This window comes from Synechococcus sp. UW69, assembly GCF_900474185.1.
Classification (GTDB): Bacteria; Cyanobacteriota; Cyanobacteriia; order PCC-6307; family Cyanobiaceae; genus Parasynechococcus.
The window spans coordinates 283,950-339,883 of record NZ_UCNW01000009.1; the positions used below are offsets into that span (position 1 = coordinate 283,950).

At 60.1% G+C, this 55,934-nt stretch carries 57 protein-coding genes and 1 tRNA gene (2 of these 58 cut by a window edge); 35 read left to right on the forward strand and 23 right to left on the reverse strand.

What is annotated here, in order from left to right; translation table 11 throughout:
• Both uvrA and recN read right to left on the reverse strand, forming a co-directional pair.
• Positions 1-1,362, reverse strand: partial view of an excinuclease ABC subunit UvrA gene (gene uvrA / locus DXY29_RS09070; RefSeq protein WP_115024703.1) — the start only. 1,602 nt of this gene lie to the left of the window's left edge; the window shows 1,362 of its 2,964 coding nt (coding positions 1-1,362); the start codon lies at positions 1,360-1,362; the stop codon falls past the left edge of the window.
• A gap of 45 nt (positions 1,363-1,407) precedes the next feature.
• Entirely contained in the window at positions 1,408-3,090 is a 1,683-nt protein-coding gene (gene recN, locus DXY29_RS09075) for a DNA repair protein RecN (RefSeq protein ID WP_115024704.1), read from the reverse strand.
• 77 nt (positions 3,091-3,167) lie between these two features.
• Between recN and DXY29_RS09080 the strand changes: the two genes are divergently transcribed.
• The 8 genes from DXY29_RS09080 to purF all read left to right on the forward strand — a co-directional run bounded on the left by DXY29_RS09080 (position 3,168) and on the right by purF (position 13,010).
• Positions 3,168-5,027, forward strand: a complete 1,860-nt coding sequence (locus tag DXY29_RS09080; RefSeq protein WP_115024705.1) for an AarF/ABC1/UbiB kinase family protein — start codon at positions 3,168-3,170, stop codon at positions 5,025-5,027.
• 24 nt (positions 5,028-5,051) lie between these two features.
• Positions 5,052-5,633, forward strand: a complete 582-nt coding sequence (locus DXY29_RS09085; protein ID WP_115024706.1) for an alpha/beta hydrolase — start codon at positions 5,052-5,054, stop codon at positions 5,631-5,633.
• Between the two features lie 101 nt (positions 5,634-5,734).
• Positions 5,735-6,793 (forward strand): threonine synthase, encoded by a 1,059-nt coding sequence (gene thrC / locus DXY29_RS09090; protein ID WP_115024707.1) that lies wholly within the window; start codon positions 5,735-5,737, stop codon positions 6,791-6,793.
• A 47-nt stretch (positions 6,794-6,840) separates the two neighbouring features.
• A complete protein-coding gene (locus DXY29_RS13045) occupies positions 6,841-7,044 on the forward strand; it encodes a hypothetical protein (protein ID WP_136987741.1) in 204 nt (67 codons plus the stop codon).
• Between the two features lie 182 nt (positions 7,045-7,226).
• Positions 7,227-8,384: a DNA polymerase III subunit beta gene (gene dnaN / locus DXY29_RS09100; RefSeq protein WP_115024709.1), complete on the forward strand. Its 1,158-nt coding sequence runs from the start codon at positions 7,227-7,229 to the stop codon at positions 8,382-8,384.
• A gap of 1 nt (position 8,385) precedes the next feature.
• Positions 8,386-9,144 (forward strand): RNA methyltransferase, encoded by a 759-nt coding sequence (locus tag DXY29_RS09105; RefSeq protein WP_115024710.1) that lies wholly within the window; start codon positions 8,386-8,388, stop codon positions 9,142-9,144.
• Between the two features lie 40 nt (positions 9,145-9,184).
• Complete coding sequence (gene purL, locus DXY29_RS09110) at positions 9,185-11,491, forward strand: phosphoribosylformylglycinamidine synthase subunit PurL (RefSeq protein WP_115024711.1); 2,307 nt, start codon at positions 9,185-9,187, stop codon at positions 11,489-11,491.
• A gap of 61 nt (positions 11,492-11,552) precedes the next feature.
• Positions 11,553-13,010 carry an amidophosphoribosyltransferase gene (purF, locus tag DXY29_RS09115; RefSeq protein ID WP_115024712.1) on the forward strand — a complete coding sequence of 486 codons (1,458 nt, stop codon included), beginning with the start codon at positions 11,553-11,555 and terminating at the stop codon, positions 13,008-13,010.
• 3 nt (positions 13,011-13,013) lie between these two features.
• On the opposite strand, the gene DXY29_RS09120 is transcribed toward purF, so the two are convergent.
• From DXY29_RS09120 to queG, 3 genes are all read right to left on the reverse strand, one after another.
• The gene (locus DXY29_RS09120; protein WP_115024713.1) at positions 13,014-15,482 is read right to left on the reverse strand and encodes a DNA topoisomerase (ATP-hydrolyzing) subunit A; all 2,469 of its coding nucleotides are present in this window, start codon (positions 15,480-15,482) and stop codon (positions 13,014-13,016) included.
• A 45-nt stretch (positions 15,483-15,527) separates the two neighbouring features.
• Positions 15,528-16,364, reverse strand: a complete 837-nt coding sequence (locus DXY29_RS09125; RefSeq protein WP_115025024.1) for a tetratricopeptide repeat protein — start codon at positions 16,362-16,364, stop codon at positions 15,528-15,530.
• 64 nt (positions 16,365-16,428) lie between these two features.
• On the reverse strand, positions 16,429-17,394 hold the full coding sequence (queG, locus tag DXY29_RS09130) for a tRNA epoxyqueuosine(34) reductase QueG (protein WP_115024714.1): 966 nt from the start codon (positions 17,392-17,394) through the stop codon (positions 16,429-16,431).
• A gap of 36 nt (positions 17,395-17,430) precedes the next feature.
• On the opposite strand from queG, the gene DXY29_RS09135 reads away from it, so the two are divergent.
• The 7 genes from DXY29_RS09135 (at position 17,431) to DXY29_RS09165 (ending at position 24,613) form a co-directional block, all read left to right on the forward strand.
• Complete coding sequence (locus DXY29_RS09135; RefSeq protein WP_115024715.1) at positions 17,431-18,078, forward strand: HpsJ family protein; 648 nt, start codon at positions 17,431-17,433, stop codon at positions 18,076-18,078.
• 50 nt (positions 18,079-18,128) lie between these two features.
• Entirely contained in the window at positions 18,129-18,863 is a 735-nt protein-coding gene (locus DXY29_RS09140) for a DUF502 domain-containing protein (RefSeq protein ID WP_115024716.1), read from the forward strand.
• 3 nt (positions 18,864-18,866) lie between these two features.
• A complete protein-coding gene (nusB, locus tag DXY29_RS09145; RefSeq protein WP_115024717.1) occupies positions 18,867-19,502 on the forward strand; it encodes a transcription antitermination factor NusB in 636 nt (211 codons plus the stop codon).
• Positions 19,502-21,049 carry a signal recognition particle-docking protein FtsY gene (gene ftsY, locus DXY29_RS09150; protein ID WP_115024718.1) on the forward strand — a complete coding sequence of 516 codons (1,548 nt, stop codon included), beginning with the start codon at positions 19,502-19,504 and terminating at the stop codon, positions 21,047-21,049. The genes nusB and ftsY overlap by 1 nt, the downstream gene beginning before the upstream one ends.
• Positions 21,050-21,084: 35 nt before the next feature.
• Positions 21,085-22,497 carry a PP2C family protein-serine/threonine phosphatase gene (locus DXY29_RS09155; protein ID WP_115024719.1) on the forward strand — a complete coding sequence of 471 codons (1,413 nt, stop codon included), beginning with the start codon at positions 21,085-21,087 and terminating at the stop codon, positions 22,495-22,497.
• Between the two features lie 28 nt (positions 22,498-22,525).
• Positions 22,526-23,944, forward strand: coding sequence for an argininosuccinate lyase (gene argH, locus DXY29_RS09160; protein ID WP_115025025.1), 1,419 nt, complete (start codon positions 22,526-22,528; stop codon positions 23,942-23,944).
• 126 nt (positions 23,945-24,070) lie between these two features.
• Entirely contained in the window at positions 24,071-24,613 is a 543-nt protein-coding gene (locus tag DXY29_RS09165; protein WP_115024720.1) for an RNA-binding protein, read from the forward strand.
• 13 nt (positions 24,614-24,626) lie between these two features.
• Here the strand turns inward: DXY29_RS09165 and dusA are convergent, their stop codons facing one another.
• On the reverse strand, positions 24,627-25,622 hold the full coding sequence (gene dusA / locus DXY29_RS09170; protein ID WP_115024721.1) for a tRNA dihydrouridine(20/20a) synthase DusA: 996 nt from the start codon (positions 25,620-25,622) through the stop codon (positions 24,627-24,629).
• A 40-nt stretch (positions 25,623-25,662) separates the two neighbouring features.
• On the opposite strand from dusA, the gene msrB reads away from it, so the two are divergent.
• Together msrB and DXY29_RS09180 are read left to right on the forward strand one after the other, a co-directional pair.
• Complete coding sequence (gene msrB / locus DXY29_RS09175) at positions 25,663-26,166, forward strand: peptide-methionine (R)-S-oxide reductase MsrB (protein ID WP_115024722.1); 504 nt, start codon at positions 25,663-25,665, stop codon at positions 26,164-26,166.
• The gene (locus tag DXY29_RS09180) at positions 26,138-27,406 is read left to right on the forward strand and encodes an NAD(P)/FAD-dependent oxidoreductase (protein WP_115024723.1); all 1,269 of its coding nucleotides are present in this window, start codon (positions 26,138-26,140) and stop codon (positions 27,404-27,406) included. The genes msrB and DXY29_RS09180 overlap by 29 nt, the downstream gene beginning before the upstream one ends.
• Here DXY29_RS09180 and DXY29_RS09185 read toward each other — a convergent pair.
• From DXY29_RS09185 to DXY29_RS09195, 3 genes are all read right to left on the reverse strand, one after another.
• On the reverse strand, positions 27,381-28,448 hold the full coding sequence (locus DXY29_RS09185; protein ID WP_244279362.1) for a type II secretion system F family protein: 1,068 nt from the start codon (positions 28,446-28,448) through the stop codon (positions 27,381-27,383). The two genes, DXY29_RS09180 and DXY29_RS09185, sit on opposite strands and share 26 nt — an antisense overlap.
• A gap of 416 nt (positions 28,449-28,864) precedes the next feature.
• Positions 28,865-29,938 (reverse strand): type IV pilus twitching motility protein PilT, encoded by a 1,074-nt coding sequence (locus DXY29_RS09190; protein ID WP_115024724.1) that lies wholly within the window; start codon positions 29,936-29,938, stop codon positions 28,865-28,867.
• A gap of 10 nt (positions 29,939-29,948) precedes the next feature.
• Positions 29,949-31,817 (reverse strand): GspE/PulE family protein, encoded by a 1,869-nt coding sequence (locus tag DXY29_RS09195; protein ID WP_115024725.1) that lies wholly within the window; start codon positions 31,815-31,817, stop codon positions 29,949-29,951.
• Positions 31,818-31,907: 90 nt separating this feature from the next.
• Here DXY29_RS09195 and grpE point away from each other — a divergent pair, with 90 nt between their 5' ends.
• The 4 genes from grpE to rsgA are packed head-to-tail and all read left to right on the forward strand — an operon-like array spanning position 31,908 to position 34,840.
• Complete coding sequence (gene grpE, locus DXY29_RS09200; protein ID WP_115024726.1) at positions 31,908-32,573, forward strand: nucleotide exchange factor GrpE; 666 nt, start codon at positions 31,908-31,910, stop codon at positions 32,571-32,573.
• Positions 32,573-33,709: a molecular chaperone DnaJ gene (gene dnaJ, locus DXY29_RS09205; RefSeq protein ID WP_115024727.1), complete on the forward strand. Its 1,137-nt coding sequence runs from the start codon at positions 32,573-32,575 to the stop codon at positions 33,707-33,709. The genes grpE and dnaJ overlap by 1 nt, the downstream gene beginning before the upstream one ends.
• Positions 33,706-33,933, forward strand: coding sequence for a sulfurtransferase TusA family protein (locus DXY29_RS09210; RefSeq protein ID WP_115024728.1), 228 nt, complete (start codon positions 33,706-33,708; stop codon positions 33,931-33,933). Before dnaJ ends, DXY29_RS09210 begins: the two co-directional genes overlap by 4 nt.
• Positions 33,926-34,840, forward strand: coding sequence for a ribosome small subunit-dependent GTPase A (rsgA, locus tag DXY29_RS09215; protein ID WP_115025027.1), 915 nt, complete (start codon positions 33,926-33,928; stop codon positions 34,838-34,840). The genes DXY29_RS09210 and rsgA overlap by 8 nt, the downstream gene beginning before the upstream one ends.
• Here the strand turns inward: rsgA and DXY29_RS09220 are convergent.
• From DXY29_RS09220 to murC, 3 genes are read right to left on the reverse strand one after another with little or no spacing between them, the layout of a single operon-like run.
• Positions 34,815-35,156: a YbaB/EbfC family nucleoid-associated protein gene (locus tag DXY29_RS09220; RefSeq protein ID WP_115024729.1), complete on the reverse strand. Its 342-nt coding sequence runs from the start codon at positions 35,154-35,156 to the stop codon at positions 34,815-34,817. The two genes, rsgA and DXY29_RS09220, sit on opposite strands and share 26 nt — an antisense overlap.
• A gap of 24 nt (positions 35,157-35,180) precedes the next feature.
• On the reverse strand, positions 35,181-36,083 hold the full coding sequence (gene murB, locus DXY29_RS09225) for a UDP-N-acetylmuramate dehydrogenase (RefSeq protein WP_115024730.1): 903 nt from the start codon (positions 36,081-36,083) through the stop codon (positions 35,181-35,183).
• Positions 36,080-37,489: a UDP-N-acetylmuramate--L-alanine ligase gene (gene murC / locus DXY29_RS09230; RefSeq protein WP_115025028.1), complete on the reverse strand. Its 1,410-nt coding sequence runs from the start codon at positions 37,487-37,489 to the stop codon at positions 36,080-36,082. Before murC ends, murB begins: the two co-directional genes overlap by 4 nt.
• 160 nt (positions 37,490-37,649) lie before the next feature.
• Here murC and gap point away from each other — a divergent pair, with 160 nt between their 5' ends.
• On the forward strand, positions 37,650-38,675 hold the full coding sequence (gap, locus tag DXY29_RS09235) for a type I glyceraldehyde-3-phosphate dehydrogenase (protein WP_115024731.1): 1,026 nt from the start codon (positions 37,650-37,652) through the stop codon (positions 38,673-38,675).
• Between the two features lie 81 nt (positions 38,676-38,756).
• Here the strand turns inward: gap and thiL are convergent, their stop codons facing one another.
• Positions 38,757-39,743, reverse strand: a complete 987-nt coding sequence (gene thiL, locus DXY29_RS09240; protein ID WP_115024732.1) for a thiamine-phosphate kinase — start codon at positions 39,741-39,743, stop codon at positions 38,757-38,759.
• Positions 39,740-40,852, reverse strand: a complete 1,113-nt coding sequence (locus DXY29_RS09245) for a peptidylprolyl isomerase (protein WP_244279363.1) — start codon at positions 40,850-40,852, stop codon at positions 39,740-39,742. Before DXY29_RS09245 ends, thiL begins: the two co-directional genes overlap by 4 nt.
• A 32-nt stretch (positions 40,853-40,884) precedes the next feature.
• On the opposite strand from DXY29_RS09245, the gene efp reads away from it, so the two are divergent.
• Both efp and accB read left to right on the forward strand, forming a co-directional pair.
• The gene (efp, locus tag DXY29_RS09250; RefSeq protein ID WP_115024733.1) at positions 40,885-41,448 is read left to right on the forward strand and encodes an elongation factor P; all 564 of its coding nucleotides are present in this window, start codon (positions 40,885-40,887) and stop codon (positions 41,446-41,448) included.
• Complete coding sequence (gene accB, locus DXY29_RS09255; protein WP_115024734.1) at positions 41,445-41,921, forward strand: acetyl-CoA carboxylase biotin carboxyl carrier protein; 477 nt, start codon at positions 41,445-41,447, stop codon at positions 41,919-41,921. The genes efp and accB overlap by 4 nt, the downstream gene beginning before the upstream one ends.
• 2 nt (positions 41,922-41,923) lie before the next feature.
• Here accB and pdxA read toward each other — a convergent pair whose 3' ends face one another.
• Complete coding sequence (pdxA, locus tag DXY29_RS09260) at positions 41,924-42,940, reverse strand: 4-hydroxythreonine-4-phosphate dehydrogenase PdxA (RefSeq protein ID WP_115024735.1); 1,017 nt, start codon at positions 42,938-42,940, stop codon at positions 41,924-41,926.
• Between the two features lie 4 nt (positions 42,941-42,944).
• Here pdxA and DXY29_RS09265 point away from each other — a divergent pair, with 4 nt between their 5' ends.
• Positions 42,945-43,130 carry a hypothetical protein gene (locus DXY29_RS09265; RefSeq protein ID WP_115024736.1) on the forward strand — a complete coding sequence of 62 codons (186 nt, stop codon included), beginning with the start codon at positions 42,945-42,947 and terminating at the stop codon, positions 43,128-43,130.
• Here the strand turns inward: DXY29_RS09265 and DXY29_RS09270 are convergent.
• The 3 genes from DXY29_RS09270 to DXY29_RS09280 are packed head-to-tail and all read right to left on the reverse strand — an operon-like array spanning position 43,084 to position 44,636.
• Positions 43,084-44,037, reverse strand: coding sequence for an SDR family oxidoreductase (locus DXY29_RS09270; protein ID WP_115024737.1), 954 nt, complete (start codon positions 44,035-44,037; stop codon positions 43,084-43,086). The genes DXY29_RS09265 and DXY29_RS09270 overlap by 47 nt on opposite strands.
• Positions 44,037-44,207 (reverse strand): hypothetical protein, encoded by a 171-nt coding sequence (locus DXY29_RS13535; protein ID WP_170952177.1) that lies wholly within the window; start codon positions 44,205-44,207, stop codon positions 44,037-44,039. Before DXY29_RS13535 ends, DXY29_RS09270 begins: the two co-directional genes overlap by 1 nt.
• Positions 44,208-44,240: 33 nt before the next feature.
• Positions 44,241-44,636 carry an HNH endonuclease gene (locus tag DXY29_RS09280; RefSeq protein WP_115024739.1) on the reverse strand — a complete coding sequence of 132 codons (396 nt, stop codon included), beginning with the start codon at positions 44,634-44,636 and terminating at the stop codon, positions 44,241-44,243.
• 161 nt (positions 44,637-44,797) lie between these two features.
• On the opposite strand from DXY29_RS09280, the gene DXY29_RS09285 reads away from it, so the two are divergent.
• Positions 44,798-46,402 carry a DEAD/DEAH box helicase gene (locus DXY29_RS09285; RefSeq protein WP_115025030.1) on the forward strand — a complete coding sequence of 535 codons (1,605 nt, stop codon included), beginning with the start codon at positions 44,798-44,800 and terminating at the stop codon, positions 46,400-46,402.
• Here the strand turns inward: DXY29_RS09285 and DXY29_RS09290 are convergent.
• The 3 genes from DXY29_RS09290 to DXY29_RS09300 all read right to left on the reverse strand — a co-directional run bounded on the left by DXY29_RS09290 (position 46,357) and on the right by DXY29_RS09300 (position 47,703).
• A complete protein-coding gene (locus tag DXY29_RS09290; RefSeq protein ID WP_244279364.1) occupies positions 46,357-46,638 on the reverse strand; it encodes a hypothetical protein in 282 nt (93 codons plus the stop codon). The two genes, DXY29_RS09285 and DXY29_RS09290, sit on opposite strands and share 46 nt — an antisense overlap.
• A gap of 100 nt (positions 46,639-46,738) precedes the next feature.
• Complete coding sequence (locus tag DXY29_RS09295) at positions 46,739-47,158, reverse strand: DUF6554 family protein (protein ID WP_115024740.1); 420 nt, start codon at positions 47,156-47,158, stop codon at positions 46,739-46,741.
• A gap of 32 nt (positions 47,159-47,190) precedes the next feature.
• On the reverse strand, positions 47,191-47,703 hold the full coding sequence (locus DXY29_RS09300; RefSeq protein WP_115024741.1) for an AbrB family transcriptional regulator: 513 nt from the start codon (positions 47,701-47,703) through the stop codon (positions 47,191-47,193).
• Positions 47,704-47,786: 83 nt separating this feature from the next.
• Here DXY29_RS09300 and DXY29_RS09305 point away from each other — a divergent pair, with 83 nt between their 5' ends.
• From DXY29_RS09305 to DXY29_RS09315, 3 genes are all read left to right on the forward strand, one after another.
• Positions 47,787-48,110: a chemotaxis protein gene (locus tag DXY29_RS09305; protein WP_115024742.1), complete on the forward strand. Its 324-nt coding sequence runs from the start codon at positions 47,787-47,789 to the stop codon at positions 48,108-48,110.
• A 38-nt stretch (positions 48,111-48,148) separates the two neighbouring features.
• Positions 48,149-48,367 carry a hypothetical protein gene (locus DXY29_RS13540; RefSeq protein WP_115024743.1) on the forward strand — a complete coding sequence of 73 codons (219 nt, stop codon included), beginning with the start codon at positions 48,149-48,151 and terminating at the stop codon, positions 48,365-48,367.
• Positions 48,368-48,478: 111 nt separating this feature from the next.
• Positions 48,479-48,697: a hypothetical protein gene (locus DXY29_RS09315; protein WP_115024744.1), complete on the forward strand. Its 219-nt coding sequence runs from the start codon at positions 48,479-48,481 to the stop codon at positions 48,695-48,697.
• Between the two features lie 21 nt (positions 48,698-48,718).
• Here the strand turns inward: DXY29_RS09315 and DXY29_RS09320 are convergent.
• Both DXY29_RS09320 and DXY29_RS09325 read right to left on the reverse strand, forming a co-directional pair.
• Positions 48,719-48,790, reverse strand: a tRNA-Gly gene (locus tag DXY29_RS09320).
• Positions 48,791-48,822: 32 nt separating this feature from the next.
• Positions 48,823-49,971 (reverse strand): alanine--glyoxylate aminotransferase family protein, encoded by a 1,149-nt coding sequence (locus tag DXY29_RS09325; RefSeq protein ID WP_115024745.1) that lies wholly within the window; start codon positions 49,969-49,971, stop codon positions 48,823-48,825.
• 38 nt (positions 49,972-50,009) lie between these two features.
• Here DXY29_RS09325 and cbiD point away from each other — a divergent pair, with 38 nt between their 5' ends.
• The 6 genes from cbiD to mrdA form a co-directional block, all read left to right on the forward strand.
• A complete protein-coding gene (cbiD, locus tag DXY29_RS09330) occupies positions 50,010-51,116 on the forward strand; it encodes a cobalt-precorrin-5B (C(1))-methyltransferase CbiD (RefSeq protein ID WP_115024746.1) in 1,107 nt (368 codons plus the stop codon).
• 32 nt (positions 51,117-51,148) lie between these two features.
• Positions 51,149-52,735 carry a glutamine-hydrolyzing GMP synthase gene (gene guaA / locus DXY29_RS09335; RefSeq protein WP_115024747.1) on the forward strand — a complete coding sequence of 529 codons (1,587 nt, stop codon included), beginning with the start codon at positions 51,149-51,151 and terminating at the stop codon, positions 52,733-52,735.
• Complete coding sequence (locus tag DXY29_RS09340) at positions 52,735-53,349, forward strand: sulfotransferase (RefSeq protein ID WP_115024748.1); 615 nt, start codon at positions 52,735-52,737, stop codon at positions 53,347-53,349. Before guaA ends, DXY29_RS09340 begins: the two co-directional genes overlap by 1 nt.
• Before the next feature lie 66 nt (positions 53,350-53,415).
• Positions 53,416-54,027 carry a hypothetical protein gene (locus DXY29_RS09345; RefSeq protein ID WP_115024749.1) on the forward strand — a complete coding sequence of 204 codons (612 nt, stop codon included), beginning with the start codon at positions 53,416-53,418 and terminating at the stop codon, positions 54,025-54,027.
• A 9-nt stretch (positions 54,028-54,036) separates the two neighbouring features.
• On the forward strand, positions 54,037-54,423 hold the full coding sequence (locus DXY29_RS09350; RefSeq protein ID WP_115024750.1) for a hypothetical protein: 387 nt from the start codon (positions 54,037-54,039) through the stop codon (positions 54,421-54,423).
• On the forward strand, positions 54,420-55,934 hold the 5' portion of the coding sequence (gene mrdA / locus DXY29_RS09355) for a penicillin-binding protein 2 (protein ID WP_115024751.1). 273 nt of this gene lie beyond the right edge of the window; only the first 1,515 of its 1,788 coding nucleotides appear in the window; the start codon lies at positions 54,420-54,422; the stop codon falls past the right edge of the window. The genes DXY29_RS09350 and mrdA overlap by 4 nt, the downstream gene beginning before the upstream one ends.

Sequence of the window (55,934 nt, forward strand, 5' to 3'; positions counted from 1 at the left end):
TGGAATCCGATAGGGACCGACCGTCACAGCCAGGGCTTCCGGTCGGAGCCGCTGTCCGGCACAGGCTTCGCAAGGTACGAGCTCGAGATACTTCTCCAACTTCTGCCGTTGAGCTTCACCGCTGGCATCGCGAAGCTGCCGCTCGAGAATCGGAAGAATGCCTTCGAAAGGGCGGGTGTATCCCCCTTTGCCCTTGCGATACCGGCTATCGGCCTGAATCAGAATCGGTTCACGGCTTCCGTTGAGCAGCACATCCCGCTGGTCATCCGTGAGCTCATTCCATGGGGTCTTGATCTCAAAGCCGAAGGCTTCACCAACCGAGAACAACAGTGAAAAGTAATAGCTGTTGTCTTTCTCTGCCCAAGGGGCAACGGCGGAATAAACGGGCTGACTGGGATCCGGAATCACCCGGTCCACTGTGAATTTGCGTAGATGCCCGATGCCATGGCAAGCCTCACAGGCGCCGTAAGGGCTGTTGAACGAAAACAGTCGCGGCGATAGTTCCTCCATCACAGCGCCGTGAACCGGGCAGGCGAAGTTCTCGGAGTAGAGCCGCTCCCGTTCAACGCCGTCGGGAAGCTCCTCACCTTTCTTGGGCACGACCTCCACAAGCGCCAAACCATCGCCACGTTTGAGAGCCGTGCGCAACGAATCTGTCAGCCGTTCCTGCACCCCCTCACGGGACACAAGGCGATCGACCACCACCTCGATGTTGTGGCTGTGGTTCTTGTCGAGTTCAATGTTGTCGGCCAGTTCGCGCACCTCACCGTTGATGCGCACCCGAGCAAAACCCTCAGCCGCCAGGCCACTGATCAGCTTGGTGTGGGTGCCCTTTTTGCCACGCACCACCGGCGCCAGCAATTGATACCGGGTTCCCTCCGGCAACAAAAGAATCTGATCGACCATCTCGTCGATGCTCTGCGGCTTAATCGAGCGACCGCATTTGGGGCAATGGGGTTCGCCAGCCCGGCCGAACAGCAAACGAAGGTAGTCCTGGATCTCCGTAACGGTGCCCACCGTGGAGCGCGGGTTGTGACTGGTGGATTTCTGATCAATGGAGATCGCGGGGGACAACCCTTCGATGGCATCCACATCGGGCTTGTCCACCTGGCCTAGGAACTGCCGGGCGTAAGCCGACAGACTTTCGACATAGCGGCGCTGCCCTTCCGCAAAGATCGTGTCGAACGCCAGCGAACTCTTGCCGCTGCCACTCACCCCGGTGAAGACCACCAGCTTGTTGCGGGGAATCGTGACGTCGACGTTCTTGAGGTTGTGCTGTCGAGCACCCCTCACCCGAATCACGTCGTCCTGAATCGCCAGCGGGTCAGCTGAATCAGTGATCTTGGCAGCAGCTCGCGCCATCAGGACCCGTTGGATGGCCCAAAAGCTTAGGAAGAACCGAAGCCTTCAAGCTGTTCGCTGGTCCAGCAGGCTGGCTGCATAGGCATCGGCCTGATCGCCACCAGCGAGATCAGCCAGCTCCTGGCGACGTTCCTGGGTGTCCCGCAGTCGGGACACTCGCGAATGGGTCACGCCATCCTCCACATGCTTACTGACCCGGAAATGATGATCAGCAACCGCTGCCACAAGCGGTTGGTGAGTGACGCAAAACACCTGACGCTGACGGGCCAGAGTCTGAAGGAGATTCGCCATCGCTCCACTGACGCGTCCACTGACGCCGGCATCAATCTCATCGAACAGCAGCGTGCTGGACCCATCCACAGCGGCAAGAGTGGTCTTGAGCGCCAGCAGAAAACGGGACATCTCACCCCCAGACGCCACCTCCGTCAACGGTGCCATCGGCTGGCCGGGATTGGCAGAAAACAGGAACTGCACAGCATCCGCGCCATGCTCAGCGGGATCACAGGGGGTGAGCTCCACCTTGAAACGCACGTTGGCCAGCCCCATGGGAGGCAACAAGTCCAGCAACGAGGCCTCCAGAGCCGCCGCCGCCTTGGAACGCTCGCGATGCAACGCCGCATTGGCCTGATCACGCGTCTGGCGTCGGTCGTTCTCGTCCTGGTGCAGGCGAGCGAGATCCGCCGCGAATCCCTCAGCACCCAGACGAAGAAACAGGTCATCTCGACGCTGAATCAAACCGGCCAGATCAAGGCCATAGCGGCGCTGCAGGCGTTTTAAAACCGACAGGCGGTCTTGGATCCGCTCGAGATGGTCTGGATCGCTCTCGAGTGCAAGACCGTACTGATCGAGGGAACGCAACAAAGCATCCACACCAGCCTCGAGATCCAGAGCCTGATCCCGCAGGGACTCAAGGGAACCATCCAGCTGGGCCATGGCCTGCAGCTCCTGGATGCACATCGCGAAATGATCCTGCAGAGAAGGCCCCTGATCCGCGCCATCGCGGAGACGCCCAAACAGCACGGACAACCCCTCCAGCAGCCTCACGCCATGAACAAGGCGGTCCTGATCCTGTTCAAGCCGCTCCTGTTCGTCGGGGTCTTCCAGATCGGCAGCCTGCAGCTGCTCCAGCTGCTCCTCCTGTTCAGCCCGCTCCTGTTCGGAACGCTTCTGCTCCTGCTCGAGGGCCATCAGAGCATCAGCAGCCAGGCGCCATTTGCTCCAGGCATCAGCCACTTGCTGTTTAGTCGCCGCCAACGGGGAGCCACCGAGACGGTCCAACCAAAGACGTTGTTGCCCAGCGCGTGACAACAACTGGGTCTGGCCTTGAACGGTGAGATCAATCAGCAGTGGTCTGAGCTCAAGCAACTGCTGACGGTTCACCGTGCTGCCGTTCAGACGGCAGCGACTGGAAAAGCGATCACCGTCTTGCCGTTTCCACTCACGGCTAATCAGGAGCTCCTCTTCAGGGTCAAACTCCGCCGCAACCAGCCACTGTTCAAGGGATGGGCTGAGTTGAAATGCAGCCTCAATCCTGGCTCGATCAACCCCAGCGCGAAGCAGACGAATACCACTGGCCCCCTGGGCTCCACCGAGAACCGCATCGAGGGCATCAAGAAGAATCGACTTCCCTGCTCCGGTCTCACCGGTGAGCACCGTGAAGCCCGAGCTGAACTCCAGTTCAAGACTCTCGATCAGAGCAATGTTCTGCAGCAGCAGACCGGTGAGCACGTCCAGCCCTGTGATGATGCCGACCGTAGCGGCAGCTCGGTTCGTTTAGAAGGGGTGTCGGACATCCCGATGAATTGATGGCGCAGGAGCTCGGGGATTTCATCGAAGCCGCGGGGTTGCTCGAGTACGACCCCGCCGCCATCACACGTATTTATGCCGGCCATCCCCAGCGGCTGATCCGACGGCTCTGGCAAACCCTGGTACCCATCGGCCTGTTGCTTCTGGGCGTCGCCTTCGACTGGATCTTCCAGTTACTGAAAGACGAGCAACGGGCCCGGGATCGAGCCCGCGAGTGCGCAGAACTGCTGGTGGATCTCGGCCCCGCCTTCATCAAAGCCGGCCAAGCTCTGTCCACACGACCGGACATCGTCCCGCCGCTGCTGCTGGAGGAATTGGCCCAGTTGCAAGACCAACTGCCTGGCTTCGACAGCGGCCTGGCCATGGCCTGCATCGAGGACGACCTGGGGGCACCGGTGGATGACATTTTCGAGCAGCTCGACCGGGATCCGATTTCCGCCGCCTCCCTGGGACAGGTGCACAAGGGAACCCTCAAGGGTGGCGCCAGGGTGGCGGTGAAGGTGCAACGCCCCGGCCTGCGCGAACAGATCACCCTGGATCTGTACATCGTGCGCAACATCGCAGCCTGGCTGAACAGCAACATCGGACTGATCCGCAGCGACCTCGTCGCCTTGATCGACGAACTGGGGCGACGGGTGTTCGAAGAAATGGACTATCTCAACGAGGCCTCGAACGCTGAGACCTTCGCTGAGCTGCATCAGCACAACCCTCGAATCGCTGTTCCGACGATCTACCGCAGCGCCACCAGTCGCCGCGTGCTGACGATGGAATGGATCGACGGCGTCAAACTCACCAATCTGGATGCCGTTCGGGAACTCGGTGTCGATCCAGACGACATGGTGGAGGTGGGCGTGAATTGCAGCCTTCAACAGTTGCTGGAGCATGGCTTCTTCCATGCCGACCCCCACCCCGGCAATCTCCTGGCCCTCGAAGACGGACGCCTCTGTTATCTCGACTTCGGGATGATGAGCGAGGTCAGCCGCGAGTCACGCACGGGCTTGATTCAAGCGGTTGTTCATCTGGTGAACCGGAACTTCGGGAAGCTCTCCAAAGACTTCGTCACCCTTGGTTTCCTGGCGGAAGACGTGAACCTGGAACCGATTGTTCCGGCCTTTGAGAAGGTCTTCAGCCAAGCTTTGGAAGCCGGCGTCAACCGCATGGATTTCAAAGCGGTCACTGATGACATGTCCGGTGTGATGTACAAATTCCCGTTCCGGGTACCGCCCTATTACGCCCTAATCATTCGGTCACTGGTCACCCTCGAGGGCATCGCTCTGAGTGTGGATCCGAACTTCAAGATTCTCGGTGCGGCGTATCCCTACTTCGCGCGTCGGCTGATGGAAGACCCAGATCCCCAATTACGTCAGAGCCTCAAGGAGATGCTGTTCGACGGAGATGCCTTCCGCTGGACCCGTCTGGAAAATCTTGTGTCTAGCGCTGCAAGTCAGGCCCAACTGGACCTGGAAGCGCTACTCGACCAACTGCTCGACTTCCTGTTCTCTCCCAAGGCGGGACTGCTTCGGGATCAATTGGTGACCGCCGCCGTGGAGAGACTGGACGCTCTGGGGTGGTCCACGATGCAGCGCCTGGGTAGACGTCTACCCAAACGACTGCAACCCTCCGCCATCGCCCAGACGCCTCCAGGGCTCTCGGATCCACTGATGCAACTGGAGCCAGTACGAGAATTGATTCAGGTGTTGCAGTCATTGCCGGGGTTCAAACCGGAACTTCTGCTGCGACGGATGCCCAGAGTTCTGAATGAGCCGGACACCCGCCGTATGGGATTCCAGGTGGCTCAAGGGCTGGCCGAACGAGGAGTTGTCCGCCTGGTGCGGGTCGCCGCTGGAGTTCCTGCCTAAGTTCCTGAGAACACCGTCAGCGTGATGCTTCTCAAGCCCTTCACCCGTTCGTCACTGCTGGCCGCGGCGGCAGGACTTGGAATCGGTTGGAGCAGCGTCATGCAACCTCTGCATGCCGCCACGGATGTAGCCCTTGTCAGTGGTGCCTTCCGCCGCTCGATTCCCGTCAAGGAATTTGAACACCTGGCCGAGACCGGTGAAGCCATCGGCCTGCTGGGCAATCTGCTTGAACTCTCCGGGCAGAACCCTCAGGAGGTATCGCGGATGCTCAATCAGAGCCTCGAACTTCCACTAGTGCTGACCAGCCGTTTAATCAATACACGGATTGGTGAAGCCATCCTGCGCCGTGCTTCACGCATCATCTACCCCATCTACACACCGGAACCCGAGGTGAGTGTTCCGGCGATCCGAGCAGGGGTGATCAGTGGATTGCAAAGCGAGGAAGGCCTCACCGCTGTGAGCTTTCTGAAGGGGTATCCCAATGCCGTTATGGCGGTGAACCTGCCAGCTTTGTTTGGGGTGATTGAGAAAGCGGAATCGATTGCCGGCCTGGTGCAGTTTTTCTCCGACTCCCCCTTGGACGGACTGAAGGACGCGCAACCCTGACCAATTCCTGAACGGACGCCGCCTAGATTCCGGAAATCCCCCCATCCCAGCCGGTGTCCCTGTTTCAGAACCTCCGTCGGCGTTTCACTGCCACCCCTGTGATGCAGGACTGGCCTGGACTGATTGAGGCCTATCGCAGCTGGCTTCCCGTCACCGATGCAACCCCGGTGATCACCCTTCGGGAGGGAGCCACTCCTCTGATTCCCGTGCCATCGATTGCGGAACAGATCGGCAAGGGCGTGAAAGTGTTCGTGAAATACGACGGCCTGAATCCCACAGGGTCCTTCAAGGACCGGGGCATGACCATGGCCATCAGCAAAGCCAAGGAAGCCGGTTGTGAAGCGGTGATCTGTGCAAGCACAGGCAACACCAGTGCAGCAGCAGCGGCCTATGCCCGGCGGGGAGGAATGCGGGCCTTCGTGTTGATCCCTGATGGCTATGTCGCCCAGGGAAAACTGGCTCAAGCTCTGGTGTATGGCGCTGAGGTCTTAGCGATCCGCGGCAACTTCGATCGTGCCCTGGACATCGTTCGGGAAGCGGCGGAGAAGTATCCGGTCACCCTGGTGAACTCGGTGAACCCCTACCGGCTTCAGGGCCAAAAGACGGCTGCTTTCGAAATCGTGGATGCCCTCGGAGACGCACCCGACTGGCTTTGCATTCCCATGGGCAACGCGGGAAATATCACCGCCTATTGGATGGGTTTTCAGGAATATCAGCAGGCGGGCCGTAGCCGGAACCTGCCCCGGATGATGGGCTTCCAGGCCAGCGGATCAGCTCCTCTGGTGAACAACACGACGGTGACGGACCCCGAAACCATCGCCACAGCCATCCGCATCGGCAACCCAGTCAACCGAGCCAAGGCCCTGGCGGCACGCGAAGCCAGCAAAGGAGCGTTCCTGGATGTCACCGATGCGGAAATCATCGAGGCTTACAAACTCTTGGGCGGTCAGGAGGGAATCTTCTGCGAACCCGCCAGTGCTGCATCTGTGGCAGGCCTGCTCAAACGCAAGGATGAAGTACCAGCTGGCTCAACGGTGGTCTGCGTTCTGACCGGCAACGGCCTCAAGGATCCCGACTGCGCCATCAGCAACAACGACGCCGCCTTCCACACCGACCTCAATCCCGATCTCGACACCGTTGCCAATGTCATGGGCTTCTAAAACGGCATTCCATCGACGTCCTCCAGCCCCCCAACGGGGGCTTTTTCATGGCCATTGGAGAAAACCAGCCGACAAAGCGGCTGCAGAAAACAAGCAAAAACCGAATGCACACGCTGTGGAAAACAGGTGAAAACAACTCCTCCGACCAAGTGGATGGTTTTCCACCTGCTGTGAAGACGTGGAAAACAGGTCTGCACTCCCCATTCCGTAAAAAATTCTCCTCAAGCATTGGTGAAGCAGAACTCTCTTGACCACTGACTTTCAAGCAGCTTTCCCCCTTTTCCCCAGGCCCTACTACGACTGTTTTATTTTTATTTTTTTAAATCCATAAGAACAAAACAGCCGAAAAGAGGATCCCGTTGCGCTGGCCATTGCACTTCCCCTCAGCCTGTGAAACGGTGGGGCACCTCAGCGCACTCAGGTCGTCAGGACGATGAAGGTGGTCTGTTCACAGTCCGAACTGAATAGCGCCTTGCAATTGGTGAGCCGTGCGGTGGCAACCCGGCCCACCCACCCGGTTCTGGCCAATGTGTTGCTTACGGCCGATGCTGGAAGCAATCGCCTCAGCCTGACGGGATTCGATCTGAGTCTGGGGATTCAGACCTCTCTCGCCGCCAGTGTGGAAACCAGTGGAGCGATCACGCTTCCGGCCCGATTGCTGGGAGAGATTGTCTCCCGTTTATCCAGCGATTCTCCGGTCACTCTCGCGGTAGAAGATGCCGGCGAGCAGGTTCAGCTCACCAGCCTGAGTGGGAGCTATCAGATGCGCGGTATGAGTGCTGATGACTACCCCGATCTCCCGATGGTGGAGAGCGGCATGACGCTCAAACTTCAGCCTGAACGGTTGGTGCAGGCGCTCAAGGGCACCCTGTTCGCGAGCAGCGGCGATGAAGCGAAGCAACTGCTCACCGGTGTTCATTTGAAGTTCAACCAGCGGGCTCTAGAAGCTGCTGCCACCGATGGACACCGCCTTGCTGTACTCAATGTTGACGACGCTCTGCAGGATGCGGCCATCGCTGATGCCGTTGATGAACAGGGTTTCGCGGTGACCCTCCCCGCACGTTCTCTTCGAGAGGTCGAGCGTTTGATGGCGTCCTGGCGTTCCGATGAACCCGTCAGTTTGTTTTGTGATCGTGGCCAAGTGGTGTTTCTCGCTGCCGACCAGATGGTCACCAGTCGCACGCTGGAGGGCACCTATCCCAATTACGGCCAGTTGATTCCCGATGGATTCACCCGCACGTTCGGGATGGATCGTCGTTCATTGATTGCTGCTCTGGAACGCATTGCTGTTCTTGCTGATCAACACAACAACGTCGTGAAATTCAGCAGTCAGCCTGAGGAGGGTGTTGTGTTGATCAGTGCTGATGCACAGGATGTGGGCAGCGGCTCCGAGTCACTACCAGCCAGCCTTGATGGTGATGCCATGCAGATTGCTTTCAATGTTCGCTATTTGCTGGATGGTCTCAAAGCCATGGGCTCTGATCGGATTGTTCTGCACTGCAATGCACCCACCACGCCGGCTGTGCTTCGTTCCGATGAAACGTCTGAAGCTTTCACGTATCTGGTAATGCCCGTTCAGATTCGTTCCTGATGTGTCTCTTCCGGATCAGCTTCTCCTCAGTGATCTTCTGAGTCATACCGTCCGCTGTGATCTGGGCTTGGATCACGGACCTGGGGTGATGGCTTGGATGCATCCGCCCGTGCATCGGTTGCTGGGTTGGGTCAGCCGACCGTCAGCTCTGCGTATGTCTCGCGATGTGTGGCGTTTGAACCAATGTTGTGGTTTTACGGATCAGCAGGTGTTTGTGCGCGGCGAACCGGCGGTCACCGATCAGGTGATGCTGGAACGCTTGCCGACGTTGATGGAGGCAACGTTGCTTGATCGTGATGGTGAGCGAATTGGCAGCGTTGTTGATCTTGATTTCCGACCAGCGGACGGCGCGATTCTTCACTATCTGATCGCCCGCAGCGACCCGCGACTTCCAGGGAGTTCCCGCTGGCGTTTGGCTCCGGATCGCATCCTTGACCAGCAACCGGGTCAGATTCAAACCGCCCTGATGGGATTGGATGATTTGCCGATGGCCCGCGCCAGTGTCCGTCAAGACCTGCTCCAACGCACCCAACGTTGGCGGGACCAGTTGCGCGTCATGGGTGATCGGGCTGGCGATCGCCTGGAGGGTTGGTTGGAGGACTCACCAATGGATGATCTGCGGCCAGAGCCCATCCGCTCTTCGCTAGGGGACGTCGAATCAGAGCCCGTCTCTGAGCGTGAATCTGAGGTCTGGGACGACGACAGCTGGGAGGAAACTCCGTCCCCCCGCCGCCGACAGGACGAAGACCCCTGGGTCTGACGGTCGGTCGGCAACACTGGGGGGAGGTGCTCCGCGATTCGTGGTTTCCTCCCCTGCGTACGACATAGCTGCAGCCCTGAAGCAGGAAGGGCTTAAGCCCAGTGACTGGGATGAGATCTGTCGGCGGCTCGGTCGTGAGCCGAACCGAGCTGAGTTGGGCATGTTCGGTGTGATGTGGTCCGAACATTGCTGCTATCGCAATTCCCGGCCCTTGCTGAGTGGTTTCCCCACTGAGGGACCGCGCATTTTGGTAGGACCTGGAGAAAATGCCGGCGTGGTCGATCTCGGTGGGGGCCACCGGTTGGCCTTCAAGATCGAAAGCCATAACCACCCCTCCGCCGTTGAACCCTTTCAGGGGGCGGCAACAGGGGTGGGCGGGATCCTGCGTGACATCTTCACGATGGGGGCCCGTCCGATCGCGCTGCTGAATGCCCTGCGCTTTGGTCCCCTTGAGGACTCCGCCAATGTTGGCCTGATGGAAGGTGTGGTGGCTGGCATTGCCCACTACGGCAATTGCGTCGGCGTGCCGACGGTGGGCGGTGAGGTGGCCTTTGACCCCTCCTATTCCGGTAATCCCCTGGTGAATGCCATGGCACTCGGTCTGATGGAGACCGAGGAGATCGTCAAATCCGGAGCGATCGGCGTTGGCAATCCCGTGGTTTATGTGGGCAGTACCACCGGCCGGGATGGCATGGGCGGAGCCAGCTTTGCCAGTGCTGAGCTGAGTGCCGATTCCTTGGATGATCGCCCCGCTGTTCAAGTGGGTGATCCGTTTCAGGAGAAAGGGCTGATCGAAGCTTGTCTTGAGGCCTTTGCCAGTGGTGATGTGGTGGCAGCGCAGGACATGGGTGCTGCTGGGCTCACCTGCAGCTGTTCGGAAATGGCCGCCAAAGGGGGTCTGGGGGTGGAGCTGGATCTCGACCGTGTTCCGGCCCGTGAAACCGGGATGACGGCTTACGAGTTTCTGTTGTCGGAATCCCAGGAACGGATGTTGTTCGTGGTCAAGGCCGGGCGGGAGGAGGCGCTGATGCAGCGGTTCCGTCGCTGGGGATTGCAGGCGGCGGTTGTGGGCAAAGTGCTCCAGGAGCCGATTGTGCGGGTGTTGCATCACGGTGCTGTTGCTGCTGAGGTGCCCGCCACAGCTCTTGCCGATGACACCCCGATCGAAAAACATGCTCTGTTGCAGGAGCCCCCGGCGGATCTTCAGGCCCTCTGGAGCTGGACTGAGCAGGAGCTTCCCGAGCTGAGCGATGCAGCTGCAGCTCTGCTTCAGCTCTTGGACGATCCCACCATCGCGAGCAAGCACTGGGTTCACCGTCAGTACGACCAGCAGGTGTTGGCCAACACAGTGGTGTCATCCGGCGCAGCCGATGCCGCTGTGGTGCGGCTGAGACCTCAGCAGGGTGACGGATCGATGGCTGCGTCCAACCGTGGTGTTGCCGCCACGGTGGACTGCCCCAACCGTTGGGTCGCTCTTGACCCCGAACGTGGTGCGCAGGCGGCCGTCGCTGAAGCAGCACGCAACCTCAGTTGTGTGGGAGCTGATCCCCTGGCGGTCACCGACAACCTCAATTTCCCTTCACCGGAAACGCCGAAGGGGTTTTGGCAGTTGGCCATGGCCTGTCGGGGGATTTCCGACGCCTGCCGGGCTCTTAATACCCCCGTTACCGGCGGGAATGTCTCCTTGTACAACGAGACCAAACAGGATGACGGCACGATGCAGCCGATTCATCCCACGCCGGTGATCGGCATGGTTGGTTGTGTGGACGACATCAGTCGTGTGACTGGTTTGGCTTGGCAGCAGCCCGGCGATTCAATCTTTCTCATCGGCGTTCCGCCGGATGATGTTGCAGATCCCAGCCTTGGTTTGGCGGGCAGTGCTTATCAGCAGCAGAGCCTTGGGTCGCTGGCAGGACGTCCGCCCCAGCCCGATCTCGTTGTCGAAGCCGCAGTGGGGTGTCTGGTTCGTGAGGCCATTGCTCAGGGTCTGCTGGCCTCCGCCCATGACTGCAGTGATGGTGGTCTCGCTGTGGCTTTGGTTGAATCTTGCATTGCTTCTGATCTCGGCATCAATGTGACGTTGACGACAGGTTCAGCGCGTTTGGATCGGGTGCTTTTCGCTGAAGGCGGCAGTCGCGTCATTGTGTCTGTGAACGCAGCCTGCCTCCCTGGCTGGGAGCAGTTGATCGGAGCCCGTGCAGGACTCTCTGTCACCTCGCTTGGCAGCGTCACAGCGGAGCCTCGCGTGGTGATCCGATCTGAATCTGCAGTTCAGTTCGATCTTGAGGTTGAACGGTGCGCAGCTGTCTTCCGTGATGCGTTGCCCCGACGGATTCATTCGGAGTGATTGAGTCAGGCGTTTCCTGACGGCCGATTCTCTTCCTTTTCTCTCTGTCTACGGATTCATCATGTGCGGCATTATCGGCATGTTCTGTGTTGACTCAGTCAACCAACAAATCTACGACAATCTGCTTCTGCTTCAGCACCGTGGGCAGGATTCGGCTGGGATTGTCACGATGGACAATCACACCTTCCATGTGCACAAACAAAAGGGACGTGTGCGTGAAGCGTTTCGCACCCGAGACATGCGAAAGCTTTTGGGCAATGCTGGTATCGGTCATGTTCGCTATGCGACCCGTGGTGCTGCTGCTTCTGAGGAGGAAGTTCAGCCTTTTTATGTGAATGCTCCCTATGGCATCACCTTTGTTCACAACGGTAATCTCACCAACACTCTTCAGCTCGAGCAGGATCTATTCAGGATTGATCGTCGTCATACAAATTCGACGAGCGATACGGAGATGTTGCTCAATGTGTTGGCTACCGAGGTTCAATCTCAGCTCACGGGTCGAGATCTCACGCCCGATCAGTTGTTTGATGCGGTGGCATCTCTGCATCACCGCGTTCAGGGCTCCTATGCGGCCATTGCTCTGATTGCGGGTCATGGAATGCTGGCGTTCCGTGATCCCTATGGAATTCGTCCTCTGATTTTGGGTAGGCGTTTATCCGACCAGGGTCAGGAGGAGTGGATTGTCGCTAGTGAGTCGTTGGTGATTGAAAACAGTGGCTACGAGATCGTTCGCGATGTTGATCCTGGTGAGGCCGTATTTATCGATGTCAATGCCAACTTGCACCAGCGTCAGTGTGCAGATTCTCCTCGGTTGATTCCTTGTGCTTTTGAGTACGTCTATCTGGCACGGCCGGATTCTTTAATGAACGGTATTTCAGTCTATGAGTCGCGTTTAAGGATGGGTGATCGTCTTGCTAAAACGATTTCTGAAACATTACCGGCTGGAGATATCGATGTTGTGATGCCGATTCCGGATTCAGCGAGGCCGTCTGCGATGCAGGTCGCCAAGCAATTGGGTCTTGACTATCGCGAAGGTTTTTATAAGAACCGCTATGTCGGTCGAACCTTTATTATGCCGGGTCAGGCGGAACGAAAAAAATCAGTACGTCAGAAACTAAATGCCCTTGGTACTGAATTCGCCGGCAAGAATGTGTTAATTGTCGATGATTCTATTGTTCGCGGTACTACCTCCCGCGAAATTGTTCAGATGGCGCGTAGTGCCGGCGCCAATAAGGTGACATTTACATCAGCGGCTCCCCCTGTCCGCTATCCCAATGTTTATGGAATCAATATGCCGACCAGGGCGGAACTTCTTGCCCATGGTCGAACAATTGATGACATTTCAGATGTTCTTGGTGCTGATCATGTTGTTTATCAGACCGTTGAGAATTTGCTGGAAAGCATTGTCGAAAATACCGACATCAAGGATCTAGAGATGTCTTGTTTTGATGGGCATTATGTAACTGGTGGTATTGATGAAGAGTATTTCGGGTGGTTGGAGCAGAATTGCAGCTCCTGATGATCAGCTGTTCAGTTGAATTGTGTTGATCACTTCAACGATTGTTTCACCATTCTGAAGAGAAGTTTGTTGGCTTAATCTTTCCCCTGGTTGTGTGATGTTGATGTCGTCCGGATCCATGCGCCCGTGACGCTCTTTGCTTGTCCGCACTCCCATGAGTCCGGTTTGATCGCTGATCCCGACAAGACGATCAGATTCGGTGTCAATCTCAACGGCCATGCTGCCGAGATCGCCGCGTTGGTTGTATCGCAGGCCTGAGCAATCGACACGGCTGATCCACCCTTGTTGGCTGATCAGCATGAGTGGTGTCTGTTCTGCGCAGACAGCTCCGATGATCTGTTCCCCTGGCAGCAATCGCATGGTCATGGGTCCCTGTGCCAATCGACCCATCAATGGAAGGGAGTCCTCGGTGACGCGCAGACGCAAGAGCCGACCGATGTCGCTGATCAGAACCAGTGTTCCCTGGTCGCGGCAGATCACAGCAGTGTTGAGCTCGACGCCTTCCTTCAATTTGAGAACGCTTGTGGCTCGACCGGAAAGGTCCACGACCTCGCTCAGAGGAATTCGTTTGAAGCGACCATCGCTGCTGAGTAAGCCCAGACTGTGATCATCTGTGTTTTGGTGGGGCAGCGACAGAAGGGAGACGATGCGGTCTCCATCAAGGCCGGTGGGCAGGAAACGCCCGATCTGACCAGGCTGTTGTCCGGCAAATTCCCAGCGCACTTGAGCAATGCGGCCGCCGGCACTCACCGCCAGCAGTCTCGGTGGGGGTTCGATCGGCAGGATCACCTGTGCCGGAGACGGTGCGTCGCCAATTGGGCAAGGATCATTGAGATGGAGGCGGCCCAGCACCTGAGGGGTGACGATTTTTACTTGTCCATCGGCTTGGATCAGCACCCGACCATCCCCAGGCAATGCGGATAGGGCCTGCTGACGCAGGAGTTCTGTATTCGGCCGTTGGCTGGCTGCCCGTTCGGCCATCAGTGCATCGCCACCTTCCACGAGTCGGGTTCGACGGGGGGTGCTGAAGCGCTTCTTCAACCCCTTGAGTTCCGTCACCATCGCGTCCAGCAATTGATCCCGGTTGTCGAGCAGCAACTTGAGGCGTTGACGTTCCGCCCGCAGTTCATCCAGCTCCTGTCGCAGGCTTTCCTGCTCGAGTCCCGTCAGGCGCCTGAGGGGCATGGCCAACACTGCATCCGCCTGTCGTTCGCTGAGGTCGAGCCGCACCATCAAGCTCGCGCGGGCCGATGCAGCGTCATTGGCCTCTTGAATCATGGCGATCACGGCCTGAAGATTGTTCAGGGCCGTGATCAGTCCTTCTACGACGTCAAGCCTGTCTTCTGTCTTGCGGAGCGCATGACTGGTGCGTCTAATCAGGGTCAGTTCCCTGAAATCGAGAAAGGTCTGCAGCAGTTGGCGTAAGGAAAGCTGCTGGGGTTGTCCATCAACAAGGGCCAGCAGGATGGCTCCGAAGTTGCTCTGCAGAGCCGTTCGTCGTTGCAGATCCTTCAAAACCTTGTCTGGATCCGCATCACGGCGCAGTTCCACCACAACGCGCATGCCTTCCCGGTCGCTTTCGTCACGGATATCGGCGATTCCACCGATCTTTCCGTCGTTGACGGACTCGGCCAGCTTTTCAATCCAGCCGGCCTTGCTGAGCTGGTATGGCAATTCCGTGACGACAACGGCATTGCGCTTGTGGCGCCCCTTGCCGGGTTGCACTTCTTCGATGTGGGCGACGCCTCGCATCGGGATACTGCCGCGTCCACGCAAATAGGTGTCCTGTAGCCCCGAGCTGATCAGCACTTCACCGCCGGTTGGAAAGTCCGGCCCTGGGATCAGTTCCAGAAGTTTCTCGTCACTCACTTCCGGCTTCCGGATCAGGGTGATCAGACCATCCACCACTTCTCCCAGATTGTGTGGCGGAATGCTGGTGGCCATGCCGACGGCGATGCCAGAGCAGCCGTTCAGCAGCAGGAAGGGGAGCTGGGCAGGCAGAACGGTGGGTTCCTGTTGGGATCCATCGAAGTTCGGCGCAAAATCAACCGTGTCTTCACCGATCTCCTCAAGCATCGCCTGGTGGGAGATGGGCGCCAGGCGGGTTTCGGTGTACCGCATCGCCGCCGGTGGGTCGTCGTCCACCGAGCCGAAATTGCCGTGGCCGTCCAGCAGTGGGTGACGGCTGGAGAAGGTCTGAACAAGCCGCACCAGGGCGTCGTAAACCGCCTGATCACCGTGGGGGTGGTACTTGCCCAGCACGTCACCAACGACCCTCGCGCATTTGCGGTAAGGACGGTCTGGGGTGAGCCCCAGTTCCTGCATCGCGTAGAGGATGCGTCGTTGGACGGGCTTGAGACCATCGCGGGCATCGGGCAACGCCCGACCCACGATCACGCTCATCGCGTATTCGAGGTAGGAGCGCTGCATCTCCTGATGCAGAGCGATCGGTTGAACGCGCTCCTCAGCCATTCGGTCTGTCGATCTCCGACCGGAAGGCGCTCAGCCTACAGATGATCACTGGCTTTTCTTCCACGTTGCGTTGGCTTGGGCCCGTTCAACAATGTTGGTGAGCTCCGGCTCACCGAGCAATTGTGCCGTCGCTTCACGGATGCGACGACCCCAGAGCTGTTCCGCTTGGTGCATTGGCAAGACGTAGTTGGGGTTTTGGGCCAGTGCTGTTGATGCCAGCTGGATCGCTTCTGTCTGCTCACCCTGTTGGTGCAGAGCTGCGGCCAGAGCCAGCATGGGTTCTGCATTGTTTTCAATGGTCAGAACTCTGCGCCAGCGGCGAATTGCTTCATCAAGCTCTCCCATCTCATAAAGAACCAGGGATTGGTTGTTGAGTGCTTCCCAAAAGTTCGGTTTCAGTGCCGTGGCTTTTTCGAACGATTTCAGCGCCAGCGGGAAATTGTTCTGCATGATCCTGGCGTTGCCGAGGTCGAAATAGGCCGCAGCGTTTTCTGGATCCAGTTGAAGTCCTCTAGTGATGAGAGGCACTGCATCATTAGGTTTTTCCGCCCGTAGGGCGATCGCTGCTTCGGCAAACCAAAGGCCGGCCTTTTCCGGTTTCAGAGACTTGGCGCGAGCAAGTGACTGACTTGCCCCTTCAAGATCGTTACTACGCAATTGCGCTTCAGCCAGAACCGACCAGAACCTTTCGTCGTTTGGATCCAGTCGAACTGCTAAAGCTGCAAGTTTTGCTGCTTGTTCAGGCTGCCCCAGTTGAAGCAGCTGTGCAGCGGTACGTCCGATTCCGATCGATGAGCCTTTGAGCTCCTCTTCGGTGGGCAGATAGACGTAGGGAATGAGGGCGTTGGCTGCCGGCGCGCCGAACCAACCGCTGAGGACCATCAATGCAGCCGCCAGCGTTCGACTGAAGCGAATTCGACGCAGCACTGGTTCGTTGTTGGAGTGGCTAAAGCGTAGGTGTGGGATCCGGTTGTGCTGCAGCGGCATTGCGGCGCCACATCCAGGGTTTTATCCGCCGTAATGCCGACCCTCGCAGGTTCTGGTCCCAGACCTTGTCATCCCAGTGCTGGACGTCGTTCCGGTGCAGGTTCAGCAGCCACGGGCGCGGCTGCACATCGGGATCGTTGCTGTGGGGCAATGTCCGATGGTTCCAGGGGCAGACGTCTTGGCAGATGTCACACCCCGCCACCCATGGGCCAAGGGCAGCGCGAATGCTCTCCGGTAGAGCCTCCGCTCGGTTTTCGATTGTGTGAAAGGCCAGGCAGCGCCTTGCATCCACCACAAAAGGTTCACGGATCGCATCCGTCGGGCATGCATCCATGCAGGCGGTGCAGCGTCCACAGAGGCTTCGCGCTGGTGGGTCGGCGTCCAGGGGCTCCGTGGTTAGGAGATGGCCGATCACCATCCACGAGCCCCGTTGGGGGTGAATCAGATTGCTGTTCTTGCCGATCCAGCCCAGCCCGGCTTCCTCGGCCCAGGCCTTGTCCAGCAGCGGTGCAGCGTCCACACAGGCTCGCCAGCCACATTCGGGCCGCTGTTCCGATAGCCAACGACCAATCCTCCGGAGCCGTTGATCAACAACACGGTGGTAGTCCCGTCCCCAGCCATAGCGGGCGACCTTGAGGGATCCGGGGGAGGGTTGGTCTTTGACGAAATAGTTGAGGCCGACGGCAAGCACGCTGGTGAGTCCTTCCAACAAAAGTGTTGGATCTCGACGTCGGGGGGCCGCCATCCAGGCCATGTCGGCCTGATGCCCATGGTCCAACCAACGCTGTAGAGCTTCCGTACGCAGCTGCAGCCGTGGACTTCCCGGGATCCTGGCAATCCCAACAGGATTGAAGCCCTCCTCGGCGGCGCGGCGCTTCAGGGCCTGACTTAACCGCGTCTGTTGATCGGTGACATGCCCTTGCATCGACCTTAGTGTTGGGCGCTATTAAGCATCTTCTTTGTGACCGGCACCGAGACAGGACGATTTGCACCCTTGCTGCGGTGGCTCGGCTTGACCCTTGTGGTGATCCTCGTGTTGCAGATGGTGGCTGTTTTGGTGGGCGTCGACTGGAGCGCGGATGCTCCCCGCCCGCAGGTCACCGGCCCCCTGGTGGCCTTGGCTCCTCTGGGTTTTGCCGGTTTGCTGATCTGCCTGATTGGGTCCCGGCTGGATCACCCTCAGCAGCAGCGCAGTCCTCTGCGCCTGCTGGTCGCCGTTTGTTCAGCACTGTTAGCTCTCGGCATGGTGATTGCCGTTCCCATGTCGATGGATGGTGGAGCAGGTGACGTTGCCCGTTTGCGCAATCTTGAGCAGGGCCGCGAAGCCCTCAAGGATGCTCGGGCCTTCCGCGCCGATGAAGCGCAGGTGACGTCCCTGGGTGAGCAGCTGGCTCAGGCTGGTCAACTCGCCGCGGATGCCTCCGATGAGGACAAGTTGCGGGCTGCCGAAACGATGGTTGACGATCAGATCGCACAGATGGAGGAGCAACTCAAGACCGTTGAGGCCGGCCAGACACGCGAATCCAGGCAGAGGTTCATTGGCGGAACCATCAATGCTGTGGTCCTCGCCGTCGCTTTTGTGCTCCTTGCTTTCACGGCAGTGCTCTGACCGCTGGTTAGGTTGGTCAGACTTCATTCAAAGCTGGGCGCAGAGGCTCCTTGGTCCAGTCCAATCCCAGACCTGATCTGCCGCTGTCCGCAAGGCTTCGGCAGGATCTGAAGAACGACCTGATCGCAGGGTTGCTCGTGGTGATCCCACTCGCGACCACGATCTGGTTGTCAACAATCGTCAGTCGCTTCGTTCTGGCGTTCTTGACCTCGATCCCGAAGCAGTTCAATCCCTTCATCACCCTGAACCCACTGCTTCAGGATCTGATCAATCTGGCTCTCGGTCTCACGGTGCCTCTGATGGGCATCCTCCTGATCGGATTAATGGCCCGAAATATCGTTGGCCGCTGGTTGTTGGAGTTCGGTGAAGGCACCCTGAGCCGGATCCCCCTCGCTGGGTCGGTTTACAAGACCCTGAAGCAGTTACTGGAGACCTTTCTTCGCGACAACTCCACCCGGTTCCGTCGAGTTGTTCTGGTGGAGTACCCAAGAGAGGGGTTATTCAGCGTCGGTTTTGTGACCGGTGAGGTTGGTCCCTCGCTGCAGTCCGATCTGAAGGAGCCTCTTTTAAGTGTGTTCATTCCCACCGCTCCGAATCCAACCACCGGTTGGTACACCCTTGTTCCTGCGGGGTCCGTCCGGGAGCTTGAGATCAGTGTTGAAGAGGCCTTCCGAACGATCATTTCTGCTGGCATCGTCAACCCCGATGATCGGGAAGCACCCGTGAATCGAAGTTTCTCCAGCCTCATGGCCCAGTTGCGGGCTTCTGCATCTCCTTCCAGCTGAGTCATGGCGACACGATCTCTTTCACGCGAGCTAGCTCTGCTCGTGCTCGGTCAGGTGCCGGAACAGAAGTCAGCCTCAGTGGCTGATTTGGCCCTTGATTCCATCCTTGATCAGGCCCTCGACACCCTCACCCAGCATTGGCGCGAATCGCTCGATGCCAGTGCTGCAGAGCTGGAGCAGGCGCAGCAGTCATTGCTGGACAGCGAGTTGCAGCAGGGCGAAACCGGAACCCATGACGCTGTGCGCACCCATCTGCGCTCATCCTTGAGTGCCGCTGAACAGGTGCTGAACGGATTGTCCGCCAGCCTTGAGTTGCCTCGGCTGTTGTTGCTCGGGGACCAGGAGCAGATTCGCCGTGGTGCCATGGAGCGGGTTCAGAAGGTGCTGACCCAGCGCGAGGGCATCGACACACGGCTGGATCAGGTGATGGAGGGCTGGAGACTGACGCGTCTTCCGCGGATTGACCGCGACATCCTCCGGTTGGCTGTTGTTGATCTTGAAAGCCTGCGAACTCCAGCCCCGGTGGCGTTTAACGAAGCGGTTGAACTGGCCAACCGTTACAGCGATGAGCAGGGTCGCCGGATGATTAACGGTGTCTTGCGCCGGTTTCATGACGCTCAATCCAAAGCATCAGCCTGATGGTGTTCAACTGGTTCGAACGACAGGCTGAGGAGTCTCCGAAGCCAGAGCCGACGCCCACCCCGGCGCCTACATCGGAGCCGTCTCCTGCCCCGGAGCCCACTCAGGAGCCCACGTCGGTTTCTTCTGAAGTTGCTGTCACCCAACCAGAGCCGACCCCAGTTCCTGAAGTCAACGAGGAGGAAGACGAGGCCCTGGCTTGGGCCCGTGAGGCTTACGCCCGCTTGAAGGCACAGCAGCAGGCCGCGACGCCTCCAGCTGACGCTGTCCCCGAGCCCACTCCTGAGCCGAGTCCCGAACCAACCCCGGCACCGGCACCGGTATCCCTACCGACTCCGTCCCCGCTACCGAGTCAGCCACCAACTCAGACGCCATCCCCAGCACCAGCACAAGGGCTGTCGTTGCTGGAGCAAGCCGCAGCTCAACGCCAGCAGCGTCAGCAGGATCTGGACAACAGAGCCTTCGAGGCTCCCCCTGCACCCACTCCGGCTCCAGCGCCCGAGCCCACCGTCGACTCGGATGAGCCACGGCTGGGTGACTTTGATCAGGATTTCACTTGGTCGGCTGAGGTGCTTGCGGCCCAAGGGCGTCGTGTTGATCAGGTTTCCCTCGAGGAAATTGATTGGTTGGGCCGGCTTCGCCGCGGCCTCGAGAAGACCCGTCAGGGTTTTGTGACCGGTCTTCTCGAGAACCTTGGTGACGATCCGCTGACGCCTGAGGTTCTCGACGATCTCGAAACCTTGTTGTTGAGGGCTGATGCTGGCGTCCAGGCCACCGATCAGGTGCTGGATGCCTTGCGGCAGCGGATGAATCAGGAGGTGGTTGACCCTCAAGAAGGGATTCGCTTCCTCAAAGAACAGCTGCGTGGCCTGTTGGATGCGCCGATCCAGGCCAGTGGTGTTCCCCTTCTGGCGCCGGAACGGGATCGCCTCAACATCTGGTTGATGGTGGGGGTGAATGGGGTTGGTAAGACAACGACCCTTGGGAAATTGGCCAACCTGGCTGTTCGCAGCGGTTATTCGGCTTTAATCGCGGCCGCAGATACCTTCCGTGCTGCTGCTGTCCAGCAAGTTGAGATCTGGGGCGAGCGCAGCGATGTCCCCGTGGTGTCGAACCCCAGCAGCAATGCGGATCCAGCTGCCGTTGTGTTCGATGCCATCGGTGCGGCCCGTTCGCGGGGGTCGGATTTGCTGCTGGTGGACACGGCCGGACGGCTGCAGACCAAGCACAACCTGATGGAGGAACTCCAAAAAGTCAGGAAGATCATCGACCGTTTGGCGCCGGAGGCGAAGGTCGAATCGTTGCTGGTTCTTGATGCAAGCCAGGGTCAGAACGGGCTTCGTCAGGCCATGGCCTTTGCTGAGGCGGCCGGGCTCACTGGCGTTGTGATCACGAAACTGGACGGCACAGCCCGTGGCGGCGTGGCTCTGGCGGTGTCGTCTGAGGCTGGCTTGCCGATTCGTTTTATTGGCGCTGGTGAGGGGATTCGCGATTTGCGCCCCTTCAACAGTTTTGAATTCATTGAGGCTCTGCTGGCTGGACGCTGAAGCGTTGCTACCTTGCGGATCACGGTGGTGCGAGGTTGAGCAGCAAGCCTCCCGGACGTCATCCCAGGCCCTCGCAGCGGACCGGGAATCCTTCGCCCCAGGCGATCGACTCGTTGCGTCAGCTTTTTGACAGCCTCAGCAGCGAACAGCGCCGCAACCAGGACCTGTTGGTCTCCTTGGGGTTTGCTCTGCGCAGCTTCACCAATCTTCAACGGTTTCTTGAGCTTGTGCCTGTCGTGGCCTCGCGTCTGGTGGGGGTTGAGGGTGCCCTGCTGGTTCCGTTTCAGACGGATGGTCGCCTCTGGCGTGATCAGTTGCAGGGTATTCCGGTGGAGCCTTCACAGGATCTGTTGCGGCGGCTGGCCGCTTTTGAACCTGGGTCTGCAGCAGGGTTTGGCAGCGACGACCAGCAGGTGCTGGCGCTTGATCGTCTGGTCCAACGCTGCCTTCCCAAAGCGGGTCTGTTTGCCACGTCTGTGACGGCCCGTGGTCGGTCGCGGGGCCGCCTTTACGTCTATGCCCGCAACGGTTCATTGGTCTGGACCGAGGTGCATCGTCGGCATGTCCAGTTGGTGGCGGATCTCGCTGGTGTTGCGATCGAAAACGATCAGATGCTGCAGGATGCCCGCCGTCATGAGCGGGTCGACCGACAACTCAGCATCGGAGCAGACATTCAGGCCCAGTTGTTGCCGGATCGGTGCCCCGTGATCGAGGGCGTCGACTTGGCTGCGCGGTGCCGGCCTGCTTTTCAGGTGGGCGGTGATTACTACGACTTCATTCCCACCCGTCCGGAACTGATCGGCCGTCGTCGAGAGCGGGGTCGTTGGGCGCTGGTGATGGGAGATGTCATGGGCAAAGGCGTTCCTGCCGGGCTGCTGATGACGATGTTGCGCGGGATGCTGCGTGCTGAGGTTCTCAGTGGGCTGCCGCCGGACCGGATTCTTCATGACCTCAACCAGTTGGCTCAAGAGGACCTCGCGCAATCCCACCGGTTTGTGACGCTGTTTTATTCCGATCTGGATCCGCGCACGTTGCGGTTGCGCTATGCCAACGCGGCCCATAACCCTCCCTTGCTCTGGCGTGCTGAACGACGGGTGATCATGCGGCTGGATGCCGCAGGGTTGCTGATCGGTCTTCAGCCTGAGGCTGAGTTTGCCCTTGGTGAGGTTCGGCTCGAACCGGGAGACGTGTTGCTCTATTACACCGATGGCGTGACGGAAGCACCGGGGATCACTGGAGATCGTTTTGATGAGGCGCGGCTGATTCGTGCCCTTGAAACGGCATGTCGCAGTGGTCAGGGGGCGCAGGGGATTCTTGAAAGCCTGTTTGAACGCTTGGATCGATTTGTGGGTTCGGATCGCCAGCTGGAGGATGACGCTTCCCTTGTGGTGCTGAAGGTTCCGGAAGCGGTCACGTTGCCGAGTGTGCAGGGACGGTCAATCGCCTGACAAGCTGAGGAAATCGACGGATGAACTGATGGCTGGTGGGGTGACCGGTGGTGCTGCAGGGACCTGGAGCGATCGTTTTGAGCAGGGTTTGCATCCCTTCATCGAGGCGTTCAATGCCTCCATCGGTTTTGACCTCACGTTGCTTCAGGAGGATCTGGATGGATCGATCGCTCATGCCCGGATGTTGGCTGGCGCGGGAGTGATCACCGAGGCGGAAGCTGAGCAACTGGTGGAGGGCCTTGAGACAGTTCGTGCTGAGGCGGCGTCCGGCAGTTTTCAGCCCGGTTTGGCGGATGAGGATGTTCACTTCGCTGTGGAACGTCGTCTCATTGCTCTGCTGGGTCCAGTGGGCAAGAAGCTGCACACCGGACGCAGCCGCAACGATCAGGTCGGTACCGATTTACGGCTCTGGCTGCGTCGACGGCTGGATGGTCTGGATCAGGATCTGCAGCGGTTGCAGGGTGCGCTGCTGACCCAGGCGGATCGTCATCGCCGCACGATGATCCCCGGGTACACCCATCTGCAGCGGGCGCAACCGCTCTGTCTCGCCCATCACCTCCTCGCCTACGTCGAGATGTTGGAGCGCGACCGTGAGCGGCTCCAGGATGTGCGGAAACGCGTGAACATCTGCCCGCTTGGGGCTGCTGCACTGGCGGGTACACCGGTGCCGATTGATCGCCAGCGCACGGCGAAGGAGCTTGGTTTTTCAGCGGTTTATGCCAACAGCCTTGATGCCGTCAGCGACCGTGATTTCTGCGTTGAGTTCTCTGCTGCTGCGTCCCTGGTGATGGTGCATCTGAGCCGTCTGGCGGAAGAGGTGATCGCCTGGGCGTCCGAGGAATTTGGCTTCGTGAGGCTCAGCGACCGCTGTGCCACGGGCAGCAGCCTGATGCCTCAGAAGAAAAATCCAGATGTTCCCGAATTGGTGCGGGGCAAAACCGGTCGCGTCTTCGGGCACTTGCAGGGGTTGTTAACCATGATCAAGGGTCTTCCACTGGCCTACAACAAGGATTTTCAGGAAGACAAGGAGGCCCTGTTTGATGCCTTCCGCACAACACGTGATTGTGTTGAGGCGATGGCGATTTTGTTTGAGGAAGGCCTTGATTTCAGAGTCGAGCGCCTCAATGAAGCGGTGGAGCAGGATTTCTCCAATGCAACCGATGTGGCTGACTATCTGGTGGCTCGTGGTGTTCCATTTCGCGAGGCCTATCAATTGGTTGGCGCTGTCGTTCGGCGCTGTCTCGAGCAGGGTTGTTTGTTGCGGGACCTTGATCTGAGTGCCTGGAAGGAACTCCATCCAGCCTTTGAGGCGGATCTGCATGACGCCCTGGCTCCCCGGGCGGTTGTGGCTGCTCGTCGCAGTGAAGGGGGAACGGGATTTGAGCGTGTTGATGAACAGCTTCAGCGCTGGTTACAGCGTTACAACGGAAGTCAAGCGGTGGGATGACTCTCCCCCATAAACGGGTCTACGCTTAATTAGCCAGAGGTATGTCACTTCGTTCCGGAGTCATGGCCCGATGGCAATATTCCAGGCCTCTTCGGTCCACTGTTTCGTACCCGGTCCACGCAAAACGTGAGCATTTTTGTCGGCAACCTTCCCTTCCGCGCTGAGCAGGAAGATGTGATTGAACTGTTTGCCCAGTTCGGTGAAGTGTCTAACTGTGCGTTGCCGCTCGAGCGGGATACAGGACGCAAGCGTGGTTTTGCGTTCATCGAGATGGCGGATGAGTCCACCGAAGACGCAGCGATTGAGGGTCTTCAGGGTGCAGAACTGATGGGCCGTCCTCTGCGGATCAACAAAGCTGAACCCCGGGGCAGTGCTCCCCGTCGTGGCGGTGGCGGCTACGGCGGTGGCGGTGGTGGCGGCTACGGCGGTGGCGGTGGTGGCGGCTACGGCGGTGGTGGCGGCTACGGCGGTGGCGGTGGTGGCGGCTACGGCGGTGGCGGTGGTGGTGATCGCCCCTCCGGAGCTCGCGGCTGGGAAGATCGCAGCTATGGAGCCCGCGATAACAACAGTGGAGAAGGCAATGCCTACGACGAAGGCCGAAGCCGTCGTCGCCGTGGATCCTCCAGTGGTGGTGATGACTATTCCGGTTACGGCGGAGCTCAGGGCTGACGCCAGTTGTTGATCAGAGTCCTGCGTCCTTGAGCTGTTGCCAGGCATGGACCAGGACACTGAGGTCGGCTCCGGGTCGCTGGGCTTTCTCTCCCAGCTCCCGGCGCCAGTGCCGGGCACCTCGGACGCCTTCCACGAGCTGCACAAGGTGACGGCAAAGGTCCCATAAACGTCCTCCTCGCTCCAGATGAGCGGCCGCATGGGGAAGCAGGCCGTCCACGACGTCTGACGCCAGGATCTGGCGTTCCTCTTCTCCGAAGATCAAGGCATCGACGCTGGTCCAGCGCAGGGGATGGCTATAAGCGGCTCGCCCCACCATGGCGCCATCGCACCCTTCCAGCGCCAAAAGGCAGTCTTCAGGTGACTCCAGCCCCCCATTGAGTTCAATCACCAGATCGGGTCGGCGCTGCTTTAGGGCATGCACGCGGTCATGCCTGAGCGCAGGAATCGTTCGGTTCTGCTTGGGATCCAGGCCCTCCAGCCAGGCCTTACGCGCATGAACAGCGAAGCGGCTGGCCCCTGCCAGCGCCACACGATCCACAAAGTTCGTCAGCAACGCGTCGCTGTCGAGGTCGTCAATTCCAATCCGATGCTTCACGGTCACAGGGAGTCCCCCCGCGTCCACCATGGCTTCCACGCAGCGGGCGACAAGATCCGGCTCCGCCATCAGACAGGCTCCGAAATTGCCGGCCTGCACCTTCTGACTGGGACAGCCCACATTGAGGTTGATCTCGTCGTAGCCCCAGTCCTGAGCCAGGCGTGCGGCTTCTGCCAGCAGGGCTGGATCGTCGCCGCCCACCTGCAGTGCGATCGGATGTTCAACAGGATCGAAATCCAGCAGCTTGTTGCGTCGCTTGCTGTGGTGGAGCGCCTGGGCCACGACCATTTCGCTGTAGAGCAGAGCTCTGCGGCTGATCTGCCGCATCAGCACCCGGAAGTGACGGTCGGTGCAATCCAGCATCGGCGCCACACTGAAGCGGTAGGCAGCGTTGGATCCGGCGGCGGTCATCAATCCATTAGAACCGCTCGAGATTCCCCCGTCAGCATCGATGAGCTTGAGTGCCGCCGTTCTGTCCCGTCGATCGCTGCTGTTGGCGGCGATGGCAGGTGTTTTTGGCAGTCTCTGGAGACCTCAGGCTGTGCTGGCAGCGTCCAAAGCTGCTGATTCGTCATGGGATCTCGATGCCGACCAGTGGCGTGAGCGCTTATCTCCCCAGGCCTATGACGTGCTTCGCAATGAGGGAACAGAACGACCCTTCACTAGCCCGCTCAACGGTGAGAAGCGCTCTGGCACTTATCACTGCGCAGGTTGTGATGCGGCGCTGTTTTCCTCGGAAGCCAAATTCGACAGCGGCACCGGCTGGCCCAGCTTCTGGCAGCCCCTGGATGGTGCCATCGCCACGAAAGTAGATTTCAAATTGATCCTGCCGCGCACGGAATACCACTGCAGCCGCTGCGGTGGGCACCAGGGCCACGTGTTCAATGACGGACCTCGACCTACCGGCAAGCGCTACTGCAACAACGGTGTCGCCCTCCGCTTCCAGCCCGCTTGATCTGATCGTCGTTGGCGGTGGACCTGCCGGATACATGGCAGCGATCACGGCTGCCGAGCAGGGGCTACAACGTGTGCTGATTCTCGAAGGCACCCCAGAGCCGCTCCAGAAGGTGCGCATCAGCGGCGGCGGTCGCTGCAATGTGACTCATGCCTGCTGGGACCCCCGTGAACTAGCCACCCATTACCCCCGTGGTAGTCGACCCTTGCGGGGCCCCTTCAGCCGCTTCGCTTGCGGTGATGCGATCGCTTGGTTTGACGAGCATGGGCTCACGCTGGTGGAGGAACCCGATGGACGGATGTTCCCGCAGCAGAACCGTTCCGAGGTAGTGATCCAGTGCCTGCAGAAGGCGGCAAGGGCGTCTGGTGTTCAGCTTCGAACCAAGGCGATGGTCCAGCAGGTGCGCGTTCACCCCGAGGGTGGCTTTGTGCTCGAGGGCCGCGGCCTGGAGCCTATGCATGCACGCTGCTTGATGCTGGCTACGGGCGGGCATCCCAGTGGTCGAAAACTGGCGGAGGCCCTCGGCCACCAGGTGGTGCCACCCGTGCCATCGCTGTTCAGCCTCACGCTGCAGGCGCCGGCCCTGACGGCCTGCAGTGGCATTGCCATCGATGATGTGGGTCTTGATCTGAAGCTGGGCACCGAGCGTTTCCGCCAGACCGGGCGGGTGTTGATCACCCACCGTGGTCTGAGTGGTCCGGCCACGCTGCGCCTCTCAGCCTTTGCCGCCAGGGCCTTGCATCAGAGCCGATACAAGGGGGAGCTGAAGCTGGATTGGAGTGCTGGGTTGGGTCGTTCGGGGCTGACCCAGCGGTTTCACCAATGGCGTAAGGAGCAGGCCCGGCGAACCCTTTCAGCAGCGAAGCCCCTGGACCATCTGCCACGGAGGCTGTGGCACGCCTTTCTGACCATGGCCGGGGTGGAAGCTGAGCGTCGTTGGGCCGACTTGCCGATCAAGACGGAGCGTCAAATGGTGGAGCTGCTCTGCGCGCAGAGTTTGTCGATCCAGGGGCGTGGGCCGTTCGGGGAGGAGTTCGTCACCGCCGGAGGTGTCGCTTTGGGGGACGTCAACCTGGCCACGATGGAGAGCCGCCGCTGCTCCGGTCTTTACCTGGCTGGTGAACTGCTGGATGTGGACGGGGTGACCGGCGGTTTCAACTTTCAGGCCTGCTGGAGCGGCGGTTGGTTGGCGGGCCAGGCGATGGGCGTCGCGCTCACTGAATCTGATCAAACACGGTGAACATCGGCAGGTACATCGCCAGCAGGATGGAGCCCACGATGCCGCCCACCACCACAATCATTGCGGGCTCGAGCATTGAGGTGAGCGCCTTGACCATGGCTCCGACTTCGTCTTCATAGAAGTCCGCCACCTTGCTGAGCATCTTGTCCATCTCACCGGTTTCCTCGCCGATGGCCAGCATGTTCAGGGCCATGTCCGGCAGCACCTTGTGGCGGATGAGGGCATTGCTTAAAAGCACTCCCTCCTGCACCATGCCTCGCGACGCCAGGATGGCGTCGGAAATGATCGAGTTGCCGGCGGTTTCGCTCGAGATCTCCATCGACATCAAAATCGGTACGCCCGCACGGGTGAGCGAACTGAAGATTCGACAGAACTGAGCTGTCGCCGTCATCAGAATCAGTTCTCCGAAGAGCGGAAGTTTCAGCACCAGGCGATCGATCGTCCGACGGCCGTTGTGGGTGGCATAGAACCGGCCGAGCAGCCAGATGGAAACCAGAATGGCTCCGGCTGCGTAGAGCGCTACAGGCGATCGCAGCAGTTCGCTCAAATCAACGAGCAGTTGGGTGAAGGCCGGAAGCTCAGCGCCCAAGTCTTCGAAGATTCCCGCGAAGGTCGGGATCAGAAAGATGGTCATGCCCAGGAACACAAGGATGGCGATCACCAGCACCGCCACGGGATAGCCCAAGGCTCCCTTGATTTGGTTCTGAAGTTTCGCGTTGTCCTCGAGCAATTTGGCTAGTCGCTTAAGGGCTTCATCCAGCACACCACCGGCTTCTCCGGCTTCCACCATGGCAATGGTGAGCTGGTCAAACACCTTGCTGTTGGCCCTCATGGCCGTTCCCATCGCCACGCCTTGATTGACGTCTGAGCTCAGTTCGCTCAATGCCCGTCGGAACAAAGGCAGCTTCTGCTGAGTCGCCATTAAGTCAAGGCCTCGAACGATCGGAACTCCTGCATCCACAAGTGCTGAGAGTTTGCTCGCCCAAATTGCCTTTTCCTTGACTCCTGGAGGGCGTTCAAAAAGACGTTCAAGCGACTGCATTGCTGATCCTTTCTTTTCAGCACGTTGTGTCTTGGTTTTTGATTCAGGAAGAATTGATGTTGTTACTTCTTTCGTGTCAATTTTTGTTGATCTTGTCTGTCTTTGGGCTGGTTCAAGTTTGAGCACGCGTTGGCCACGTCGACGCAACTCTCGGCGTGCGGCAATTTCGCTTGTGGCGCTTATTTCGATTGTCGTTTTTGTGCCATTTTTGAGCTGACAAGTGGCGATGTAGTCACGTTCTCTTGGTTTAACGATGCCGGACGTGTTGGACCTGCTGATCTGAACGTCAAGGGGTTTGAATCCGCGTCTTCTTAAATAGTTTTTTGCATTCAGCGGTGATTTTGATTCAACGATCAGATCCTCAATCGTTCCATCTGCTTTTTCGATTTTGACGTTGAAGGTTGGCATTTCAAGCTTCAGTTCGTCAGAAGGCGTTCAAGTTCTGATGGTTTGGAGGCTTTGCCCATGGCTTCCGCTTTGGAAACACTCCCTTGATTGACGAGGTCAGCCAAGGCTTTTTCCAGCGTTTGCATGCCTTGTTCTCCGCCGGTCTGAATCTGCGAGTAGAGCTGTGCCGTTTTCCCCTCTCGGATCAGGTTGGCGGTGGCGGGGGTGTTGATCAGGATTTCCTGCGCCATCACGCGACCGAACTGTCCTTCTGCAGGGTTCTGACGTCGGCAGAGGGTTTGGGAAAACACAGCCACCAAGCTGCCCGAGAGCTGCACACGGATCTGCGTTTGTTGTTCCGGTGGGAAAACGTCGACCATGCGGTCCACGGTCTGTGCTGCTGAGCTGGTGTGGAGGGTGCCGAAGACGAGATGTCCGGTTTCAGCAGCACTCACGGCAAGTTGGATGGTTTCGAGATCCCGCATCTCACCCACCAGGATCACGTCTGGGTCTTCTCGCAGTGCGGCCCGCAAGGCGTTGGCGAAGCTGCGGGTGTCTTCGTTCAGCTGACGTTGATGTACCAGGCTTTTGTCGCTCTGGTACACGAATTCGATCGGGTCTTCGATTGTGAGGATGTGTTCGCTGCGGGTGTGGTTGATGTGATCAAGCAGTGCCGCCAGGGTGGTGGTCTTTCCGGATCCGGTGGGACCAGTTACCAGCACAAGCCCCCGGGGCCGCGCGCTGGTCTCCAGCACCACTGGTGGAAGGTTGAGCAATTCAACGCTGGGGATCTTGCTGCCGAGGGCCCTTAGGCAGGCGGCATAGCTTCCTTTCTGGCGGTAAACGTTGACGCGGAAGCGTGCAACGCCCTTCAGGCCGTAGGCGCAGTCCAGTTCCCAAGTCTGTTCCAGCGTCTTGCGCTGGCTGTTGTTGAGCATCGAGAAGATCAGCTTGTTGCAGTCCTCCTCGGCCAGCGGCCGATCCGTCATCGGCCGAAGCTCGCCGCTGAAGCGGCCGTAGGGCGGTTGACCGGTGGCGAGGTGAAGATCGCTTCCACCGCCCTTCACCAGTTGTTCCATCAGGTCTTCGATCATCAGATCCATGACCGGCTCCTCAGTGGCGTGGTGTAAGGCAATAAGGGCATTCGAGCCAGCCTTCCTGCAGACCGGCTCCGCATCCTTCACAAGTCATTGTGCTGAGGGCACGGGCTCTGCGCTCGGATTCCAGTCCGGAATCCGTCAGCACCATGCGCCCCACCTCTTCCAGCGTTGTTTCGCCCTTTCGCACCAGTTCGAGGCTGTAGCCCAGCAGGGTCACCATCCCTGATTCAAGGGCCAGCTGTCGGATCACATCAGTGCTGGCGCCTCTGGAGATGGCAGTGGCCATGTCGTCCTGGATGCGCAGTACCTCGTAGACCCCGACACGTCCCTTGTAACCACTTCCTTTGCAGTGGGAGCAGACCTGTTCGCCGGGACCGTGATGGTGAGCCTTGAAGAAGGTGACCTGGGTTTCACGGCTCGCCATCAGCCCGAAGCGCCCCAGCTCCTGCTCTCCGGGTTGGTAGGGCTCGCGGCAGTGCGGGCAGACCCGTCGCAGCAAACGCTGGGAGACGATCCCGATGAGAGAGGCCGACACCATGAACGGCTCTACGCCCATTTCGTCCAGTCGTGCAATGGTGCTCGGCGCATCGTTGGCATGCAGGGTGCTGAGCACTAGGTGACCGGTGAGTGCTGCCTCAATCGCGGTTTTGGCTGTTTCCAGATCACGGGTTTCTCCCACCAGCAGAACGTCTGGGTCCTGGCGCATGAAGGCCCGCAGTGCCGTGGCGAAATCGAAGCCCTTCTCACGGTTCACCTGGCATTGGGTGATGCCCGGCAGGGTGTATTCGATCGGGTCCTCCACCGTGGAGATGTTGATGCCCGGATCGTTGCGCTCGGCCAGGAGTGAATAAAGCGTGGTGGACTTGCCGGATCCTGTTGGTCCGGTGACCAGGATCATTCCGAAGGGCTTGGAGCCCAGATCCCTAACCAGTGCCAAGGCGTCGGGATCACTGATCAGTTTGTCCAAGCCCAGCTGTGTTGCACCGCTGTCCAGCAGGCGCAAACAGACCTTTTCGCCGAAGCGACTGGGCAGAGTGTTGACCCGGAAATCAACCACCCGATCGCGGTATTTGCGGCGGATGCGGCCGTCCTGGGCCTGACGACGCTCGGCGATATCAAGATCCGCCAGGATCTTGAAACGGGATGTCACCGCGGGAATGAGCCGACTGGGGAGCGGTTCGACGTATTGCTGAAGCACCCCGTCCTGGCGGAACCGCAGACGCAGACCCTTCTGTTGTGGTTCCACGTGGATGTCGCTGGCATTGATTGACATCGCTTGCAGCAGGATTCGGTCCACCAGGGTCACCACCGGCGAAGCTTCCGCATCCTTCAGCCTCGTTTCCAGGTCAATAGCGTCCTGGGCTTGCTGGCTCTCCTCGCCCTCATCGTTCTCCAGCACCCCATCGGTGTTGAATCCCTCCAGAAAGGATTCAGTGCTGATTTCGTCAGTGCTTGTTTGTGGAGGCCCGGCGGTCTCCGCAGGAGCAGGTGCATGAGCCTCTTTGATCTGCGGAGGTGTCGTATCGCTTTGCGGCGAAAGGTTCACTTCTGCATGCAAGGCCCGCTGCAGATCCGCTTCGATGGCTGGGTGCAGGCGGATCGTGCGCTGTTGTTCTGGCAGCTGATCGATCAGGTGGTGCCATTCCTGGTCACGCCACTGACTGGGAATGGCGATGTCGAGGTGGTCAGCACCGATTGCGATCGGCATGGCCTGGAGTGCTCGCCACTGATCGAGGCCAATGTCCGGGAGGGCCTCGTCCAGCAGGTTGCGGCTTGCCAGCAACTGGTCCGGTCCCGGAACAGGCTGCTGCAGCAACAGTTCAAGCGCGAAACGCTGCCGCGCCGTGTCGCCGGCATCAGGGGTGGGCAGCGTCAGTGTCATGGGTTGCGGCCGAGGTGCGGGCTTCCGCAGCTTGTGGGAGGTAAGCGTTGCCCTTCAACATGTCTAGACAGCAATCCCTGAGCGGTCAGCATGAGCGGCGACGCCTCCACCCCAGAGCAGGATCAGACCGTTGAGTCTGGTGCTGTTCCAGCCACCCCGGATTCCACTCCGGATGCGTCAGAGGCAACCTCCGATCAGGCACCCGCAGCTGTTGATCCGGCGGATCGGATGCAGCAACTCGAGCAGGAGTTGACCACGCTGAAGCAGGAGCACGAGACGCTCAATGGCCAATATGTGCGCATTGCGGCGGACTTCGACAACTTCCGCAAGCGACAGAGCCGCGATCAGGACGACATGCGTCAGCAGCTGGTCTGTTCGACCCTCACGGAAATTCTTCCGGTCGTCGACAACTTTGAGCGGGCCCGTCAGCAGCTCAATCCTGAAGGTGAGGAAGCTCAGGCTCTGCACCGCAGTTACCAGGGTCTGTACAAGCAACTGGTGGATGTGCTGAAGCAGCAGGGCGTGGCACGGATGGAGGTGGTCGGCCAGGAGTTCGACCCGAATCTGCATGAGGCCGTGTTGCGAGAAGAAAGCAGCGAGTTCGCTGAGGATGTGGTGTGTGAAGAGCTCCAGCGTGGTTACCACCGCGATGGACGTGTGCTGCGCCACGCGATGGTGAAGGTGTCGATGGGTCCCGGACCGTCCGATGCAGCGCCGGTTGAGGCCGCACCGGATCAGACGGCGGAGGAGGCCTGATGGCCAACTTCTATGACCTGCTCGGCGTCAGTCGGGATGTGGATCCTGACAGCCTCAAGCAGGCTTATCGCCGCATGGCGCGTCAGTACCACCCCGACATCAATAAAGATCCCGGTGCTGAGGACCGTTTCAAGGAAATTGGTCGTGCCTACGAAGTGCTGAGTGATCCGCAGACCCGTGCCCGTTACGACCAGTTCGGTGAAGCCGGTCTTGGTGGTGCGGCTGGCGCCCCGGACATGGGCGACATGGGCGGGTTCGCTGATCTGTTCGAGACGTTTTTCCAGGGATTCGGTGGACCCGGCGGAGCCGGTGGTGGTCGGCCGCGGCGTCAGGGTCCCCAGCAGGGCGATGATCTTCGCTACGACCTAACGATCGATTTCGAGCAGGCGGTTTTCGGCCAAGAGCAGGAGATCAAGATCCCGCATCTGGAGACTTGCGACACCTGCGGCGGCAGCGGTGCCAAGGCGGGTAGTGGACCCACCACCTGCGGAACTTGCGGTGGTGTCGGGCAGGTGCGCCGTGCCACTCGGACCCCCTTCGGCAGCTTTACCCAGGTCGCCGAATGTCCCACCTGTGGTGGGACGGGACAGGTGATTGCGGATCCCTGCGGATCCTGTGGTGGCCAGGGTGTCAACCAGGTGCGCAAGAAGCTGCGGATCAACATTCCTGCCGGGGTGGACACCGGAACACGGCTTCGGGTCTCGGGCGAAGGCAATGCGGGACCCCGGGGAGGCCCTTCCGGTGACCTTTACGTCTTTCTGACCGTCCGCAATCATCCACGCCTCCAGCGGGATGGCTTGAACGTCTTTTCGGAGGTGAAGGTCAGCTACCTCCAGGCGATTCTCGGCGACACGATCGAGGTGGAAACCGTGGATGGAACCAAGGAGCTGAACATCCCTGCCGGCACGCAGCCCGGCACCGTGCTCACCCTGCCGAATCACGGCATTCCCAAACTTGGCAATCCGGTGGCGCGGGGTGACCAGCGCGTGACGGTCACCGTCGATCTGCCGAAGCGGCTCAGCGATACGGAGCGGGATCTTCTGGAACAGCTGGCGGGTCACCATTCCGCTCGTGGCAAGCAGCACCACCACCACAACAGTGGATTGTTCGCTCGCTTGTTTGGTCAGAAGGGATGAGCAGGCGTTCCCTGGATTTGCGGGGAACGCCCTGTCCGGTGAATTTCATTCGCTGCAAGCTCACCCTCGAGCAGATGAGCTCCGGTGACTGTCTTGAGGTCTGTCTCGACAGAGGCGAGCCGGAGGCCATGGTCCTGCCGGGATTAAGGGATGCCGGTCATCGTGTCCAGTGCGTTGAGCAAACGCCAGATGCAGTCACCATCGAGGTGATCTGTGGTGGCTGACACCAGCAGCTCCGTGGCTTCGGGGATGGTGGTGGCGCTTCAGGCCAATTACCTTGAAGTCGAGCTGGACGTCGCCCCTGCCGGATGCCCAGGGCGACTGCTCTGCACGCGTCGCACCCGATTGACCCATCGGGGGGACGCGGTCTATGTCGGTGATCGGGTTTTCGTCGAGGCGATTGACCCAGGCCAGGCCCGCGCTGTTGTGGCCGACGTGGAGCCACGCCATAGCTTTCTGTCACGGCCACCAGTGGCCAATGTCTCGTTGGTGGCTGTGGTGTTGGCTGTGGAGCAGCCCAGTTTTGACCCTGATCAGGCTAGTCGCTTCCTGTTGACGGCGGAACGCACGGGGCTGGACGTGATCCTTCTGCTCACCAAGACAGACCTCATTTCAGCCGCAGCTCTCGAGCGGCTCGTGACTCGTTTGAAGGGGTGGGGGTATGACCCTCTGGCGCTCTGCAGTACCTCCGGAATGGGCATGGATGCCCTACGGCAACGCTTGGCTGGCGCAGAGCTGTCGGTGCTCTGTGGGCCCTCTGGGGTGGGCAAAAGCAGCCTGCTCAACCATCTGCGTCCTGATCTTCAACTTCGTACGGCTGCGGTGTCTGGACGCTTGCAGCGCGGTCGCCACACCACCCGCCACGTGGAGCTGTTTCCTCTGGGGCCAAGCGCGAGGGTGGCCGATACCCCCGGCTTCAACCGTCCTGATCTGCCGGATGATCCGCAGGAACTGGCGATCCTTTTTCCGGAGCTCCGGCAGCAACTGGATCCCTGGCCCTGCAGGTTTCGCGATTGCTTGCATCGCGGCGAGCCCGGCTGCGGCGTCTCCAGCGATTGGGAGCGCTATCCCCTCTACAAGGCTGCGTTGATTGAGCAGAGCAGCCTCAGCCGCCCATCCCGGGGAGGTTGAGGTTTAGGCCACCGGTGAGTTCCTCCATCCGGCCCTTCATCGTGGCGGTGGATTGCTCATAGGCCGCTTGCAGGGCTTCCAGGGTCGCCGCTTCGCTCGCTTGTTGACCCTCCTGCAGCAGGGCCGGGTCCAGCCGAACTCGCAGTGGTTGTTGGTTGCCCGATAGCCAGACACTGGCGCGCCCATCGTTGCTCTGGCCTTCGATCTCCATCCCGTCCAGTTCGTCCTGCAGAGCCTGAGCGTTCTGCTGAATCTCCTGGGCCTTCTTGAAGGCTTCGGTGAGTTGACCGAAATTTGGGAGTCCGAACCCTGCCATGGCGATCCTGTGGGAGTCGGAAGGTTAAGTCGCGGAAGCGAATCCCAGGCGTTTCACTTCGGGGTGAAGACGGATTCCATGCTCGGCTTCGACACGGTCCTGCACCAGCTGGATCAGCCTGGCGATGTCATCCGCCTGGGCGTGGCCGGTATTGACGATGAAATTGGCGTGCATGGTTGAGATTTCTGCGCCGCCGATGCGTGTTCCCTTCAGCCCCTGCTCTTCGATCAGCCGTCCGGCCTTGAGAGGTTCGGGATTGCGGAAAACGCTGCCGCAGCTGGGCTGTTGATAGGGCTGCGTGGTGGTGCGATGGCTGAGGTTCGCGCTGGTAACGCGTTTCAGTTCGTTCGGATCGTGACCTGGTTCAAGGCGGAACCGTGCTGACAACACAACAAGGTCGTTGTCCTGGAGACGGCTGTGGCGGTAGGCGAAGTCCAATTGATCGCTCCGAAGCTCAAAGCAGTCGCCCCCATCCAGGGGCATGACCCGCACCGATTCCAACCACTCCGCGGTACAGCCCCCCTGGGCTCCTGCATTCATGACAGCAGCACCGCCTGCGGTGCCTGGGATGCCAACCGACCATTCGAGGCCGTGCAGTCCAGCGCGAGCAGCCCGTCGCGCCAGCGATGGGATCGGTTCACCGGCGAGCACCTCAACGGTCCCATCGGTTTCATCGAGTTGCAGCCCCTGAAGTTTGCGAAGACAGAGCGAGAGCCCTGGCAGGCCGTCATCGTGAATCAGCAGATTCGACCCAGCACCGATGATGCGGCAGGGAATGCCCTGTTGCGTGGCCCATTGGATCCAGGCCTGGGTTTCGTCAAGGCTGACGGGTTCCGCAAGCCATTCGGCGGCTCCTCCCACCCGCCAGGTGGTGAACTCCGCAAGGCTGACTCCGGCCTGGGGAAGGCGGGCATCGCACTGGCTCATGACGTCAGCCTTAACCACAGTCCATTCACATCGCCAGCACCCATCGCCAGGACGAGATCCTGTTCGCGGCTGTGATGCATGACCAGGTCGGTGAGTTCATCGAGGTTGTCCGCGACGGCGATTTGTAGTTCGGGCTTCATGTTGCGGATCCGTTCCGCCAGGGCGTTGCTGCAAATGCCTTGCAGGGGTTGCTCCCCTGCCGAGTAGACGGGGGCCAGCAGGAGCAGATCACAGTTCTGCAGTGCCTGGGCAAACCCATCGAGGAACTGCTGGGTGCGGCTGTAGCGATGGGGCTGGAACACCGCCAGCACGCGCTGAGGTGCTGTGGGAAGCGGACTGCGACCACTGCTCACCATCAGGCGAGCCATCTCCAGGGTTGCCTTCACTTCACTGGGGTGGTGGGCGTAGTCGTCAACGATGTGACGCCCCTTCCAGGTGCCCCGAAGATCAAATCGGCGGCCCGGTGCTTTCAGGCCAGCGAGTCCCTTCACCAACTGATCGAAGGGGAGTCCCTCCATGCGGCAGGTAGCCAGGGCGCCTGTTGCATTGCTCAGGTTGTGCAGTCCGGCCATCGGCAGGGTGAAGTCGCCGATGGGGCGGCCCGATTCGTAGAAACGCGCCACGCAGCGATCTCCCTCAAGGCTCAGAGGCAGGGCGGCGAAGTCAACGGATTCAGCGCTTTGATTGGACCACCAGGCGGTCGGCTGGAAGTGTTCTTGCAGGATCGGACAGTCGTGATTGGCCAGCACGCGATCGCAACCTTTCGCGAAGCGTTGCAGGGTTGAAATCAGGTCGTCGAGACTGGTGTAGTGATCGGTGTGATCCAGCTCCAAGTTGGTGATCACGCCCAGGCTTGGGCTGAACTTCACCAAGGATCCGTCGGATTCATCCGCCTCAGCCACAAGCAGCTTCCCCTGGCCGGCGTGGCCATTGCTGCCCAGACGTGGAACGATGCCACCAATGACAGCGGTCGGGTCTTGATCGGCTTCCAGCAGCAAGGTGGTGATCAATGTGCTGGTGGTGGTCTTGCCGTGGCTTCCGGCCACAGCGATCGAGGGTTGCTGCTCGATCAGAGCCGCCAGAAGATCGGAGCGATGCCAGATCTCTAGGCCGATCTGACGGGCACGTTGGAGCTCAGGATTGCTGTCGGGGATGGCTGTACTGATCACCACCACAGGGGAACAAGCGATCGTCGAACCCGTGACGACGTCAATGCAGGCCTCGTCCTGCTGGCTGAAAACCTTCACCCCGAGGGTTTTCAGTTGTTGTGTTGTTGCGTTATCTCGCGGGTCTGAGCCGCTGACTGGATGACCGCGGTCGACCAGGATCCGGGCCAAGGCCGACATGCCAATTCCGCCGACACCGATGAAGTGGACTGGTGTCTGACGGTCGAGCAGGCGCGGCAACTGAGGGCTTCGATCTGGGGAAAGATAGGCCAGTTGTCGCCGCTTGTCTGCCGATCTGGGGGACGGATCGAGCCGATTCAATCGAGGCAAAACAAGGTATTTCTGCCGATTTCTGTATGATCTGCGGCCAAAACCCCTGCGCGGCTTTGCCGCTTCTTCCATGACCCTGCGCGTTGCGATCAATGGATTCGGCCGGATCGGTCGCAATGTTCTGCGGGGTTGGATCAGCCGTGGCGCTGACACCGGCCTGGAAATCGTGGGAATGAACTCCACCTCCGACCCTGCCACCAGCGCTCACCTGCTGACCTACGACTCCATCCTTGGGCGTCTGGACCCTTCCGTGGACATCAAGACCACGGACACCTCGATGTTCGTCAACGGCAAGGAGATCAAGTTCTTCGCTGACCGCAATCCCCTCAACTGCCCCTGGAAAGAGTGGGGAGTTGACCTGGTGATCGAGTCCACCGGTGTGTTCAACACCGATGAGAAGGCCAGCATGCACATCCAGGCTGGTGCCAAAAAGGTGATCCTCACCGCTCCTGGCAAGGGTGACGGCGTCGGCACCTTCGTGGTGGGCGTCAACGACGACCAGTACCGCCACGAAGACTGGGACATTCTCAGCAACGCCAGCTGCACCACCAACTGCCTGGCTCCGATCGTGAAAGTTCTCGATCAGAACTTCGGCATGGAGTGGGGTCTGATGACCACCATTCACAGCTACACCGGTGACCAGCGAATTCTCGACAACAGCCACCGAGACCTGCGCCGTGCTCGTGCTGCTGCCCTGAATATGGTTCCCACCACAACGGGTGCTGCCAAGGCTGTGGCCCTGGTTTATCCCGAAGTGAAGGGCAGGCTCACTGGTTTTGCCATGCGCGTTCCCACCCCGAACGTGTCGGCTGTTGACCTCACCTTTGGAACATCGAAGGGAGCTTCCGTTGAGCAAGTAAAAGCCGTGATGAAGGAGGCTTCTGAGAACGGTATGAAGGGGATCATCAAGTACAGCGACCTGCCCCTGGTCTCCACCGACTACGCCGGCACCAACGAGTCCACCATCTTCGATGCCGACCTCACCTATGCGATGGGTGACAAGGCGGTGAAGATCCTGGCCTGGTACGACAACGAGTGGGGCTACAGCCAGCGTGTTGTTGACCTCGCCGAGGTGGTCGCCAAGAACTGGAAGTGATCGTTAGCTGATCGCTTTTTTCATCCCTCCCGCCAGGGGGGGATTTTTTTTGTTCAGGTGCCTCCGCTTAGGGAAGGTGGTTCAGGGCTGGCTGAAGTGATCAAATCCGCCTGCGTCCACGCGCTCATGGTTGTGGGCCCAGCGGATGATGCCCGCTTCTTCATTGATCTGGCCGAAGCGTCGGCTGTTGGGGATGCATTGCTCCCAGACGTCGGCCCAGGCCTCGGGAAGGCTCAGCACCAGCTCAAAATCCTCCCCTCCGGAGAGGCACCAATCCGTCCATTGAGGCCCCTCAGGCCAGCCTTCGGCCATCGGCAGCCGGTCGTTCCACAGAACTGCCCCACAGCCGCTGCTGCTGCAGAGTCCTGCGACGGCTGACAGAAGTCCATCGCTGCTGTCGGTGCCCCCGGCCCGCCAGGGCAGATGCTCCGGTTTGCAGGCCAGCAGCTGGTGGACGTCGTCCAGCCGAGGTGCCGGTCGCCGGTGTCTTGCGATCGCTGTGTCCTGCAAGGTCGCTTTCAGAGCGATGTCATGGACGCTGGGGTCGTTTTGCAGCAGGGCGAGGCCCAGCCGGCTCAGCCCATGGGGACCACTGCTGACGAGCACATCACCGGGGCGGGCGGCGTTGCGATGGAGGCGCAGTGGTCCGAGACGGCCGAGGGCTGTGATCGAGAGCAGCCTTTGCTCCCCCCTAGAGCAGTCACCGCCCAGCAGGATGCCGCCGTACTGCCCCAATGCGGCACTGATGCCCTCGTACACCCCGTCCACCCAGTCCCAGCGGGTGCGACCTGGGGCAACAAGAGCCACCGTGATTCCCTCGACTTCGACGGCACCACTTGCTGCCAGGTCGGACAGATTGGCGGCAACGGCGCGCCAACCAACGTCCATTGCGCTCGTGGTCGCATCGCTGAAATGGATGCCGTCCACAAGAACGTCCGTGTTGATTAACAGGGGCCTGGCGTCGGGGGCCACGGCCGCCGTGTCGTCACTGAGCTGCTCGGGCGGAGCGAAGCGTGCCAGCCGCCTGAGCAGCTCCGCCTCACTCAGCTCCGCCAGGGTTGGGCTCATGCGTGGGCTTTGAGCAGCTCCGCTCCCTCGATCACCTTCACGGAAGTGATCGTGTCATCGGTGCCCAATTCCTCGAGAACATCGAATCCATCCACCACATAGCCGAAGGCTGCATTGCGGCCATCCACGAGGTTCAGACCAGCAGGGGTGAGCTCCGCCTCGTAGAGAAACATGAAGAACTGCGAGGATCCGTCGTCGAGGGCCTGGTCTGAATGGGCCCAGCCAAGGGTGCCCAGGGTTGCGAACGGGAGGGTCGGCGTCGCCTTGAACAGGCCCACGTCCTCAAAGGTTTCGTTGTAGATCGTGTCGTCTTCGCCGGGCACCCGGATCTCCAGGGGCACATGCCGTTCCTGCTTTGTCTTCGGATCGACGTAGCCGATCTCCGGCCCTTTCGGATCACCACTCTGGAGCACGTAGAAATCCTCGGCCCGGATGAAGGGCAGTCCGTCGTAGAAGCCCTTGAGGGCGAGATCGACGAAAGCACCTGCTGTGAGAGGGGCGTTGAAGCCATCTACCACGGTGGTCAGCTCGCCTTGGGTGGTGCTCACGCTGAGGGTGGCCCTCCCTTGCAGCCGGGGCAGGGCATCGAATTCTGCGGGGATGTCCCGTTCAAACCCGTCGGGCACGAGCAATGCCTCTACATCACCGATGAAGCGCAGCGTTTGGCGTCGATCGGCGATGAAGCCCGGTTTATCGGTGGCTTTGACCTTCTCTTTGAGGTCAATAAGACCTTGATCCACACTCTGAAAAAGTGTTTCGGCTTTGCCGCGCTTGGCGTCCGGGATCGCGCTCAGGATGGTGTCGCGACGGGTGTTGAGCAGCGCTTCACTGCGGGACACCGTCTTGCCGAGGGCCGACCAGCGTTTGGCCCGCAGATCGTCACTGGTGAGTTCAAGTCGATGTTGCAGTTCGCGAATGTCGTCCTGATCGAACGGAAGCGCGTCCCGGAGAATTGCGGCAGGGTCTTTCACGGCATTGCCCTGGGGCAATGAGGCCCAGCAGGCAGGGGCAGTAATGCTGATCAGAGCGAAGCTGATTAGGGCAGCAAGGACGGCGTTCAAACGCTGATGGACCAAGGGGGAACCCCAGTGCTGACGCGACTTTGGCACAGCCGTATAGTCCGATGAACCGTTCGGTGGGAATGATCTCCAGTAACGACTTCCGCACCGGCACCACGATTGAGATCGATGGGGCCGTCTGGCGCGTGGTCGAGTTCTTGCACGTCAAGCCCGGCAAGGGATCTGCCTTTGTACGCACCAAGCTCAAGGCGGTGAAGTCCGGCAACGTGGTGGAGAAAACCTTCCGCGCTGGGGAAATGCTTCCCCAGGCGATGTTGGAGAAATCGTCTCTTCAGCACACCTATATGGAAGGTGAGGACTACGTCTTCATGGACATGGCCACCTATGAGGAGACCCGCCTTAGTGCCAATCAGATCGGGGAAAGCCGCAAATATCTCAAGGAGGGCATGGAGGTGAACGTGGTGTCCTGGAACGACACCCCCCTCGAGGTTGAACTCCCCAACTCCGTTGTCCTTGAGATCAAAGAAACTGATCCTGGGGTCAAAGGCGATACCGCCACAGGTGGCACCAAGCCCGCCATCCTTGAGACGGGTGCTCAAGTGATGGTTCCGCTCTTTCTTTCTGTGGGAGAAAAGATCAAAGTGGACACCCGCAACGACAGTTACCTCGGCCGCGAAAACGGATGACCATGCAGCTGGATCACGAACAACTGCACCGCCTGCTGGAGGCGCTCGGCGAGAGCGACATCCAGGAATTCCGGTTGGAGGGCGATGATTTCCGTCTGGAAATTCGTCGCAACCTGCCAGCCCAAACCGTGATGGCACCGGTGATGCCCGCTCCCGTCGCGGCAGCGGCGCCCGTTGCTGCCTCAGCAGAGCCTGCGTCCGCGCCGCCTGCGTCCACCGCAACTCGGAGTGACCTGCTCGAGGTGACGGCCCCCATGGTGGGCACCTTCTACCGAGCGCCCGCGCCAGGAGAGCCTCCCTTCGTCGAAGTGGGAACTCGCATCAACGTCGGTCAGGCCGTTTGCATCCTTGAAGCGATGAAGCTGATGAACGAGCTGGAGTCGGAGGTCGGCGGTGAAGTTGTCGAGATCCTTGTAGACAACGGCACCCCTGTTGAATTCGGTCAGGTTCTGATGCGGGTCAAGCCGGTCTGAGTTCAGCTCAGATCCCAGGCGGCCCTGATCGCTGCAATTGTGCTGTCAGGGCTTGCGACTCCTTCAGCTGCGATGTCGAAGGCAGTGCCATGGTCGGGAGAGGTGCGCAGGAAGGGCAGTTCCAAGGTGGTGTTCACCGCTGCATCGAAAGCCAGCAGCTTCACTGGAATGAGTCCCTGGTCGTGATACAGAGCCAGGATCCCGTCAGGTCCAGGTTGGTTCGGGATTTGCCAGGCGTGAGCTGCACTGATCCAGCAGGTGTCGGGAGGCACGGGACCCTCTAGGTGCACCTGAGGATGCTCGGCTCGCCATTGATCCAGCAGTGGCGTTAGCCAGTCGGCTTCTTCCTGGCCCAGCTGACCTGCTTCGCCGGCATGGGGATTCAGCCCGGCAATGCGCAGATGTGGTGTGGTCGTGAAGCGTCGACAGAAGCCATACAGCACATTCAGTTTGTGGAGAACAAGGTCTGGTGTCAGCGCTTCAGGGACCTGGCTGAGGGGGATGTGGGTGGTGGCTAGCAACGTGTTCAGGCGCCAGCCGCTGTTTGGAGAGACGGCAGTGAACAGCATCGAGGAGCGTTGGCATCCCGCCAGCTCCGCCAAGCGTTCGGTTTGCCCGGGATAGCGATGGCCGGCCGCGTGCCAGAGGTGCTTGGCGATGGGGGCGGTGACCAGGGCGCGCGACCCCCGAGCCAGAAGCAGTTCAACGGCACGGGTGAGCCAATGAAATCCAGCATCGGCTCCGCTGGTGGTGGGTTGTCCGGGATGGACGATGTCCACCAAAGGTTGGTCGTCGATCCTGAGCGTTGCGGGGTCGGCGAGGGGTTGGCTCGATTGCTGTATCAATCGCGCATGGGTTCGGATCAGACTGCGTCTGCAACCGACCAGTAGTGGTTGGAGCTCTTGGGGGACCTCAGGTGACGCGAGGGCCTTGAGCACCACTTCCATGCCGATCCCAGCGGGATCGCCGAGAGCGATCACCAGCTCATGCCTAGGGTTTGTCGAATCGTGCGGGCCCATCGCTGTGCTGCGTTTGCTGCTGCTTGGGTGTCTGTTGGTGGGATTGGCCTCCGGCCTGCGCAATGGCTGGGTCGAACTTCACCTGTCCCGTTTCCTTGAGGATGTCGGGTTTCCCATGCCCGAGCAGGGCAAGGGCTTCGATTTCAACCGTTGGTTGATTGAGGGGGAGAACGCAGGTCAGACGGATTGAGTTTGTCCTGGTTCAGGCAATCCTGCAGCCCAACGCGGTAGTTCGGATGCAACAACGGATAACCGAGTTCTTGGCAGAGCCTGTGATTGCTGACGCGGCGGTTCTCGCTCCAGAATGACTGCGCCATCGGGCTCATGCTGTCCACGATCTGATCGAACTGCTCCAGCGGTGGCAACTCACAGCCCAACAGTGAGGCGGCATGCCGTAGGAGATCGGATGTGGCGGCGGGGAGGTCATCCACCACATTCACCACGGTCCCAGGGCCCAGGGTTGGTAGAGGTCCCTGCTCGGCGCGATGCATCAGATGCCAGCAAGCCCCCGCGATGTCTTCCACATGGATGCGGCAGAACACCTGTCCGGGCTTTTCGATCAGGCGCGCGCGTGCTTGCTGCAATCCGTTGAGAACCGACCGGCCCGGGCCGTAGATGCCCGGCAGCCGCAGAATCTGGATCGGTAGACCGGAGCGCTGCCAGGCGGCTTCGCAATTCAGGCGTCGGATGCTGCGGTCGAGCGCTGGAGCTGGGGCGTCCTCCTCCGACACCCAGCCGCCCTGGCGATCGCCGTAGACCCCTGTGGTGGAGAGATACCCCGCCCATCGCAGTGGCAGGCTCCTCAGCGTTGCAAGCAGTTTGGACAACGCCGGATCGTTTCCTTCGCGATCCGGTGGGATGGTGCACAGCAGATGGGTGACGCCCTCCAAGGCAGCGGGGTCGAGATGGTCCTGACCATTGCTGTCGAAGAGCAAATCAGCCTCTTCGGACTCGAGCGAGCGGCGGGTGCAGAGCACCTGCGTCCCCATGGAGCGGGCGAGCCGGGCCAGACAACGTCCGCTGTACCCACCGCCAAGCACCAGCAGCTTGGCGTCAGCTGCCAGTGGTTGCGATTGCTTGACAAGATCGGCCAGCATCAGTACACCTGTATTAGATCAAATGTACTGCTGTGACGTCGTCGTCCTTGCATCGCTCGCGCTCCAGGGGCATCGTCCTCCGGGCCATCCTGACGGCAGCCCTTCTTGCCGGTGCGGTGGCTCTGGCCCCTGAAGACCCGAGTGTTCAGGCGTCCATCTGCGAGCGGCATCACTCCTCTGATGTCTGCCGTGTCTGGTGAGCCTCAGGCGGCTTGGGCAGCGATGGGGAGGTCGTCAGGCTCGCTGACAGGCTGATCCGGTTGGGCCCATTGGAGCAGGCGCAGGGCCAGCCTGAGGTCGCCATCCATCCAGGCGCGAATCGCCATGGCGCGGCGTGGGTCATAGAAGCGCTGTCGCCGGTACCAGTCGAAAACATCTGCGTCAGACTTGCGACCATTGCAGGACAAGCAGGCAGGTACACAGTTTTCGGTGACACTCAATCCACCCTTGGCTCGTGGATGAATGTGATCAATTGATTCGGAAGGTTTGCCGCAATAAATGCAACTTTTACCGGTAAAAGTGTGAAGAGACTGTCGCCATCTTCGGACGCGCAATTTGGGACAGAGTTCGTCGAGAAAAACCGCGTCCCTGTTATGCATCCGAATGCATCGGTTGTCACGATTCTGCCGTGAACGAAAAGCCAGTCAATGTGTCGAGCGCTGCACTTTTGAAGGTTTCTTCGCCTGTGATGTGAATCTTGATTTCAAGGCTTGCACGCCGATCTGAGTTCACTAAAGTGATTGTTTGTGGGGGCCTGTTGGTGCCGCCAAAACCCACATCGACGTGTTATCTGGATCTCTCTCCAGCAGGTCTGATCCGCGTGATCAGTCCGTTCGATGCGGTGACCCAGTCTCAGTTGCGTCGGATCCAGCCCCGGGGGCGATGGAACGGTCCAGGCCATGGCTGGGACTTCCCCTTGGCGTCTGCCGATGCGCTTCAACAGGCCCTGGGACGGCGTTTTCCCATGACCTCTGCACTGCAGGAGTGGCTCGACTGGTGTCAGCACCCCCTGCCACCCCTGCCACCGCACCGGACGTTGGTGGCTTCAGCGGATCTCGACGAAGCCCTTCAGGATGGTCGTCGCCCCCTGCGCCATCAACGCTCCGGAGCCCGTTGGCTCCTGGCCCGTCGCGGTGCCGTTCTGGCGGATGAAATGGGTCTGGGAAAAACTCTCACAGCCCTTCTGGCGGCCCGTGCCTTGATGCGCTGTGCTGAGGTGCGCTTGCTTGTGGTGGCTCCCGTCGGGCTGCATCCCCACTGGCGCAGGGAATCAGAGGCCCTTGGGGTTGGTCTTGAGTTGGTGAGTTGGGCTCGGCTTCCCGACAACCTGCCGCCGGCGGGAACGCTCTTGGTGGTGGATGAAGCGCATTACGCCCAGTCTCTTCAGGCGCAGCGCACGGCTGCTTTGCTGCGCTTAGCGCGTCATCCCCGTCTGCGGGCGATCTGGATGCTCACGGGAACCCCGATGAAGAACGGTCGCCCTTCCCAGTTGTATCCCCTGCTCGCTGCTATGGACCATCCGATTGCGCGGGATCAGCGACGGTTCGAGGAGCGTTATTGCCAGGGTCACTGGAGGGAGAGTCGATCCGGGAAACGCTGGCAGGCGTCCGGTGCCAGTCAATTGGAGGAGCTGCGGCGTCTGAGTCGCCCGCTGATCTTGCATCGCCGCAAGCAGCAGGTCGTGGACCTCCCTCCCAAGCAGCGACGCCTTCATCCTGTGGATCTATCGGAAGGTGAGCGCACGGGCTTTGATCATCGTGTCGGTCTGGTGCTGGATGATTACCGGCGTCGGGCCCGTCTCGGGGAGGTTCGACGGGATGCCGAGCCCCTGGCTTTGCTCACCTCCATGCGCCAGATCGCAGCGGAATTCAAATTGCCGGCGGCCCAGCACCTGGTGGAGTCATTGCGTCGGCAAGGGGAGGCGGTGGTGCTGTTCAGTGGCTTTGTGGCCCCGTTGCAGCTGTTGCAGCAAACCATCGGGGGGGAGTTGTTGACCGGTCGCCAACGGCCTGCCGAACGCCAGGTGAGTGTGGATCGGTTTCAGCAGGGTCAAAACGATTGTTTGCTGGCCACCTTCGGCACCGGTGCCCTTGGCTTCACCCTGCACCGGGCCCGACATGTGGTGTTGTTGGAACGCCCCTGGACGCCAGGGGACCTCGAACAAGCGGAAGACCGCTGTCATCGTCTCGGCATGGGGGATGGCCTCACCTGCCATTGGCTACAGCTCGGCGCAGCGGACCAGCTGGTGGATGGGTTGCTGGCCAGCAAGGCGGAACGGATTGAGGTGTTGTTGGGGCCTCGCCGGTTGACGCTGCAACGTCAATCACTCCCAGCCATGGTGCGTGACTGTTTGCAAGTGGTCTGACGCACCTTGAGTTCGTGCAGCAACATCGGATCGACTGGCTGACTGGAGCGGTTTAGCAGCGTCAGCGCCACGTCGACGTCATTGCAAGCTCTGGCTTGATCGCCAAGCAGGGTCAAGACAAGGGCGCGGTCCCGATGCAAATCGGCTTGATCTGGCGTCTGGATGATGGCCTCATCGCAGCGTTCGACCATCAGTTTCAGGTCATCCATCTGGAAGTCCCCCAGGCAACTGGTCACCAGTGGTGTGGGGGCATTAACAGGCTTCGATGGTTGTTTGGTTTGGCATCCAGCAAGCAGCACTCCAGCTAGCAGAGTCAGAACCAGAACTACTGAGGGATCAGTAGCTGTAGCGCGTGGTGTCGTGGGTGCTCTCGATGGTGCTTTCGGTGACAGATGAGGAGTTTCCAAGGGTGGCGGCGGTGGCTGGTTGTGTGTTCCCGCCGAACAGATCACCAAGGAACTGGCCACAGTCGGGGAAATTGCCGGGGTCCTTGACGACGGCTTCCGTAATCATTACTGAGGCGTGCTCTGGAGATGTCTTGAATACGCTGCTGCCCTGGCGCTTGATCAAGGCATAGGCGGCATTCCAGCTGACCTTGTGGTCGTTGCCGCTGGAACGCATGAAGCAATAAATCTTGGCGCCCTTCTCTTCTGTTGCTTCTGCTGCTTCTGCTGCTTGCAAGGCGGGGCTGACGCTGCCGAACGCACCGATCAGGGCCGCGGTGCACAGAACCAGCGATGACCTGAGGGAAGCCATAACAACGGTTGTGAGTTGCCTCAAGGTATCGATCAGCCTCCTGTTGTCGAGGGCACGATCAGTCGCACCACTAAGGGCAACACCAGCAGCACCGTGATCAGCCGAACAGCGTGGAGGGCGGCCACCGCGGCACCGACGCCGAATTCCGCACCGACAAGGCTCATGCCACTGATGCCCCCCGGCGCTGCTCCGAGCAAGGCCACGATTGGATCAATGCCAAGCAAGCGGCTGGTCCAGAGTCCCACCACGATTCCCGTCATCACCAGCGCCAGGGTGATCAGAACCGCTGGTTTCCACAGGAGTTGCAGTTGACTCAGGGATGCCCGCGTCAGGCCAGTACCGATCACGGTGCCGATGCCGATCTCAAGAACCGTGCGCGTTCCCGTTGGCCAGGTGGCTGTCTCCAGTTGACCGCTCATGCTGACGATGCCAGCACCCAGCAGTGCTCCCGCCAGGGGTGCAGCGGGAATGCCGCTGAGTAGAGCCAGCAGTCCGATGGCGGTTCCAGCCAGTAAATACAGCGCCAGCGTTGCCAATGGTGGCATCGGTCTCGATCGCGTCATGTCTGCTTGATCTTGAGACAGCGGCGCTCCTGTGTTGTTATCAGCGCAACCGCCAGGTTTCGAAGATGACCTCCTCCGTGTCCTTTCGGATCACCCGCACAGCGGAAGATCTCGCTCAAACCATCACTGCCTTGTCGCAGCGTTTGGTGAAATTGGAACAGCGTCAGGAAGTGCTTGAGCTTCAGCTGCGCCAGCAGCAGAAGGAGCTGAATGCTGTCCCTGACGAAGAGATTTCCACCCTTGAGGGTGTGGAAGCCCTGTTGCGTGAAACGCGTGAGCTTTTGGACAGCACCGCTCCCGTGGCGGAAGGCTCCATGCCGGAGGAGTCATTCCAGAACGACTCCTGGGGTCATGAGGACGGCTCAGATGTGACCCGCGATGTCGCATAGGGGTGGCACCCGGTGCCAAAATAAAAAGAAAGGCAACTATGGCGATCACCATCCCTGCCTCCAATGCTTGCTCTTCTCGCACCTTGCACGGCATGACCATTTGGACCCGGTCAGGCTTCGTTGAAGGCGGCCATCAACTCGAGAAGCTGGAATTTGCTCTGGCTCTTGCTGAAGCGCGCGGCGATCAAGTCCGCTGTCGTCAACTACGGGATCGGATTGCCGATCTTGGGGGCAACGCTGAAGAACCTGGTACTTGACTCTGAGGCCAACGGTACCAGTGGCTGTTAGTCGGCAATGATGCTGATCGACGATGGAATGGCCTGAATATCAATCAGAGCTAATATTTTGTTGATAAGGGAACTCGAACGTTGACCCTGACACTCACAAAAACAAAACATTCCGAGACGACTCAACAACGTCAAAATCACGAATCAGCGGCTCAAGCTTTGTTCGTCAAAGCACGCAAGTGCGCTGAAGATGGCCGAGTGAATGAAGCGGGTTCTTTCATCCTGCAAGCCTTGGGCCACGAACGTCGTGCTGGATGCGCTGGACCACAAGTTCTTCAATTAATCAAGCCTCGTTCTTGAGATTTACTTGGAATTCGTTGAAGCGGATGACCGGATTCGAACCGGCGACGTTCAGCTTGGGAAGCTGACATTCTACCACTGAATTACATCCGCAGTGGGGCGAGATCGCTCTCGCCACCTGTGTTCTAGCCAAGCGCAGTGGAAGCTGCAGCGACGCCTGCACCCATGCTGCCTTTGTGCAGCCCTAAAGATTGAAGGGTGGCTTCAATCGCTGCGACGGCGGTCAGTACATCCCGGTCGCAGACATAGCCGAGATGCCCGATTCGGAACACCTTCCCTTTTAGGTGGTCTTGACCACCAGCCAAAAGAATGTCGAATTTTTCCTTCACGGCTTTGCGCAACTGTTCGGCGTCGATGCCTTCGGGGGCCACCGCGGTGATGGCCGGGCTGCCGCAACCCTCAGCAGCAAAGAGGGGCAGCCCCATTGCCTTCATGCCGGCTTGGGCGGCGGCGCGATGGCGGGCGTGCCGGGCAAAGATTGCCTCCAGCCCCTCCTTCTGCATCATCTCCAGGGCTGCTTCCAGGCCGAAATAGAGATTCACCGCGGGGGTGAAGGGGTTGCTGTCTTTCGCCGCTGTTTTCCGGTAGGGGCCCAGGTCCAGATAGAACTTGGGCAAATCGGAGCGCTCGTAGGCCTCCCAGGCCCTTGCGCTCATGGCCACAAAACTAAGGCCAGGCGGGAGCATGTAACCCTTCTGCGCGCCTGAGGCCACCACATCCAGCCCCCAGTCGTCCATGGGGACGTTGGTGGCACCGAGGCTGGTGACGCAGTCCGCCAGGGTCAGGGCCGTGCCGTGGGCCTTCACGTGACGGGCAATGCTTTCCAGATCGTTGATCACCCCCGTTGAGGTTTCCGAGTGGGTGAGGATCACGGCCTTGATCGCTTTGGCGCTGTCGGCTTCCAAAGCCGAGCGGAAGGCCTCCGGGTCGAGGGGCTGGCCCCATTCCGCTTTGATCACCTCCACGTCCAGTCCGTAGGCGCGGGCCACCTTGACCCAGCGTTCCCCGAATTTTCCGTTGTCGCCGCAGAGCACCTTGTCTCCGCGGCTGAGGGTGTTGATGATTCCCGCTTCCATGGCAGCTGTTCCACTGCCGGTGATCACCAGCACATCGCTGGTGGTCTGATGCAGCCACTTCAGCTGTTCAGTCGTGCGCCGCACGATGGCCTGGAATTCCCCGCTGCGGTGGCCAATGGGGTGTCGACCCATGGCCTTCAGCACCGTTTCCGGCACCGGCGTGGGGCCAGGAATCATCAGGGTGAGCTTGTCCTGCATGGCGCGGGGGATGCCAATCGGCGACTCTAGAAAACAGCTTGTCCAGTCCCATCGCCCCCTCCAGCCCAGGATTGACCTTGCCGGTGTGGGTGGCGGGGGCGGCCAAGGCAGCCCTGAAGGTGTTGCTTGGCGAGGCGTTTGATCCTGAACAGCAGTTGTGCCAGGGGCCAGATCAACCGTCTTTGCAGGTGCCTGTCTGCTCTGCGGCTCCCTTGGCGACTGATCAAGCCTTGGGGATCAGCCGCTGTGATCCTGGGCCTGGTCTGGATCTGACGCGGGATCTGGAGATCTGGGTGCGGGTGGCCTGGATCAGCGCATCTCAGCCGCTGCTTGATTTGCAGGCAGGAGAAGGTGTTGGCCGCGTCGGTCCTGCGGGAGAGGCTTGTTTGTCAGGCTTCGCCCGTGAGCTGTTGGAGCGGAATCTGCTGCCCCTGTTGCCGCCCGGTCGGGGCCTGATGGTGCAGCCGATTCTTCCGCTGGGTCGTGCCCTGGCCCAACGCACCAGCAATGCCGCGTTTGGGGTGGTGGATGGCTTGGCGTTGATCGGCACACAAGCGGAGGTGCAGCGCAGCGCGGCTCCGGATCAGCTGCAGCAGGTGCTTGCTGATTTGGGGACGCTCGCTTCGGATCCGTCCTTTCAGGGACGCATCGTGTTGGTGATTGGTGAGAACGGCTTGGACCTCGCCCGCCAGCGGGGTCTGGGGCCCTTGCTCAAGGTGGGGAACTGGCTGGGACCGGTGCTGGTGGCCGCGGCGGAAGCCGGTGTTCGCGATCTGCTGCTGCTCGGTTACCACGGCAAGTTGATCAAGTTGGCTGGCGGCATCTTTCACACCCATCACCATCTGGCGGATGGTCGTCTGGAAGTGTTGGTGTCGCTGGGGCTGGATATCGGCCTGTCTGTAGACCAGTTGTTGCAACTGCGTGGTGCCGCCTCCGTTGAGGAGGCCTTCCAGGCTCTGGGTGCTGATCAATCCAGAGCGCTCGGGCAGCATCTGGCCGCGATGGTGGAGCGGCGCAGTCAGTCCTATGTCGCTCGCTACGGCGACTGGTCAATGCGGATCGGTGCTGCTCTGTTCGACCGGAGCCGGACCCTGCGCTGGTGGGGACCGGAGGGGGAGAAGCGCTTCTTTACGCTGAGGGATTGACGCTCGTCTGAGAGCGGTACTTATCAGGATCGATGTCCCAGCCCTCGTCCGACGGTCAGCGTCAGCCGGCCATCGTCATCCTTGATTTCGGCTCCCAGTATTCGGAGTTGATTGCCCGGCGCGTGCGTGAGACCGAGGTGTTCTCGGTGGTGTTGGGCTACAGCACCTCGGCGGAGGAACTGCGCCGGATGCAACCGAAGGGGATCATCCTCAGCGGTGGCCCCAGTTCCGTTTATGCGGAACACGCGCCGCTCTGTGATCCCGGCATCTGGGATCTGGGCATTCCTGTGATGGGGGTTTGCTATGGGATGCAGCTGATGGTGCAGCAGCTCGGTGGCGTTGTGGAGGCCGCCACGGGCAAGGCTGAATACGGGAAGGCGCCCCTTGAGGTGGATGACCCGACGGATCTGCTCACCAATGTCGACAACGGATCGACGATGTGGATGAGTCATGGCGACTCGGTGAAAGCCCTTCCAGAGGGGTTTGTGCGTTTGGCGCACACGGCCAACACCCCTGAAGCGGCGGTGGCGCATTTGCAACGCAATCTCTATGGGGTGCAATTCCACCCCGAGGTGGTGCATTCCACCTGCGGCATGGCCCTGATCCGCAATTTTGTTTATCACGTTTGCGGCTGTGATCCGGATTGGACCACGGCGGCCTTCATCGATGAGGCCGTTGGCCTGGTGCGGGAGCAGGTGGGCGATAAGCGCGTGCTGTTGGCGCTCTCCGGTGGGGTCGATTCATCAACCCTCGCCTTTCTGCTCAAGAAGGCGATCGGTGATCAGCTCACCTGCATGTTCATCGATCAGGGATTCATGCGCAAAGGCGAGCCGGAATTTCTGATGGACTTTTTCGACCGCAAGTTCAATATCCATGTGGAGTACATCAATGCCCGACAGCGGTTCATCAGCAAGCTCAACGGCATCACCGATCCGGAGGAGAAACGCAAAATCATCGGCACCGAGTTCATCCGGGTGTTCGAAGAGGAGAGCAAGCGGCTCGGACCCTTTGATTACCTGGCCCAGGGAACGCTGTATCCCGATGTGATCGAAAGCGCAGGCACCAACGTCGATCCCAAGACTGGCGAGCGGGTGGCCGTGAAGATCAAGAGCCACCACAACGTGGGCGGTCTTCCCAAGGATCTTCGGTTCAAGCTGGTGGAGCCTTTGCGCAAACTTTTCAAAGATGAAGTGCGCAAGGTGGGGCGCAGCCTCGGCCTGCCTGAAGAGATCGTGCGCCGCCATCCTTTCCCTGGCCCTGGACTGGCGATTCGCATCCTCGGTGAAGTCACCGACGAGAAGCTCAACTGTCTGCGTGATGCGGATCTGATCGTGCGCGAGGAAATTAAGGAAGCGGGTCTGTATCACGACATCTGGCAGGCCTTTGCAGTACTGCTGCCGGTGCGGTCTGTCGGAGTGATGGGCGACAAACGCACTTACGCCTGGCCCATCGTTCTGCGCTGTGTGTCGAGCGAAGACGGCATGACCGCTGATTGGTCGCGCCTGCCTTACGACTTGATGGAGACCATCTCCAATCGGATCGTGAATGAGGTGAAGGGGGTCAATCGGGTGGTGCTCGACATCACCAGCAAGCCCCCCGGCACGATTGAGTGGGAGTGATGGCGTGGGATTGGTTGCGGCCCAAGCCGGGTCGCATTTTTTTGATTGGTCACAACAAGTGCGGCACGCGGTCGTTCCACAAGCTTTTGCGGAAGAACGGCTACAGCTCCATCCACTACGACAAGGGGCGCCTGGCCCGTCGGATTCAGGCCAACTTCACCTTTTCCAAGCCTCTGCTGGATGGCGTGGATGGCTACTGCGGATACACCGATATGGAGCTCTGTGGTGAGTTCTACGCCTACCGCCTGTTCCCCCTGTTGGACCTGCAGTACCCAGGCTCCTGCTTCATTTACAACACGCGTGATGTGAGCCGCTGGGTCGACTCACGCATGAATCACCGCAAGGGCAAGTACGCCAGTGCCTACTTAGATCGGATGCGTCGGGCCTTCGACGATCCCTCCTTGACGCTGGAGGACTTGCGCCAGCACTGGGAAGAGGCTTGGCAGCGCCATGATCTCGACCTGAAGCGTTATTTCGCCGGACGCAGCAACTTTTTCGCCTTCAACATCAGCGTGCCCTCGGAGCAGGCTGACCTCTGCCGTTTTCTGCGGCGTCGTGGTTATCGGATCCGCGGCAAGGTGTTGCCCCATGCCGGGGCGCGAACCTCTGCATAAGCAGGTTGATCCACGGCTGGCGACGGCCCTGCATCGCCGATACCTTGGGCCACCGGCCTTTGGGACATGACGGCGACACAACAGCAGGATGTTCAGTTGCAGCGCCGCTTGCAGCAGGACAGCATTCAGCTGGGTGGCCGCACGATTTATCTGAACCCCTTTCTCTATTGGCGGCGGTTCGACAGCAACACCGATCGCTGGCTGCGGGAACCCGGTCAGCTGACCGAGGATCAAATCACGACCAACCGCAGCCGTTTTTACCCCGAACTCGACTGGGGTCAGCTGGATGATCACGGCACCGATGTCCACGATGGCGCCGTTGAGATGTTCCTCAAGAGTCTGGAGTTGATCAGCACTTTCCATCCCGAGCTGGGTTCCGGGCAGATGCTCGAGGTGGAACGCAAAATGACGATCACCAAGAAGCGGGCCTTCGAGCGCTGGGTGGATAAGGCGATCCGGCGGCGTCAGCGGGATCAGACCCGTGAGCATCGGCGCTTTGAGCGCAGCCGCTTCTGGCGCGCCTGGCGCGAGTGGATCCTGCTGGACACCACCCAGAAAGCACTGGTGCCTTTGGTGATGTTGATGGTGCTGAGTGGGGTGTTGGGCTGGTCTCTGGCGGCGAACCGTTCCGCTTGTCCGACATTGGCCCTTCCTTCGGGACAGACTGGGGTCCGTTGATCTGGCCCCATGGCCGCTGATTCCAGCTCCGAAAACCCGCTCGACCAGTTGCGTCTGTCGCTGATGCAGGACGTGCTTCCCGTGGGGCTGGCCGTGCTGGAACGGGCCCGGCAGGGCGGCCCGGGCAGGGTGGTGGAGGTGTTCACTGCGGGGTCGGAGGACCCCATCGCCGAGCTGCGCCAGGAGGGTGAGCCCGTGGCGCGTGATGTTCGAGAGCAGCTGGATGCTGTGAGCCCCGGGCTGGGCAACCCGGTGATGCCTGTCTCGGTTTCCGTCGATGAACCGGAAACGGTCGATGAACGCCAGGATGACCCCGACGACTTGATGCCGACCCTGCGGCGGATTGAAGAGCGTCTTGAGGAGTTGCGCCGTCGCTTGCCAGCGCAGCAGGGATGACCCGTTCCGCACAGCAGCGGCAGACTGGTCTGCGTCAGCAACCCCTCGTTCTGCTGACGCTGGTGTTGCTGTTCTGCAGCGCCATGGTCGGTCGCTTGGTCTGGATGCAGCTGCTGGAGGGGTCGCGCTTCCGCGAATTGGCGGATGAAAACCGGATCCGTCTCGTGCCCCGCTCGCCCATCCGCGGTCGCTTGCTCGATCGCAAAGGGCGGGTGCTGGCCACAAGCAAGCTCACCTATTCCCTGTACCTCGAGCCGCGTCTAGTCAGAGATGCCGACTGGCCTGATCTGCGTGATCGCCTGGCACGGTTGCTCAATTTGAAGCCTGATCTGCTGGATCAGCGCCGTGAGAAGGGTCTGGATCGGGATGGTTACCGCACCACCTTGGCCCTGGATCTCAAGCCGGAACAGGTGCTGCGGTTCCGGGAACAGGCCTTGGGACTGCGGGGCGCCCAGGTGGATGTCGACATCCTGCGGGCCTATCCCCATGGAACCCTGGCGGCCCACGCCCTCGGTTACACCCAGCCGATCACGGAAAACGAATTCGAGATCTTGGCGGAGAAGGACTACAAGATCCGTGACCGCATTGGTCGCACTGGAGTTGAAGCGGCCTACGAGAGCCATCTGCGTGGCAAGTGGGGCGGTCAGATGTTGGAGGTGAATGCCATGGGAGAGGTGCAGCGCAACCTGGGCGATCGACCCTCCGAAGCGGGAGAGGATCTGGTGCTCACCCTCGACCTGGATCTGCAGCGCGTGGCGGAGCAGGCTCTGGCGGATAAGCCCGGTGGCGCTGTGGTGGCGCTTGAGGCCGCGACGGGTGCGGTGCTGGCCCTGGCTAGTCGTCCCAGTTTTGATCCGAACTTTTTCTCCAAGCTGATCACCACCCAGAAGGAGTACGACGCCCTCTTCTCCAATCCGAAGAAACCGTTGCTCTCCAGGGCCATGAATCCCTATGACCCCGGCAGCACCTGGAAGCCGGTGACGGCGATGGCCGGTATGGAGTCCGGCAAATTCCCGCCCGACACCAAGTTGCACACCACGGCCTGCATCACCTACGGCGGCCACTGCTTCCCGGATCACAACGGGGCTGGGTTCGGCCACATCGGGTATGCCGATGCCCTGCGCTTTTCCAGCAACACCTTCTTCTATCAAGTGGGGGTTGGGGTTGGCTCCAAGGCCCTGAAACAAGCGGCTGATCAGCTCGGCTTTCAGCAGAAGACCGGCATTGAGATCGGTTGGGAAGAGAGCGTCGGGCTGGTTGGGGATGAAGACTGGGCGGCTCGAGGCCGCGGCTGGACTGATCCCGGCACCAGCCCCTGGATCCCTGAGGACATGGCCAGCGCCTCCATCGGTCAGTCAGTGGTGCAGATCACACCCCTGCAACTGGCCCGTGCTTACGCCGTGTTCGCTAACGGCGGCTGGCTCGTGACACCGCACCTTGCGGCCGGTGACATCAACTGGATGAGCCCCGAGCATCGCTCCAAGGTGGCGATTCATCCGTCCACGTTGCAG

Coding starts and splice junctions, on each gene's coding strand:
- DXY29_RS09080 (WP_115024705.1), top strand. CDS start 3,168: ATGGCGCAGGAGCTCGGGGATTTCATCGAAGCCGCGGGGTTGCTCGAG.
- DXY29_RS09085 (WP_115024706.1), top strand. CDS start 5,052: ATGCTTCTCAAGCCCTTCACCCGTTCGTCACTGCTGGCCGCGGCGGCA.
- thrC (WP_115024707.1), top strand. CDS start 5,735: ATGCAGGACTGGCCTGGACTGATTGAGGCCTATCGCAGCTGGCTTCCC.
- DXY29_RS13045 (WP_136987741.1), top strand. CDS start 6,841: ATGGCCATTGGAGAAAACCAGCCGACAAAGCGGCTGCAGAAAACAAGC.
- dnaN (WP_115024709.1), top strand. CDS start 7,227: ATGAAGGTGGTCTGTTCACAGTCCGAACTGAATAGCGCCTTGCAATTG.
- purF (WP_115024712.1), top strand. CDS start 11,553: ATGTGCGGCATTATCGGCATGTTCTGTGTTGACTCAGTCAACCAACAA.
- DXY29_RS09120 (WP_115024713.1), bottom strand. CDS start 15,482: ATGGCTGAGGAGCGCGTTCAACCGATCGCTCTGCATCAGGAGATGCAG.
- DXY29_RS09125 (WP_115025024.1), bottom strand. CDS start 16,364: ATGGTCCTCAGCGGTTGGTTCGGCGCGCCGGCAGCCAACGCCCTCATT.
- queG (WP_115024714.1), bottom strand. CDS start 17,394: ATGCAAGGGCATGTCACCGATCAACAGACGCGGTTAAGTCAGGCCCTG.
- nusB (WP_115024717.1), top strand. CDS start 18,867: ATGGCGACACGATCTCTTTCACGCGAGCTAGCTCTGCTCGTGCTCGGT.
- ftsY (WP_115024718.1), top strand. CDS start 19,502: ATGGTGTTCAACTGGTTCGAACGACAGGCTGAGGAGTCTCCGAAGCCA.
- argH (WP_115025025.1), top strand. CDS start 22,526: ATGGCTGGTGGGGTGACCGGTGGTGCTGCAGGGACCTGGAGCGATCGT.
- dusA (WP_115024721.1), bottom strand. CDS start 25,622: ATGACCGCCGCCGGATCCAACGCTGCCTACCGCTTCAGTGTGGCGCCG.
- msrB (WP_115024722.1), top strand. CDS start 25,663: ATGAGCTTGAGTGCCGCCGTTCTGTCCCGTCGATCGCTGCTGTTGGCG.
- DXY29_RS09185 (WP_244279362.1), bottom strand. CDS start 28,448: ATGCAGTCGCTTGAACGTCTTTTTGAACGCCCTCCAGGAGTCAAGGAA.
- DXY29_RS09190 (WP_115024724.1), bottom strand. CDS start 29,938: ATGGATCTGATGATCGAAGACCTGATGGAACAACTGGTGAAGGGCGGT.
- DXY29_RS09195 (WP_115024725.1), bottom strand. CDS start 31,817: ATGACACTGACGCTGCCCACCCCTGATGCCGGCGACACGGCGCGGCAG.
- grpE (WP_115024726.1), top strand. CDS start 31,908: ATGAGCGGCGACGCCTCCACCCCAGAGCAGGATCAGACCGTTGAGTCT.
- dnaJ (WP_115024727.1), top strand. CDS start 32,573: ATGGCCAACTTCTATGACCTGCTCGGCGTCAGTCGGGATGTGGATCCT.
- DXY29_RS09210 (WP_115024728.1), top strand. CDS start 33,706: ATGAGCAGGCGTTCCCTGGATTTGCGGGGAACGCCCTGTCCGGTGAAT.
- DXY29_RS09220 (WP_115024729.1), bottom strand. CDS start 35,156: ATGGCAGGGTTCGGACTCCCAAATTTCGGTCAACTCACCGAAGCCTTC.
- murB (WP_115024730.1), bottom strand. CDS start 36,083: ATGAGCCAGTGCGATGCCCGCCTTCCCCAGGCCGGAGTCAGCCTTGCG.
- gap (WP_115024731.1), top strand. CDS start 37,650: ATGACCCTGCGCGTTGCGATCAATGGATTCGGCCGGATCGGTCGCAAT.
- thiL (WP_115024732.1), bottom strand. CDS start 39,743: ATGAGCCCAACCCTGGCGGAGCTGAGTGAGGCGGAGCTGCTCAGGCGG.
- efp (WP_115024733.1), top strand. CDS start 40,885: ATGATCTCCAGTAACGACTTCCGCACCGGCACCACGATTGAGATCGAT.
- accB (WP_115024734.1), top strand. CDS start 41,445: ATGACCATGCAGCTGGATCACGAACAACTGCACCGCCTGCTGGAGGCG.
- pdxA (WP_115024735.1), bottom strand. CDS start 42,940: ATGGGCCCGCACGATTCGACAAACCCTAGGCATGAGCTGGTGATCGCT.
- DXY29_RS09270 (WP_115024737.1), bottom strand. CDS start 44,037: ATGCTGGCCGATCTTGTCAAGCAATCGCAACCACTGGCAGCTGACGCC.
- DXY29_RS13535 (WP_170952177.1), bottom strand. CDS start 44,207: ATGCCGCTCGCAGATGGACGCCTGAACACTCGGGTCTTCAGGGGCCAG.
- DXY29_RS09280 (WP_115024739.1), bottom strand. CDS start 44,636: ATGCATAACAGGGACGCGGTTTTTCTCGACGAACTCTGTCCCAAATTG.
- DXY29_RS09295 (WP_115024740.1), bottom strand. CDS start 47,158: ATGGCTTCCCTCAGGTCATCGCTGGTTCTGTGCACCGCGGCCCTGATC.
- DXY29_RS09300 (WP_115024741.1), bottom strand. CDS start 47,703: ATGCCACCATTGGCAACGCTGGCGCTGTATTTACTGGCTGGAACCGCC.
- DXY29_RS09305 (WP_115024742.1), top strand. CDS start 47,787: ATGACCTCCTCCGTGTCCTTTCGGATCACCCGCACAGCGGAAGATCTC.
- DXY29_RS13540 (WP_115024743.1), top strand. CDS start 48,149: ATGGCGATCACCATCCCTGCCTCCAATGCTTGCTCTTCTCGCACCTTG.
- DXY29_RS09325 (WP_115024745.1), bottom strand. CDS start 49,971: ATGCAGGACAAGCTCACCCTGATGATTCCTGGCCCCACGCCGGTGCCG.
- guaA (WP_115024747.1), top strand. CDS start 51,149: ATGTCCCAGCCCTCGTCCGACGGTCAGCGTCAGCCGGCCATCGTCATC.
- DXY29_RS09340 (WP_115024748.1), top strand. CDS start 52,735: ATGGCGTGGGATTGGTTGCGGCCCAAGCCGGGTCGCATTTTTTTGATT.
- DXY29_RS09345 (WP_115024749.1), top strand. CDS start 53,416: ATGACGGCGACACAACAGCAGGATGTTCAGTTGCAGCGCCGCTTGCAG.
- DXY29_RS09350 (WP_115024750.1), top strand. CDS start 54,037: ATGGCCGCTGATTCCAGCTCCGAAAACCCGCTCGACCAGTTGCGTCTG.